Raw genomic sequence first — 57,671 nt, forward strand, 5'->3', positions numbered from 1 at the left:
TCTGCGCCTCGGTGAAACGGCTCTTCCTCATGCGTCTGCTCCTTCTCGTGGGCAGACTCTACATCAGAATGAGGGACCTTTCGGGGGGCAGGTCAAACCCCATGAGGCCACCGACCTTATCGCCTACTTCGCATCAGATCGTGCCGCTGCAATTCATGGCGCTGAGTTCATTATCGATGGCGGCACTGTCAGGACCGGCTGAGGGTGGCAACAGAGCGCCAATGATTGGGTTAGCGGCGACATTCGCGCCGCATGAGCGCCTCCTGTTGCCGGGAGTGCGGGCAAGCGGATCGGCAACTTCTGGGTGTGAGTATTGCAAACAGGACATGATCGACTGGATACTCTCCGCCCTTCTTACTCGACCAACAGTTCGCCATTGCTCCTTCGGCGCGGCTTGAGTTCGCTGACGATCACACCGGCAATGATGAAGGCGGCACCGAGGATCGCCAGCGGGGCGAGCCTGTCGCCCCCGATCCGGCCGATGACGCCGGCCCAGACAGGCTCGCTGGCGTAGATGATCGTGGCGCGCGTGGGCGATACGGATTTCTGTGCCCAATTCATCGTCAGCTGGATCAGAGCACTTGCGATCCCCAAGCCGATACCGGCGACCAGCCAGACCCAGGAGAACGCCGGAACGCCCTCGCCCGCAATGGGCATCGTCGCGAAGGAGAGCAGTCCGCCCACGAGCAGCTGCACGACGGTGATCCTGGAACTGACCACTTCCGACGCGAACCGCCCAATCAGGAGTATCTCAGCCGCGATCGCTGCGGCGCTGAGGAGCGTGGCGATTTCGCCGCGTCCGAGACCGAGCTGCCATGCATCCGGGCCAGCAAGGAAGACCAGACCGACGAATGCGAGTGCGATGCCGGCCCATGTCAGCGCGCGCGGCGGTCGACGCACCACCAGCCATTGGATGAGTGGCACCATCGGCACATAGAGCGCCGTCAGGAAAGCCGATGTGCTGCTGCTGATCGATTGCAAACCATATGTCTGCAATCCGTAGCCCAGGAAGATGGTCACGCCGACAGCCGATCCGGCCACCAGCTCCTTCTTCGTGATGCCGCGGAGCGCGCGGCGGAACACAACTATCGTAAGCAGGCCTGCCACGACAAAGCGGAGACCGACGAAGAACAAAGGGCCGGAGTGTCCAACAGCCAGATGCACGATGAGAAACGTCGCCCCCCACATCAGGGTGATCCCGATAAGTGCAGCCTCTTCGCGGCTGAAAAAGGGTTTGTGCGTGGTGGATTTGTGCAACATACTGCGCATCTATGAGCAATATACTGCGCAGTCAATCCGATCGTTCCGATGTACTTTCCCACGTCTCGGATAATCTCAAGCGGCTCCGCCGATTGGCAGGCCTTAGCCAGGCGGCGCTCGCGGAGGCGTCAGGCGTAAGCCGCCGGATGATCGTCAATCTGGAGGGGGGCGATACCAATGTCAGCCTGTCCAGCCTGGATCGGCTGGCCTGGGCGCTCGGCGTCGACTTCGTGGCGATGGTTGCCGATCCGCAGGTCAGTGCCGAGCGAATTGAAGCATTGACCTGGAGGGGAAGTGACGATGCCAGCAAGGCGGTGCTCCTCGGCAGCGTCCCTGCTGCAGCATCGGCTCAGCTTTGGTCCTGGTCACTCGGGATTGGCGAAAGATATGTTGCCGAACCGGATCCGGCAGGCTGGCACGAGATGATCTTCGTATCTGCAGGACGACTTCGCATCGACAAGGCTGACGGGGCAGTCACCATCGATGCGCAGGACTTCGCCATCTACAGCAGCGCGCAGCCGTTTTCCTACACGAACGCGGGCGACGAAATCGTAAGGTTCACGCGCGTCGTCGTCTGTTGAGTATGGACGAGCGGCCAACGCGAATCATTCCACTCTCATCGAGCGGTCTGGCGGCCGTGCAAGAGTTTCTGTCCGGCCAGCTTGACGAGAGCAGATTTCCTCTGCGCTTGACCTATCGTCATCGTTCCTTCTTCAGGAGCTTCGCTCGATCGCGACGATCGCGGATATCGAAAGAAGCCGAGCGATAGGACTTTCCTATGGCCGCGATACGGGAATGACGCCTTCTATGCGGAATTGACTGCATTTATCTTGCCGACGACAGATCGATGAGAGGATGCAGCCATGACTATCAGTCTCCTGCCGGACAATCCGGGAGCCTGGACTTATCGCCGTTTCGAGGATCTTTACGCGATCCCGCGCGAAGAACGCGAGACGTTGCAACTCGAAGCCGTCCGGATCAATTTCGCAAAGCTGCGCAACCGCATCCCGGCCCTCAAGAAGCTGGCTGACCGCCAGGGCGTGGAGGCCATCGATAAGCTGGAAGACGTCTTGCCGGTCTGCTTCGACCACCGCGTCCTCAAGAACTATCCGATCCAGATCATCGAGAACCGCGATTTCGCCAAGCTGACCAGTTGGCTCGACAAGCTGACCGCGCATGACCTCACTCGTGTGGACCTCACGGGTGTCACCACGATCGAGCAGTGGCTGCGGAGGCTCGAAGCTTATGGCATGCTCGTCACTTATTCCAGCGGGACCACCGGCAAGCTGTCTTTCGTGCCCCGTTCCTACGATGAACTCGGCCCATGGAAGTACCACTTCTTTAGCGTCAATCGCGCGTCGAGCGGGGTGAACCCCTGGACGACCAAGCTGCCGACGTTCTTCCCCGGCTATCGCGGCGGCTATCAGACGATGCTCAAGATGATGAGCCTGTTCAATGTCGAGATGGCAGGCGGCGAGGAGCTCTACCACACGCTCTACGACACCCATATTCCGGCCGATCTCATGGCCCTTTCCGGCCGCCTGCAAGCGGCGGAGGACAAGGGCGAGGTGATGAACCTGGGCCTCGACCCTGCCCTCCTTGAACAGCGTCAGCAGATGCTGGTCCAGGGGCGTAGCCGCGAAGGCGACATGGAGGCCTGGTTCGGCAAGCTCATTCGCGATTATCGCGGGCAGAGAGTGAAGATCGGTGGCACCTTCGCCGACCTCTACCGTGTCGCCAGAGCGGGCCTCGACAAGGGCATGACTTGTGAATTCGCGCCGGGCTCGATCCTACAGGGCGGGGGCGGCATGAAGGGCTACAAGGACGCGCCCGCCGATTGGGAGGACCAGGTGAAGACCTTCTTCGGGGTAGAGCACCTCGGCAACCAGTACGGCTTCTCCGAATGTATCGGCAATGCGCCGCTTTGCGATCACGGCTACTTCCATTTCCTGCCCTACACCATCCCCTTGCTGATGGACGCGGCCGGCAAGGCGCTGCCGCGCGAGGGGGTGCAGAAAGGCCGGCTGGTACTCGTCGATCCCATTCCCACCTCCTACTGGGGCGGGTTCACCTCGGGCGACGAAGTGACGATGCACTGGGAGGAGGATTGCCCGTGCGGTTGGGGCGGACCACGCGCTTCTAAGGCGATCCGACGCTTCGCCGAGAACGAGGGCGGGGATGACAAGATCACCTGCGCCGGATCGCAGGCGGCTTACAACGAATTCATGGAATTCGTGGCGGGAGAGGCATGATGGAGCCGATCCTCGAAATACCGATCATAGCGCGCGGCAGGGTCATAATGCCCGGAGACGATGCCGTGCAGTTCAGGGGGCGCGGTGGCGCCGACTTCCGCCAGGCGGACCCGCACAAGCACATCCACGATCTCGTGCTGGGCGACACGGCGAAACTGCGCGATCTGCACGACACGCCGATGCTCGAGATCATCGATCTCTTCGTCGAGCTGGGCAAGCGCCTGCGACTGGATGACAACGAACTGCTGCAGCAAAGCTTCGCGCTTGCGCTGAAGGCGGGCGGTCTTGCCGAACCGATCCTGCGGGGCGTTTACGACGCGCTCCCGCATATGTTCGAGCGCGGTATGATGACCGGCCTCGTCGATAAGACGATCGGCCTCGATTATATCGACGGGTGGGTTCCGGGCAGCGGCCCCTACGGTAACGTCAGCATTCGCGCGGTCGGCACCCGTCAGTTGCACATCACCGCCGGCAACGTGCCGGTGGTTGCGGCCATGACCGTCGCCCGCGCCGGCCTCACCAAGTCCGACATACTGATCAAATCGCCATCGAACGACCCACTGACGGCCAATGCCATCGCCCGCACGCTGATCGACCTGGCGCCCGATCATCCGGTGACGAAGCATATCGCGGTCGCCTATTGGAAAGGCGGAGACGAAATCATGGACTCGCAGATCGTCAGGACGAGCCGGATCGACAAGATCACTACCTGGGGCGGTATGAGTTCCGTGCGCCACATCCAGAAGTTCCTCCAGCCGGGCATCGATCTCACCGCGCTCAATCCGAAGTACTCGATGTCGATGATCGGCCGCGACACTTTCGCCAGCGAAGCGGCCATGGACGAGGCGGCGATAGGTCTCGCCACGCTGGCTGGCTTCTATAACCAGACTGCCTGTGCGAACACGCGGTTGGTCTATGTCGAAAGCGACACCGATGACGCCTCGCTGGAGCGCGTCGCCGAACTCGGGCGACGTATGGTCGCTGCCTATGAGCTGTTGCCACCGCTGCTTTCCGTGCCGTTCACCGCGCCGAACCGGGAGCTTGAAGCCGAGATGGCAGCCGTCGCACTTGAGGACGATTTCTACCATGTCGAGGGCGACACGCTGAACGGCGGCTTCGTCGTCTCCAAATTCAACGACCGGGTCGAATTCTTCGACAAGCTGAACAACCGCGTGGTCAATTTCGTGCCGGTCCAGAACCTGACGGACGTCCTGAAATGGTGCGACGACACCACTCAGACCGTTGGCATCTATCCCGAGAGCATTCGGCCCCGCATCCTCGATGCCTTCGCGCTGGCCGGCATCCAGCGGCTCGTTTCGCTTGCGGGCGGCGATCCGATGACGGTCTACGCCAATTCTCACCACATGCCGCCGGGCTCCCCGCACGACGGCATCGAACCGATGCGGCGATCTGTTCGCTGGGTCGTCGACATGCGTCCGGCCGATCAGGGCGCCGCGCTTGAAATCGCTGCCGAGTAGCCAAACCGGATGGAAACCGCCCATCTCAAGGCCTTTCTGAAGATCTCCGAATACGGCTCGATCACGCGGGCCGCGGAGTCCCTGGGCATTGCCCAGCCTTCGCTCAGCCAGCAGTTGCTGCGACTTGAGGACGAACTGGGCTTCAGTCTGTTCGATCGGTCTGCCCGGGGCGTGGTTCTTACCGAGGCCGGCCACATTTTCCGGGAACGGGCGCGCCACATTCTCCAAGCCGCTGATGAGGCTATTGCAGACGGGCGGCACTTACGCGGAGACCTTCGCGGCCAGGTTGTCCTCGCCATGCCGCCGTCCATGGGCCGGCTGACTGCCGTCCCGCTGATCGCGGCGCTGGGCGAACAATCGGCCGCTGCCAGCGTGAGGATCGTCGATGCCTATAGCGGCGCCATCCGGGGATGGCTGGAGACTGGCAAGATCGATCTCGGGATACTCTACGAAAGCCAGAGCATGCGGCATCTTTCGACCCGGCGGCTGTGCCGAGAGACGTTGTTCGCCGTGGGCAAACCGGACATCCTGGCGCGTCACGGGATCCACCATGGCGCCGCCCCCCATGAAAGTTCGATCACTTATGAGACGCTTTCCCGCTTGCCGTTGGTCCTTCCCGGCATGCAGCACGGTTTGCGGCAACTTCTCGATCGGGAAAGCAGTCACCACGGCATCGATCTGCCCGTGCGGCAGGAAGTCGATTCGCTCGAAATCACGCTGGCCCTGCTGGAAAGCGGCGCGATGTGCAGCGTACTGCCCTGGTCGGCGATTGGTGACAAGGTCGCCTCCGGGGCGCTGAGCGCGGCTCGCGTCGGCGCGCATGCACTGGCCCGCACAATGGTCATCGCCCGTAATCCATCGATCGTACTCACCCATGCTTCGGTGCGGATCGAGATGTTGTTGCGGCAACTGCTGGCATCGATGGCGAGCGATGGCTCCTGGTCGGGCCAGGCCATCGAAGAATGACGAGCGAAGTTAGAAGCTGATGACGAGCATACCTCTGTCCGGGAAGGTGGCCCTGGTTACTGGCGCAGGCCGGGGCATCGGAAAGCAGATCGCACTTCGGCTTGCCGCCGCGGGCGCGAGCATCGTCGTCCATTTCAGCGGCAGCGAAGCCGGCGCTGCTGCGACGGTGGATGAGATCGTTGCAGCCGGGGGCGAGGCAATCCGCGTGCGCGCCGACATCAGCAAGCGGAGCGAAGTCGAGCAGCTTTTCGGTGCGATAGACCAGCACTTTGACCGCCTCGACATCGTGGTGAACAGCGCGGGCGTCAGCGGTGGCGGGAGTCTTGCCGATCTCGACGAGGAGCAGCTCGAATGGATGCTCGGCGTCAACTTGCGCGGCCCGCTCTACATTGCCGCGGAAGCGGCGAGCCGGCTGCGCGACGGCGGGCGCATCATAAACCTCTCCTCCAGCCTCGGTGAATTTCCGATGGCGGGCGCAGGCATCTATTCGGCGACGAAAGTGGCTATCAAGAGCTTCACTGAAAGTTGGGCCAAGGAGCTTGGCCGGCGAGGTGTGACGGTCAACACGGTCATTCCCGGCGCCACGGCTCCGGGCATGATGGACCGAGCACCGCAGGAAACCCGTGCCTTTTTTGAGCAAGCCTCCCCATTCGGACGTATCGGCACAGCGAGCGAAGTCGCAGCGGTGGTGGCGTTTCTCGCCTCACCGGAGGCAAGCTGGGTATCAGGCGCACATATCCTCGCGAATGGCGCAGCCAGCACATGACGACCTTCGTCCTCGTGCACGGCGGCGGCCACGGCGGATGGTGCTGGGCTCTGGTGAGGCGCGCGCTACAGAACGCCGGCCACGAGGTTTTTGCGCCGACACTCACCGGATTGGCGGACCGGAGCCATCTGCTGTCCCCGGAGCTGGGTCTCGGGACTCATATCACTGACATTGCCGCTTTGCTCAAGTTCGAAGACCTGCATGACGTTGTTCTGGTCGGCCACAGCTACGGCGGCATGGTCGTCACCGGCGCCGCAGATCGCGAAGCGCATCGGATAGAGCGGCTCGTCTACCTCGACGCAGCGATCCCTCAAGATGGTGAAGCGCTGATCGATGTATCGCCCGGCCTGTTGCTATTGGCCGGGACCACACGCATGGTCGATGGCGTTGAACTGGGACTTTGGCCCGACGCGGCAGCGGGGGAGATATACGGGCTCGGCACTTGTCCGCTCAAGGATTGGGCCTTGGAACGCCTTACGCCGCATCCTTGGAAAACCGTTACCGACAAGCTGATCCTGAACGATCCGGCCCGCCTCGCTCAAATTCCCCGGACGATCGTAAACTGCCCAACGTCATTGGCTAATCGGCCCGAAGCGCTACGCCACCGCTGGCTGCAAGCGGAAACGGTATTGTCGCTCGACACGGGTCATGATCTCATGCTGACGGCGCCGCAGAGCGTGATAGATATCCTGCTTAAAGCCGCATAACGCGCCCAATACTTCGTTCTATTTCCCTGGATCACCAGGTTTCTGATCCCAGTACGAGTGAAAATCGAGCCTTGGGATGGGCGGTTTGGGTGTTTGTCTTAGAATGGCTTTGCTCAAAGCCTGGTCGCTCATGCGGGAAGGCTTCAGGTGGTAAGCGCCCTTTTCAGAAAGCTGACGTGACGCCGAACTCGGCGACGACGCGGCGATAGTCGTAGATTTCGATGGTGGAGCGATTGCGCTCCCACTTGAGACGGACCAGCGGCGCGAAACTGCCCAGGTGAAGCGCGCGCAAGGTCGCGGCAATGCTCGCGCTGTATCGATGCTCGATGCGCCGTTCAGGATAGAGAAACAGGCGCTCGTCCGCTTCGAGATGACTATAGCCAAGCGTACCGACCAGCGTGGTGCGCCCCAGTTCCAAAAGATAAGCCGAGCTTCCACCCATCGCCACGGTGATCACGCAGTGGAAGGGCGAACCGGCCTCCCCGGCCCCTGCCCTGCCGGAAGACATCCGCATTGCGCGGCCTTCGATGGGGCGTGCTTAAATCGCAATTGATGCGGGTGACCGAAGTGGGCAGGCTGGGCGGAGCGTGATGACCGACAAGCCTGATCCTCGCCGGCCTCGGCCCCATACCAGGACGATCGTCCGAAGAGCCGCGCGACGTCTCGAGCTGCGCTCCTTCGGCCTGCTCCCAGAGCTCTTCAACCATGTCGAGGGCCTGCGTGCTGCCGTCGCCGTCGCGCTCCCCCTCGTTCTTGCCGTGACGACCGGGCGCGCCGGGTTGGGGTGGGCCGTCTTCGCGGCGTTCTGGACGTGCCTTTGCGACAGTCCCGGACCGGACACCCAGCGCCGCCGCCTGCTGGCTATCTTCGTGGGCTGCGGCACCGTCATTTCCTTCGCCGGTTCATGGATCGCCTCGTTCGCGCCCATGGCAGGCATGATCGCGGGGCCGACCATCGTTTTCTGTGCGGTCCTGTGGTCGGCACGTATCCGGTTCGGTGGACTGCTCGGTACGCTGCTCGCGGTCGTCGGCGTGGTGGCCGTCGGTTTCCCGCATCCACCGGCGCAGGCCGCGGTACAAGCCGCCGCCTTCCTCGGTGGCGCGGTCTGGGCCTATCTGCTGATCAATGCGATATGGCGGATCGACGCCGCCCTGCCGCTTTCCCGCGCATCGGACGCCGTCGTCGTGCGCCTGCTCGATATGGCCGAAAGCCTTGTGCAGCTCGGAGACGCGCAGCACCGCGACGATCGCTGGCACCGCGAACATGCGGAACACCGACGCGCAGTAAGGCTGGCCATCGAGCGTTTCCGCAGCATGCTGGAACGCTATGGCGAAGACCCTTCCGCCACCGCCCCGTTCGAGCAGGACTGCGAAGCCTGCGAGACGCTGTTCGGCGCCTTGATCGCGCTGGACCAGGCCTGCATCATCAGGGCCGGACGGATCGAGGAGCGCGCCGCCGTCGCCCATGCCTGCAAGACGACCCTGCTGGCCTGGACCCTCTCTTCCCGCTCCCGCGGACGTCGGCACGACCCGCTCGATTGGGCCGCAGGCCGGCTGCGGCGCCTTCAGGGCCAACTCACCGATGACCTGTTCATCGGCTGCCTGCGAGCATTCGAGAGCGCGCTGGAAGGATTGGCCTGTCGCCAATCCGGAACCCATCTACAGGGCAAGGCTGGGCAGGCACGTCCCCTCCACGGAACGTCCCCGGTCGCCCTGCGCCAGGCCGTGCGGCAATCGGTAGGATTGGTCGTCGTCTATCTGTCGGCCATCGTCTTCCAGCTGGGCTATCCCTATTGGGCGGCCATGGCGCTTGTCGTGGTATTGCAGGGCGGCGCCCGGGTGACATGGGCGCGCTGCCTTGAGCGCATCCTGGGCAGCGTGCTGGGCGGGATGCTCGCATGGCTGTTGGTGACGGTGAGCAGCGCTTCACCAGTCCTCGTCATGCTGGCGGTCATCCTGGCGGGCGCGGCGATCGCCGTGCGTTCGGTGAACTACACCATCTTCGTCATCTTCCTCACCATGCTTTTCGTGATCGTCGCCGAAATGCTCCAGCCCGGCGCGGGCATCGCCTCATCCCGCATGCTCGACAACGTGATCGGCAGCGTGACGGCGCTGATCGCCGTATTCACCTTGTGGCCCGATTTCGGCGCTTCTCTTAAGAACCGCATCGACGAAGGCATCGACGCCAATCGCCGCTATTTCGAGGCCGTGCGCCGGAACGAGCCGGTTGCCGAAATCGAACAGGCGCGCCGCGGCGCGGGGCTTGCCAGCGTCGAGGCCGAAATCGCCCTGCACGATGTCGGCGGCATGCTGCGCCGGCTGTTCCAGTCCGGGCATGGCGGCGAACCGTTGCAGGACCTGCGAAATACCGCGGGCGAAGCCGCGATGGCATGGCACCGGCGGCTGGGCGCTCAGGTCCAGTCAACACCGATCTTCGACGAAGGGCGCTTCAGTCAAGTTCAGGCATAGCCGAAAGAAGAACTGCTAGGCGTTCAGTTGAAGCACCTGGGCCAGTACGGCAATGGCGATGACATCCGGTTCGCTACCGGTCACACCGGGAAGCCCGATCGGTGCGGTGAGGCGTGCCAAGGCATCTTCGCTCACCCCCTCTGCCAGAAGACGCGCCCTGACGCGTGCGATCTTGGTTGACGATCCGATCAGCCCGACGAAGGCCAGGGGCGTTCGCGTCAGGGCGGCAAGGGCCAGACCGTAGTCGAGCGAGTGGTCATGCGTGAGGATGGCGACAGCCGCATCGTCCGGCGCCTCTTCGAGGCATTTTGCGATCTGCTCCTCAGAGATCACCGTGACCCCGTCAATTTCGGCCGATTCCGGTCTCGTGTCGAACCAGGCGAGTTGCAGCGGCAGGCCGATCGTGTGCCGGGCGATCGCCCTGCCGATGTGCCCCGCACCGAACAGGTAGAACGGCCTCGGCCGCCTTCCCAGCGGCTCCACCATGCGCGTCCCGGCGCCGGGCAGCTCGCCGCGCGCCGACTGCCGCGTGGCCGTTTCACGCCGGAATACCGCGCGTTCAACCCGAGTTTTCTCCAGTGTCGTCACCAGCATGTGCCAGGGCTCCGCATCATGCAGCCAGTCGAGATCGCCCGGATCCAGATGCTCGATGAGTACCCGCATCCGCCCGCCGCAGCACGCATCGAGCCGCCGACCGAGAGGATAGTCCTCCACCCGCCAGTTGCCAGGCGGCAGCGTCAGCAAGGTGCGTGCCTTTTCCAGCACCAGGCGTTCAAGCTCTCCCCCACCGATGCTGCCGAGTTGGTCGCCGGTGGTCACAAGCATGCGCGTCCCTGCCCCGCAGGGTGCTGCCCCTTCCGTCGCCAGTACCGATATGAGCGCAGAGGGCGTCCCGGGAAGGCGCCGCAGCCAGCCGATCCACTGGGTCATGCCGATACCAACCCGGAGCCGGATCGACCGTCGGACTGCCGCATTTCCCGGTGTCCCAGAGAATTGTCGTCAGGCATCACGCCGCATGTATCCTCTTGGCGAACGTTGCGTTTTTGTCACGATGTTGCGCTTTTGTTTCAAAAATGTGGCACTTTCAAGAATTCTTGTTGCAGTGCGGAGGCAGGCAAGAGAGCTTTCATTTCACCCGAGTTCAGGCGACTTACGAAAGGGTGAAATAATGAATTCCATGCGTTTTCATTTGCATTGCAGCATGGCCGTAATGGCCTTTGTACTTCCTGCCACCGCCTTCGCACAAGATGATCCCGCTTCGACTGACGCTATTATAGTGACCGGTTCGCGCATTCGACAGAACCCGCTCGACAATCCCAGTCCCGTCGTCACGGTCAGTAACGAGGACATAGCCAAGACGGGCCTTTCCTCCGTCGCAGATGTGCTGCAACGCCTGCCGAGCGCGGCGGGCGGCCTCAATACCAAGGCCAACAATTCGGGCAATATCGGCAACCCGCAGGACGGCGGCGGCGTGGGTGCCGGCACCAGCGAAATCGACTTGCGCTATCTCCTGGCCAAACGCACGCTCGTGCTGGTGGACGGCATGCGCTACGTGAACGCCACGGCGGCCAGCGGCATCCCCTCCACGGTCGACCTCAACACCATTCCCGCCAGCCAGATCGAGCGGATCGAAGTGCTGCAATCGGGGCAGTCGCCGCTCTACGGATCGGACGCGATCGCCGGTGTCGTCAACATCATCACCAAGTCCGAGCAGGAAGGGCTGCGCGCCTCGGGCCAGTTCGGCACCTATCGGCAGGGTGACGGGCATACGCAGGATTACAACGTCAGCTACGGGGTGAAGGGCCCGACCACTTCGGTCGTGTTCGGCGCCAGCTACGTGAAGCAGGACAAGGTCAGCACGGCGGACCGTTCGATCTCGCAGTTCCCCAACCCCGGCCAGACTTCGTGCCTGGATCCGCGCGGCGGCTGTTCGTCGGCAGCCGTGAACGGGCGCATCGTTTTCAACGAGGGTAATCCATCGCTACCGGCAGGGGGCAGCATCACGCCGCGCAACCCTCCGCTCACCACCCAGGGCGTCTACGATCCGACGCTTGCAGGCGGCGATTTCCGCGCCTTCACCGATGCCGACCGCTTCAACTTCTCTCCCTACAACTACTTCCTGACGCCGCAGGAGCGCTATGGCTTCTGGGTCAGCGCCAAGCAGGAACTCACCTCCAACATCACCTTCCGTGCCAAGATGGTCTACAACCATCGCAATTCGCAGAACCAGGCCGCCTTCCTGCCGCTGTTCATCGGGCCTGATGCGGGCAACGGCAACTTGCTCGACACCGTCTCGGTCGATGTGAGCAACCCTTACAACCCCTTCGGCATCACGCTGAATTCGGGCGCGAACGGGGAACCGGCAACTTACGGTTTCGTCGCCCGCCGCCTGGTCGAAGCCGGGCAGCGCACTTACACGCAGCGCGTCGACACGATGACCGCCAATGCCGGGCTGGATGGCAGCTTCCATGTGGGTTCGCGCAAGTTCTACTGGGATGTCAACGCCGCCTTCGGCTGGAACGACGCCAAGCAGATCTTCACCGGCAACGTCAACGCCGCGCGGGTGGCGCAGGCACTGGGCCCATTGGCGGACTGCACCGGAGCCTGCGTGCCGCTGAACATCTTCGGCGGCGAAGGCTCGATCACGCAGGCCATGCTCGACTACATCTCGTTCACCGAGCGAGACAGGTCCAGCCAGCGCATGCAGGACTATACCGCCAACCTCACCGGTGACCTGTTCGACTTGCCTGCGGGCCCGGTCGGCATCGCGGTCGGCTATGAGCACCGCTACCAGTTCGGCTCGTTCACGCCCGATCCGATCATCCAGGCGGGGCTCGGCGCAGACATTCCCGCGCAGGCCGCGGCAGGCAGCTACAATTCGGATGAGTTCTACGGCGAATTGCGCGTGCCGATCCTGAAGGACACCCCGTTCTTCCAGCTGCTGGAAGCCGACGGCGCGGTACGCCACGCCAATTACTCGACCAGCGGATCGAGCACGACGTTCACCGCGACCGGCCTGTGGAAGCCGGTCTCCGACCTGCTGCTGCGCGCCAGCTATGCCGAAGGGTTCCGCGCTCCGGCGATCGGCGAACTGTTCGGCGCCCAGTCCCGCGCCGACGCCCCGATCGACGACCCCTGCACCAACGTCGCCGGATCGCTGTGGCAAAGTTCCGCCACGGTGCGCACGAACTGCATCGCCAACGGCGTTCCCGCCAGCGGCAGCTATCAGGAGCCGCAGGGCGGCCAGATCGGCACGCTGACCGGCGGCAACGACCAGCTCAAGCCGGAAACCAGCAAGACCCTGCTCTTCGGCGGTGTCTATAGCCCGTCCTGGGCGCGCGGCGGCATTGCCCGCAATCTCAGCCTCGAAGTCAATTACTACGACATCAAGGTGAGCGACGCGATTTCGGCCATCAACCCGCAAGTCACCCTGTCGCGCTGCGCCGAACTGGGCGATCCCAGCGCCTGCGCCAATGTGGTGCGCACGCCCAGCGGCATCATCTCGCGCGTGGTCGGCCTGCTGCAGAACATCGGCAGCATTCGCACGCAGGGTATCGACGTCAGCCTGAACTACACCTCGCCCGATACCGGCGCGGGCACGTTCGGCCTGTCGTTCAACGCCAACCGACTGCTCAAGTATACCGAGACGTTCCCCACGGCGGACGGTTCGGCCACGATCAGCTACAAGGGCACCACGCGCGGTTTCCCGGATCAGTCCTATCCCAAGTTCAAGGGCACCGGCATCCTCTCGTGGTCCATCGCCGGCATCGATGCCTCGTTCACCGGCCGCTACATCGACAGCGTGACCGAGAGCGACGGCCACAAGATGAACAGCCGGTTCTACGGCGACGTCCAGCTTGGCTATACGCCCAGCTTCATGGACAGCGCCTTCACCTTCACGCTGGGCGTGGTCAACGTGTTCAACACCGATCCGCCGCCGTGCAACACTTGCACGGGCCCGAACTACGATCCCACCACCTATGACGTGCCCGGCCAGTTCGGCTACTTGCGCGTTTCGGTGAAGATGTAAGCACGGATCCGGGCGCCGGTGCCAGACGCACCGGCGCTTGGTGCCTATTGCCCGCGAAGCGACATTGCAGCAGCGGGACCTGACCGCCAGCCCCGATGCGCCGGCCGCAAAATGCAGGCCGCTCCCAATTCAACCCGCGGGATGCCGCCCGTGCATCTCGGCGGTCACCACTGCCGCCGCCGCGCATAACCGCTGCGCGCAGGCTTCGATTCTGCGCGGGTCAAGGTCGGTCGGCAGCCCCGTCACCACCAGCTGGAATGCCACCGTTGCCTCCGGCGAGAACACCGGGGCAGCTATGTAGCTGACGCCTGCCCCCTCCGCCCGCGCGAGGTCGACCAGCTGGATCTCGTCCGCCGAGAGCTGCCCGATCAGTTCGTGCACTCGCGTCCAATAGGCCTCGTCGCGGACCTGATCGCTGGCCGTCACCAAGACCTGGCGGCTGGCCGCGGCGCCCGGGCCATTCGCGCAGACGGCATAGCCGCGCGCACGGATCAGCGGCAACGCATCACGCAAATGATCGAGCACGGAAGCCGCCATGAAAGGCCGAGCCTTGCCAATGTAGCCGTCGATCAGCGTCTGGTCGCCCCAGGCGACGTGGCACAGCCCGACCGGAGGCATGAGCGGGCGCCGTTCTCCCACGCGCGTGAGTCCAAGGTGGGATTGAGGCCTGCCTTCCTTGACCAGCACCACGATCTCTTCATCCGCAAGGCAATTCGCGCTGCATTGCATATCCAGCTCGGCCGCGAGCCGCGCCAGCTCTCGCCGCGCGATCTCGATGCCCTGGTGGCCGGCAATGGCGGCCTGGCCGATGGCGACGAGCGATAGACCAAGCGAATAGGTCCGGTGCTTCTCATGGCGCGAGAGAAACTGCCCAGCGGCCATCGTCGTCAGCAGGCGATGCGCCGATCCATTGCTGAGCCCGACGTGCCGGGCGATCTCTGCCAGGGTGAAACGCTCGGTCGGATGGGCGCCCAGGAATTTGAGGACATCCATGACGCGCGTGGTGGGGTTCGACGGATCGGACAATGAGACGGCTCCAACCATCGCCAAGGCGGCGTTGACTTGGGTAGCACCCTGCCACATCATTCCAGCATTATCCAGTGGCATTCCATTATTGGAATAGCGGGAGATGTCCATGAGCAAGGTTTCCGAGAACGTCGCTTTCGCCCAAAGCGCCGTCGGGGCGGAATATCCGTCGATCCCGGCCGTGCGTCAGCGCGAACTCGACATCGCGGGCAAAGTGGTGGTCATAACCGGTGCCAGCCGGGGGATGGGCAAGCAGGCGGCGCTCGACTTCGCGCGGCGCGGCGCCAGGGTCGTGCTCGCCGCAAGGACCGTTGAAACGGATGCCTCGCTGCCCGGCACGATCGGCGAGACGCTCGCGGCCATCGAGGCCGCCGGCGGCGAGGCTATCGCGGTCGCGACGGACCTTGCCGAAGAGGCCGATCTGCGCGCGCTGATCGATGCGGCCATGGCGCGCTTCGACGGCGTCGACATATTGGTCAACAATGCCGCTGCCACCACCGGCGACATCTGGGGCAAGCCCTTTCTCGACCTCACGCGCGAGGAATGGCTCTACCAGTTCGCGGTCAACGTCCATGCGCCCTTCACGCTGACGCAGCTGGTGGTTCCGATCATGGAAGCCCGCGGCGGCGGACGCATCATCAACTTGTCCACGGGCAGCGGCGAAGTCTTTCGTCAGCCGGAAGAGCTGCCCAAGCTGGGCGCCGTCGGCGGCTTCAGCCTGGCCGTACCGGGATACTATTCCAGCAAGCGCGCGCTCGACCGCTTCGGCAACGCCATGGCGCCCGAGCTGCACGCCCGCAACATCGCCATTATCGGCCTTCATCCGGGCCTTGTCGCCACCGAACTGGTCGCCATCCGCGTCAAGGAGCGCGGGCTTGATGACCGTGTGGCCGTGCCCATGACGGTGCCTGCGCGCATGATGGTCTACTTCGCGGCCTGCGAAAATCCATGGGAGTATACTGGTCGCCTGTTCTGGGCGGAGCGTGAACTGGAAGGACTGGGCATCCCGCTCGCCTGAACAGCCTGAGAAGAAACGGGCCTAGGCAATATGCCCCAGAACGAACTTCACACGCTCAGCAATCGATGACAGGGGCAGCGTTACAAGAGCATAGCCCAGCGCCGAGTAGGTCTCCACCATGACATGAAAGGTCGCCTCGGCCTCGGCCAACGTCTGCTTGCGTTCCTCGTCCTGCCGGAAAATCGCGGGCCATGGCGGGGCCACGAAGACTTTGGGGGCATATCGCCGCAGTTCGGCCGCGCGCATTGCGGGCGCCGGAACGGGCAAGCCGCAAAGTCTGAGGTAGCCGATCACGTCGGGGATGCCGCGATCGAAGAGCACGGTGCCGTGACTGGCTGCAGCTTCACGGTGGGAGCGCATTTCCCAGTTGAGCATCAATGCCGCGAAAGCCGCACGATCCGCCCAGGGGAGAGCTTCGCCGCCGATATCGACCTGGTCCTGGATAATGGCTCTGCCCGCCTCCGGCATGTGTCGGAACCCTTCGGCGGCCAGGGCCTGGATCAGGCTGGTCTTGCCCGAGCCAGGACCGCCGGTGATGACATGGAGATGATCGGTCATGTGTTCGATGTTCCGTTCGAGATCGGCTAGGGGATAGCGCAAGCGAAGGTCGGCCGACACCGCCGCGGCCCTCAGAATGATCCCCTGCTTTTCGAAATCCGGCCTTGCGCCAGGCGTTGCTCCCCCGGCTGGCTCCGTCCTAGAACTCCCCCCTTCGATGTTTGCTGATGGACCGCTGCCCATGACGATCTTCACCGGCCTCTCCGCCTTTCCGCTCACCCCGGCCGACGAAAACGGTATCGTCGATACCGATGCTCTGGGCTTGCTGGTGGACCGGCTGGCGGGTGCGGGCGTCGATTCCATCGGCGTGCTGGGCAGCACAGGCACTTATGCCTATCTCGACCGCGACCAGAGAAACCGCGCCGCCGTCGCAGCGGTGGAGGCAGCCGGTGGCCGTGTGCCTGTCGTAGTCGGCGTGGGCGCCTTGCGCACCTCCTGGACCTGCGAACTGGCCGCCGCAGCCGAACGGGCCGGAGCAAGCGGGCTGCTGCTGGCGCCCATGTCTTATGCCAAGCTGACCGAACGGGAAGTGGCGGATCATTTCAAGGCCGCCGCGGGCAGCACCGCCCTGCCGCTTTGCATCTACAACAATCCGGGCACGACCAATTTCACCTTCTCCCACGGGCTGATCGCCGCGCTGTCTCACGTCGACGGGATCGCCGCCGTGAAAATGCCGCCACTGGAAAGCGGGGACTACGCAGGCGAGATCGCCGAGCTTCGCGCCTCGGCGCCGGAGGATTTTCGGATCGGTTACAGCGGAGACTGGTGCGCCGCGCCGGCTTTCCTGGCTGGTGCGGATGCCTGGCACAGCGTGATTGCCGGGATCCTCCCCGCCCCCGCGCTTCGACTGGCGCGGGCCGCCCGCAATGGCGACCAGGCCGAAACCGCCCGCCTGCAAGCGGCCTTCGCGCCGATGTGGTCCCTGTTCCAGCAGCATGGTAGCCTGAGGCTCATCTACGGGATAGCCGAAGTGCTGGGACTGCCGGCGGGCAGGCCGCCGCTCCCCTTGCAGGCCTTCACCGGCGCAAACCGCGTCGATGGGCTGGAAGAGGCCATGGAGCGCATGACTTCGATCTGAGGCCCGGCCGCGACAGCCGATACCGACGCAGGCTCCCGCTCACGTCCGAATGTGGTTCCACACGCTGGAAATGACCACGGACCCCTCCCCTACCGAGGATGCGACGCGCTTCACCGATCTCGCCCGAACGTCGCCTACCGCAAAGATGCCCGGACAGGAGGTGGCGTAAGGCGAGCTTCCGCCAACGCTCTCGCCCGTCTGCACGAAACCGCAGCTGTCGAGAGTGATGAGGTCCGCCAGCCACTCTGTGTTCGGCGCGGCGCCGACCATGATGAACAGCGCGCAAGCGGGATGCTCGCGCGTGCCCTGCGCGTCGCGGATGGTCACGGATTCCAGCTTCCCATCCCCGTGAACCGCCACGACTTCGCATTGGTAGTCGATCGAGACCGCGGGGTCGGCCTGGAGCCGACTGGACAGGTAGTTGGACATGGATGCCGCCAGCGTGCCGCCCCGCACCACCACGTTCACATGGGCCGAGGACCGGCTGAGGAACATCGCCGCCTGCCCCGCCGAGTTGCCGCCGCCGATCACCACGGTCGGTGCATTCCGGCAGAAACGCGCCTCGTTTTCGGTGGCAGCGTAGTAGACGCCCTTGCCCTCCAGTTCCGCCAGGCCATCGATGGGCAGGCGGCGGTACTGGACACCCGTGGCGACGACGACGGCTCCGGCCCGCACCCGCTGGCCGTTGTCGAACGTGGCGCAGAACTGCTTGTCCTCCAGCCGGTCCAGCTTCACCACACGCCGCGGCATGGCGAAGCGCGTCCCGAACTTCATCGCCTGAACCTCGCCGCGCCACACGAGATCGGCGCCGGAAATGCCGGTGGGAAAGCCCATGTAGTTCTCGATGCGGCTGGAGGTTCCGGCCTGACCGCCGATGGCCGTATCTTCCACCACCAGTGCCCGCAGGCCTTCGGCTCCGGCATAGACACCGGCCGCAACGCCGGCAGGCCCGCCGCCGACGATGACGACATCGAATTCCTCGTCGTCCACCAGTTCCCGGTTGAGGCCCAGCAGGCGCGCCACTTTGTCCGGCGTGGGGTCCGCCACGACATTGTTGCGCCCGAAAATGACGGCGGGGGTGTCTTCCGAAACGGAGCAGCTTGTGGCGACGAGCCGGGCATCCTCGCTGCCCAGCGCGTAGCTGGTGTAAGGAAAGCGATTGCGGCTCGCGAATTCGGCGATCCGGCGGATGGACGCGTCTTCGTCCTCCCCGATCAGCACCAGCATCCCGTCACCGGCATCGAGCTGCCGCCGCCGCCGCGCGGCGAGCACGGTGATGATGATGTCGGACATTTCCGGAATTTCCGACATGAGCCGCAACATCACCGGCCTCGGCACTTCGATGACCTTCGTGTCGCTGACCGTCCGCATCGGCAGGGACCAGCTGCCGCCGTCCAGGAAAGACATCTCCCCCATGAACTGCGTCGGCCCGAGCGTCGATGGAACGTGCCGCTCCCGGGTGAAAGGGTTCACGACCTCGATCTCCCCTTCCTCGACATAGACGAACCGGTCGACCGGATCGCCCGTATCGACGATGAGCGTGCCCGCGGCATATTCCACCTCGGATCCGGCATCGCGAAGGGCGGCGACGTGAGAGGCTGCCAGGGGCACCCGCTGCATCTCGCGAAGATCTCTGCCTATGGTTTCCAGGACGTGTCTCCAGCTTCACGGATCGGGCGTGCTCGCTAGTCCCTGACATGCGGCTTCCCGCAATCCTTGGCAACCTTCGGGCGACGATCCGATCCCTGGCCATGCCGGCCGCCGCCCACGCGGCTCTCATGACCGCCTCGGGCGACCGGATGCCTTGCACAGCAGGCGGGGCCGACTAAGTTGGCCCGGACGTGCCGCGCTGTAGAGCGCCCTGCCAGCTTCGGCCCCCTCGGCCGCCAACCGGAGAAGATCATGGACCTCACTGGACGCGAACTGAGATCGACGATCGAGGACGGCAGGCTCACCCTGTCGCTTGAGGACGTTCGCATCGACGAGCCGGCCGACGACGAGATCGTCGTGCGCGTGGAGGCCGCACCGATCAATCCGAGCGATCTCGGCCTGCTCCTCGGCCCGGCGGATGTCTCCACCATGGAAAAGCTCGAAGGCGATCGCCCGCGTCTGCGTTTCGCCATTCCGGAGAGCCGCATGTCCGCCGTATCCGGCCGGCTTGGGCAGTCGATGTCCGTTGGCAACGAAGGGGCCGGCATCGTCGTGGCAGCGGGCGGCGACGCGGCGGCGCTGAAGGGCAAGCGGGTCGGCATGATCGGCGGCGGCATGTTCGCCGACTATCGCCGCATCAAGGCCAGCGACGTGATCCCCCTGCCCGATGGCGCGACTTCGGCCCAGGGCGCCTCGATGTTCGTCAACCCGCTGACGGCCCTAGGCTTCGTCGAAACGGCCCGGCGCGAAGGGCACAAGGCCATCGTTCATACCGCAGCGGCCTCTAACCTGGGGCAGATGCTGCAGAAGATCTGCCTCGACGACGGCATCCCCCTGGTCAATATCGTCCGCTCCGAGCAGCAGGCCGACATTCTGCGCAAGATCGGCGCCGAGCACATCGTCAACAGCCAGGACGAGGATTTCGGCGCCCGGCTGGCCGAGACCGTCGAGCAGACCGGCGCCACCGTCGCTTTCGATGCCATCGGCGGCGGCACGCTTCCCGGCACGATCCTCCAGGCCATGGAACGGGCTTCGTTGAAGCGGATGACGGAATATAGCCGTTACGGCTCCATGGAGTTCAAGCAGCTCTATATCTACGGCGCCCTGGACCCCTCCCCCACGGTGCTGAACCGCCTTGCCTTCGGGTTCCAGTGGGGCGTCTCGGGCTGGCTGCTCTTCCCCTTCCTCCAGAAAGCCGGTCCCGAAGTGGCGATGAAGCTGCGCAGCCGCGTGGTGGCGGAACTCGATACGACGTTCGCCAGCCATTATTCCCGCGTCATCGGCCTGGCCCAGGCGCTCGATCCCGACGTGCTGCGCATCTACGAGCGAAAGGCGACGGGCGAGAAGTTCCTGATCGATCCGAGCCTGGGCTGAAGCCTGTCGGCATAGCGGTCAGCGGGCGCCGAACAGTGGCAAGGCCGCTTCCTCTTCCTCGGGCTTGTCGAAGTTCGACACGGTAACGCCCACGAGCCGTATGCCCTTGTCGGTGGGGAGGACGGAGCGGATCAGCGCGAGACTCGCCTCGCGCAAGTCTTCATGGCGGCGGACGACGACGGGCTGGGTGCGGCTGCGCGTGATGAGCTGGAAATCGCCGTACTTGACCTTGACCGTCACCGTGCGCCCGAAGGCCTGCGTCAGCTCGCACCAGGCCCAGACATCGTCAGCCTGAACGAGCACACCGGCCTCGATCTCGGCGTCGAGCGTGAGATCGCGGTCGAACGTGGTTTCCGAGCCGGAGGACTTGCGCTCACGATCCGGATTGACCGGCCGCTCGTCGATGCCCCGCGCGATGCGGAAGTACCATTCGGCCGAGCTTCCGAAATGCCGCTGCAGGAATTCCAGCGACTTGCCGCGCAAGTCAGCGCCCGTTTCGATGCCCAGGCGCTCCATCTTGGCCGCCGTGACCGGCCCCACGCCGTGAAAGCGCTTCACCGGCAGCGTCTCCACCCAGTCCGCCCCCATGTCGGGCGTCACGGCGAACTGCCCGTTCGGCTTGCGCTGGTCCGACGCCAGCTTGGCGAGAAACTTGTTGTAGGAAATGCCCGCCGAAGCGGTCAGCCCGGTTTCCTCCAGGATGCGCGCCCGGATCTCCTTTGCGGTCTTCCACGCGGTGGGAAGGCCGCGGCGATTGGCGGTGACGTCGAGATAAGCCTCATCGAGCGAGAGCGGCTGGACGAGATCGGTATAGTCCGAAAAGATCGCGTGGATCTGCCGCGACACGGCCTTGTAGACGTCGAAACGCGGCGGCACGAACAGCAAGCCCGGGCAGCGGCGCAGCGCCGTGACCGATGGCAGCGCAGAGCGCACGCCGAACTTGCGCGCCTCATAACTGGCCGCCGCCACCACGCCCCGCGCAGCAGCATGGCCGACCGCCACGGGCTTTCCCCGCAGTGCAGGATCGTCCCGCTGCTCGACCGACGCAAAGAATGCGTCCATGTCGACGTGAATGATCTTCCTGTCCGCAGCATCCGGCATATCGAGGGCCTAGCACTGCGCGAACAAAATGTGAACACATGACGTGCGCGGACTGTTCGATCCGTCGGATTTCCGGCACGGCTGCCTTTTCGGCGGCAAGCGAAAGGCGCAGGCAATACCTATCTCGCGGACTATCTCGGGAACATCGATGCCCCGTTGGAGCCGACCATGACGATCCTTGACGCGCGCGCCATTACACGCACGATCGATTGCCCGTTCGATGCGGCCTATGCCTTCGCATCCCTGCCTGAAAACTTTCCGGAATGGGCCTCCGGCATGTCATCCTCGCTCCACCGGGACGGCGAGCGCTGGCTGGCCGAAACGCCCGCGGGTACAGCCACCGTGCGGTTCAGCCCGCCCAATGCGTTCGGCGTGCTCGATCACTGGGTATCCTTGCCCGGCAAGCCGGAAATCTACATACCCCTGCGCCTCGTCGCCAATGGCGAGGGGACCGAAGTTGTCTTCCTTCTGTTTCGACAGCCCAGCATGTCCGACGAGGACTTCTTTGCCGACGCCGCCACGGTGACGAAGGATCTCAAGGCGCTCAAACGCCTGCTGGAGACGGAAAGCGCCGAATGACGAGATCGACCCGAACGGTGATAAGGTAACGCATCCGGCCAGGCGGGGGACGACAGGATGACATCGAAAGATCAAGCGGTGAGCGAGAACCAGGCACTGCCCGTCATCGTCACCGAGCGGCTGACCTTGCGCGGGCGGACGCCTGACGATGCCGAAGCCCTGTTCCCGGCGATGTCCGATCCGGGGATCATGACATGGTGGTCCCGAGCGCCTTTTGCCGACCCGCGCGAACTGCGCGAGGATTTCGGGTTGGAGAAAACCGGATCGTGGCGAACCTGGGCGATCCTGGAAACTAGAAGCCGCCATGCCATCGGCTTCGTCTCGGTCGGGAGCAAGCGGCAAGGTGTCAGCGAGATCGGCTATCTCCTCTCGCGCGAGGCGCAGGGCCGCGGGATCGGCCGCGAGGCCGTCGCCGCCGTGATCGGGCAGCTTTTCGCGGAGGGCCAGCGGCGCGTCTTCGCCGATACCGACCCCGACAATCGCGGTTCGATTGCCCTGCTGGAAAGCCTGGGCTTCCGGCTGGAAGGCCATCTGCGCGGCGAATGGCACACTCACATCGGCATTCGCGATTCGCTGATCTTTGGCCTGCTCGCCTCGGAATGGCACGGCTAAACGGAGCGGATAGCCCGGCCCTATCCGTTCAGCAGCTGATCGCCGATCGATGCGTCGAAATGGGCGGTCATGGCCGCAGCCGCCGCGTCCGGATCACGGTCGGCAATGGCCTGGGCGATGCGGCGGTGGAGACTGAGGATCGCCGCCTTCTCCTCCTCGGTCCGCCGGGTATCCCAGGCGCGCGGCACGGCGAACTCCATCTGCGGCTCGAAAGAGCGGACGATCTGGCTGAACAGGAAATTGCCCGAGGCGGCCGCAATCACCTGGTGGAAGGCAGTATCGAAGGCCGTGATCTGTGCCATGTTGCCATCGGCGCGGGCCATGGATTCCGAGAGAGCGAGGATCTGCTCGGCCTGAAGGTCGCTGCGCTTCTCGGCCGCCAGCGCGGCGATGCGGACTTCGACGGTGCGGCGCACGTCCCATACTTCGGCCACGCTGATCTGCGATGTGGCCACGGCATGGTCGAGCGAGGTGCCGATCACGGAGCCGTCGATCGCACCGACACGGGGACGTCGGCCATTGCCCACGTCGATCAGGCGCAGAGCGGCCAATGCGCCGAAAGCCTCGCGCATGACGGCGCGACTGACACCGAGATCGGCAGCGAACTGACCCTCTCCCGGCAGGGTATCGCCCACCTTGAGGTCGTTCGAACGGATATGACCGCGCACAGCCTGGACCGCCTGCTCCACCAGCGAGCCGCCGCCCTCCGCCATTCGCCCTTCCAGCGTCCGTGTCGTCACGCGGCCAGCCTCCCTGCCCGGTAGTAAGTGGGCGCCTGCCCGAACTTGCGGGCGAAGGCGCGGGTGAAACTGGCATTGTTGAGATAGCCGCAGCGATAGCCGATGGAAGAGACCGGCAGATCGGTGGAAAGCAGCATCTGCCCCGCCCGGCGCAGCCGTTGATCGGCAAGGGCGTCGGCCACGCTGCAATCGAACATCTCGCGGAAACCGCGGGTGAGCTTGGCGCGGTTGAGACCGGCTGCCCGGGCGATCATGTCGAGCGTCAACTTTTCCGCCCAGCGTTCCTCGATGATGCGGCGCGCGGCCAGTAGCCGGCGGGTATCGGCGCTGGAAATCACGCGGTCCTGGCTGACGGGCACGAGATCGCCCTGCCCTTGCGCGCGCAGGATATCGCAAAGCAGTTCGATGCTCTTGGCCAGACGATAAGGCGTGCGCGCCATTTCCGGCAGGTCGCAATCGCGAATGGCCAGGGCTATGGCCCGCAAGTCTGCCGGGAGGTGATGGAGCGCACCGTCGGCGGGCAGCGAGGCCGCGCCCAGGATCCGCTCGCAAGCGGCGCGTGCTACCAGCAGGATCACCCGCTCCTGCCGCTCGGCGTCCAGAGACGGGCAATCGGGGGCGGCCAGGTAGCGCAAGGTCGCTGCTATGCCCGCAGAGCCAAACGTCACCACGAAAGCGACCGGCGCGGCTGGGGGCGAAAGCGTATCGAGCGGCGGCACGGGGCCTGCTCCAACCAGACTGACCATTTCCGGCGACACTTCGATCGCAGCCATTGGGGATTCGTTTTCCATCGCCCCTCCTCTCCTCCTGGCAGAATAACCTATCTGACAGCTTCTGCAAGAGCTATCAGATAGGTTCCAAGGTCGCGGAAAGCGGCGCCCGGCGCATGGCCTGGAGGAACGCCAGGACCGAGACGGCTCCTACGACAGCGCCGACGATCGCCAGCCCCTGCCCCAGGTGCGCCTCGCCGCCGAGCAGGCCGCTGACCCAGGCCACCAGCGAAGGTGCCACACCGAAGCCGACCAGCCCGGCCAGGGCGATGAAGGCGCCGATGCACAATCCGCGCAGTTCGTTGGGGATCAGCACGGTGAGAGCCACGGAAGTTATCAGCCCGGTGACCGTACCGCAGAACATCAGCAGGCCTACCGCAGCGGCGAACAGCGGCACGCTCGGGGCAATGGGAAACAGTGCGGCCGGTACGCCTGCCGCGGCCGCCAGAACCGCGCCGATCAGCAAACCGCCGCGGCGCCCGGTCTTCTGGCCAAGATCCGCCGCAAGCCCGCCGAGGATCGATCCCACCAGCCCGGCCGAAAAGATCAGCGCGCCCATCCATCCGGCGAAGGCCTCAGGCGCCTGGCCATAGCTGCGCGACAAGACCGGCGAGGCCCAGATGCTGGCGGCCGCATCGGCCATGACCACGCTCACTTGTCCGATGAACAACGGGATCAGGAACGCCCGCCTGGCCCAGAGTTCGTGGACGACAACCGCGAACGGCGCATGGATGCTCGCCTCCACTTCGTGCCGCTCGGGTTCCCGCAAGGCGAGCAGCGGCAGGATCAGGCACACGCTGATCGCGGCCAGCAGGACATGGGTTCCGCGCCATGGGGAGAGGCCGTGCATGAAGGGAAGCGGCGCGTGGATCATGGCGCCCAGCAGCCATCCCGCCAGCGCGAAAGCGCCTGCCTGGCCCAGGCACTTGCCCAGGGTCACGACCAGCATCGCCCGCCCCCGCTGCTCGGGCGCGCAGAGGTCGGCGGTCAGTGAGAGCGCAGCCGTCAGCGCGCCAGTCGTGCCGATGCCCGCCATCATCCGCGCCAGGAACAGCACCGGCAGGTTCTGCGCGAAAGCGGTCAAGAGCGTGCCCGCGGTCCAGACCAGCCCCAGCAGAAGCAGCAGCCGAACCCGGTTGCGGCGGTCGACGAGAATGCCGATCGGGATCGAGAAGACCACCAGCGGCACCGCTGCCGAAACGCCCTGAACAAGGCCCAAGGCATAGTCGCTCAGCCCCATTTCCGCCTTGGCGCCTTCCTGCACCATGCTGAAAGAACCCATCATCGTGAAGCCGCCGGCCATGGCGAGCGCCAGGATGAGCAGCGGCATCAGCCGGTGGCGGAAGGAGGGCACCGAACGCGGCGCTTCGAGAGTGAGGCTGGTCATGTCTTGCGATCCCGAAAGGTCACCCGGCCGCCTGGGGGGTACCAAAGGCGACCGGGCGGTTCCGCCCCACCCGGCGGAACGTGGCTCAGGCGTTTTCACTCGGAAAACGCGAAAATCTTGCCCGGATTGAACAAGTCCTGCGGATCGAGTGCCCGCTTGATGAGACGCATCATCTCCACCGCCTCGCCCAGTTCGGCGACGAGCCAGTCCTGCTTGCCAAGGCCGATGCCGTGCTCCCCGGTGCAGGTGCCGTCCATGGCCAGCGCGCGCTCTACCAGGCGGGCGTTGATGGCCTCCACTTCGTCCATCTCCGCGGGAGCATCGGGGTCCATCGAGAAGACGACATGGAAATTGCCGTCGCCCACATGCCCCAGGATCGTGCCCGGAACGCTGGATCCTTCCAGGTCGCGCTTGGTCTCGGTTATGCATTCGGCAAGGCGGCTGATCGGCACGCAGACGTCGGTCGCCCAGCCCACGGCGCCGGGGCGCAAATTGACGGCCGCGTAATAGGCCTCGTGCCTTGCCTTCCAGAGCTTCGAGCGCTCTTCTGGAAGGTTGGACCAGCGGAAGGCGCTGCCACCGTTCATGTCGGCGATTTCGCGCACTGTTTCCACCTGCTCCTCGACATAGCGGCTGGAGCCGTGGAATTCGAAGAACAGCGTGGTCAGTTCCGGGTAGTCGAGCTTCGACCAGCGGTTGACCGCCTTCATCTGCAAATCGTCCAGGATCTCGACACGCGCCAGCGGCACGCCGAGCTGGATCGACTGCACCACGGTATCGACCGCGCCTTCCAGCGTCTCGAAACTGCATACGGCCGAGGAAATCGCTTCGGGAATGGCGTGAAGGCGCAAGGTCACTTCGGTGATGATGCCCAAGGTGCCTTCGCTGCCGATCATCAGGCGGGTGAGATCGTAGCCCGCCGCCGACTTGCGCGCCCGGCGTGAGGTGCGGATGTCGCGGCCATCCGGCGTGACGACCCGCAGCGACAGGATCGCCTCACGCATGGTGCCATAACGCACGGCGTTGGTGCCCGATGCCCGCGTCGCCGCCATGCCGCCGATGGTGGCATTGGCGCCCGGATCGATGGGAAAGAACAGCCCTTGATCGCGCAAGTGTTCGTTGAGTTGCTCGCGCCGCACGCCGGCCTGGACGGTGCAATCGAAGTCGTCGGCATTGACTGCCAGGATAGCATCCATCTGGCTGAGATCGACGGTGACGCCGCCCCTTACCGGCAGCGCGTTGCCCTCGATGGACGTGCCCGCGCCATAGGCCACGATAGGCACGCCCGCCGCCACGCAGAGCCTTACCAGTTCGACCACGTCCTCGGTCGAACGGGCGAAGACCACGGCATCCGGCAGCGCGGGCTCGAAATGGGCCTCGCTCTGGCCATGCTGGCTGCGGATCGCCTCGCCCGTCGCCAGACGTTCCCCGAAAGCTGAGTGCAGACTATCGAGGAAGCCCTCCGGCAGGGGCTTGCGGGGCGGTTGGGGGGGAGACGCGCCCATCGGATCAGAACCGGAAGCTCGCGCGCACGCCGTAGCGTCGCAGGTCGCCGATGATGCCCAGATCCGATGCCGGCAGGCCCGCCAGCGCCAGAGTGGTCTTTTCGATGTAGGAGTCGAAATACTTCTTGTTGAACAAGTTGTTGCCGAAAACGGAAAGCTCGATCCCGTTTTCCATCCGATAAGTGATGGAGCCGTTGAACAGGACGTAGCTTTTCAGGATCGTCGCCGTCGTCTGGTTCAGGCTGGCGGCGGAGCGGCTGCCCTTGCCGTTGACGCTGGCATTGAAAGTCAGACTGTCCGCGCCGATCGGCACGACGTAATCGCTGGAGAGGTTGAACATCCAGTCCGGCTGGAAGGTCAGCCGGTCGGTCGCCAGCGTACGGCCGGTCACCTCGGTATATTGCGAGGAGTCGGTCAGGCGCGCATGCATGTAGGTGGCGCCGCCCGAGAGCGTCCATTGCTCAACCGGCCGATAGCTGAACTCCAATTCCGCGCCGTAGCTTTCGACATCGCCCGAATTGAGATCGACGGTGACAAGGCCGCCGGTCGAGGACGGAGCGATGGAATTGAGGCCGATGTAGTCGCTGTAATCGTTGTAGAAGAGATCGCCCGAAAGGGTGAAGCTGCGGTCGGCCGAAACGTACTTGGTGCCCACTTCGTAAGTCCAGGCGGAGTCGCCCTTGTACTTGCGGACGGGCGCGGTCACCGCATTGAACCCACCGCCGCGATAACCGCGTGCGACCGAGGCGTACGTCATCAGTTCGGGCGTCCAGTGGCGCGTGACCGAAAGGCGCGGTTCGACCTGGTCTGACTTAAGGCCGACGCTACCCGCGGCGCCCGCGTTGATCGCGCCGCTCGCCGAGCGGTCCTCATGGTCATAACGCAGGCCCAGCGCCACTTCCCAATCGGGATTGGGCTTCCAGAACACCGTACCGAACGCGGCATACGTGTCGGCCTTAGTCCGGTTGCTGTTGTTGTTGGTGAGATTGAAGGGAACGATCAGCGTCGCCTGGTTGGAGCGCGTATCCTCGCGGCTGTAGAACAGCCCGAACAGGGTGGAGAGCTGGTCGCTGAGCTTGCTGTCGAAGCGCAGCTCCACCGTCTTGGTGCGCAGGCTGTCGCTGGAGGCCTGGCGCACGATGTTGAGCGGGCCGAAGTCACCGTCGGTATCGGGCGCGCTGCTGTTGCGCGCGTCGTAGGCGGCCTGAAGCGTCACGGTGGTGGCGATGGCCTCGATCGGCGTCTCGACCTTGGCATTGACGCCGCGATACTTGTAGGTCGTGGTACCCAAGGTGTTGAACTGGTTGCTGCGCGAATAGTCGGTGGGGCCGGTGACGCGGGCGTAGGGGACATTGGTGCCCTTCACCCAGTCGTAGTAGCCGTTGACCACCAGCGTCAGGTCTTCGGTGGGCGTCGCGCGGATCGTGGCGCTGACCGAGTCCGTATTGAACTTGTTCGACTTGCCGCCGATCGTGGTATTGTTGATGAACCCGTCCTGCTGGCGGTGCGAGGCACCGACGCGAACCGCCAGCTTGTCCGTGACGATCGGCGCCGAGACCGAGCCTGAAACCAGCCAGGAATCGTCCGGCCCGGCGTAGCTGGCCTGTCCGCGCGCCTCGAACTCGTTGCCGGGCTGGCGGGTGATGACATTGATCGCGCCGCCCAGCGTGTTCTTGCCGTAAAGCGTGCCTTGCGGGCCGCGCAGCACTTCGATCCGCTCGACGTCGAGCAGCGGATTGTTCAGGTAAGCGGTATTGGGGCGGTAGATGCCGTCCACGAAAAGCCCGACACCAGGCTGGACCGACTGGACCAGCGTTACGCCGACGCCGCGGATCGAAACGAAGGCGCGGCCGGCGCCGTCGCTGCTGATATTGAGGCCGGGCGTCAGCACCGCTGCCTCGCGCACGGAATTGATGTTGCGCTTGGCCAGCGTGTCTCCCGAGACGGCCGTGACCGCGACGGGTACGTCGAGCAGGGTCTCGGTGCGCTTGCGGGCGGTGACGACGATTTCGGGAGCGGCGCTATCGGCCGAAGCGGCCGGTGCGCGCTCCTGCTGCGCGATAGCCGGCGATGCGGCCAGAGCCAGACACGATGCGCCGACAGACAGGCAAACCCTGAGATTCATAGATCCTCCCTCGCTACCGCCTGCCGAGGTCCATGCCTGGCAAGTCGGTCAATTCAACCTATAAGACAGGTCTAACCTATCTGAAAGGTCCTTGGGGAGTCATTTCGAGTTTGCCGATCGGCGCAATGTGTTGACCGATCGGCATCGGCAGGGAGACGGTGGGCGCCTGCGGGCCTGTTTTCCCGCATGAAAAACGCCGACAAAACAACGTCATCCTGAAACGGATCCAGGATGACGTCGTGAGCGGAAGATGGCTGGGTTCGTGCGGTTACCAGCAGGTGTAGCCCCCGTCGGCCAGCACGATGCTGCCGGTCATCAGGCTGGCCGCATCGGAAGCGAGGAAAGCGACGACAGAGGCCACTTCCTCCACTTCACCGAGACGGGCCATCGGCGTGGAGTCGATCCAGCGGCGATACATCTCGCCCTGCTTGTCAGCGAACTCGTTGAGCGGCGTGCGGATGTATGTGGGAGCCACGGCATTCACCCTGACGCCGCGGTCCGCCCACTCGGCGGCAAGGCTGCGCGTGAGCTGATGGACGGCCGCCTTCGAGGCGTTGTAATAGCTCTGACCCTGTGGCCGGTTGACGATGAAGCCGCTCATCGACCCGACATTGACCACGCTGCCACGCCCGGCCGCGAGCATGTGCCGCCCGAAAGCCCGGGCGCACCAGAAGGTGCCGTTGAGATTGACATCGATGACGTTGAGCCAGTGCTCATCCTCGACCGTTTCGGCCGCCGTCTCGCTGCGCGCAATGCCGGCATTGTTCACCAGGATATCGATCGTACCCAGTTCATCGGCGACCTGGGTCACCCGGGCGGAGTGAGTCACGTCCATGACACGGCCCTCGCAGGCATAGCCCTTTTCCCGCATGGTCCCGCGGGCGCTCTCGATGGCGGCCTCGGACAAGTCGGCGATCACCACCTTGGCGCCCATCTCGGCCAGCGCCTCGACACAGGCGAGCCCGATGCCGCTGGCGCCCCCGGTGACGAGCGCGCGGCGCCCGTCCAGTTTCAAGCGTTCAAGATACATGGAAGGTCCTCAGCGAAGGAAGGGGGCGATCGGGAACGGCGGTTCCTCGACAGCTTCGCCGCGTTCCAGCTGGAACACCGCGCGATGCTCACGGGTGAATTCGCGCCAGGGCAGGCTGCCGTCGCGGGCGAAATCCACCCAGATGCGGTGGACGCGGTCTGCCAGTGCCTGCGGAGGATTTTCCCCGCAAAGACCGTCGGGACCGGTCGTCGTGGCCAGGGAGTCGAACACGAAGGGCAGTTCCATGGCGTGGGCGGCGCCCAGCCCGCCGAACAGCGGGGAGCGCCATTCGAACTCGTACATATGCGTTCGGCCCTGGTGTTCCTCGGCAAATCGGCGGGCCGGCCAGCGGAAGACCAGATCGTTCGCCGCATCTGTGAAGGCATGGCCCGGCTTCATCCCGCGGCGGCCCATGCCGTAAGCCTTGAGCAGCTTGCGCGCCCGCGGATGCACGCGGTGGAACACGTACGTTGCCAGGAGCCTGCCGATCTTCTCGCGCAGGCCGCTCGGCACGAAGTAGAGGTTCATCTCCTCGGCATTGGTACCGATCAGCAGGTCTATTTCCGCGCCCGTGCCGGCCTTCAGCGCATCGAGCGGTTTCAACGGCAGGACATCGTCGCCATGGACCGGAACGAAGCGGCTGATGCCGAACACCGGTTCATGTCCTTCGGCATCGCGCAAGTCGAGCCGGGTGGTGGGCAGGCTGACTTTCTCCACCGCGTCCAGCAACGTCTCGCCGGGCTCGACGCTGCGATAGCCTTCCGCATCCGGGGAAATGCGCAGGAGTTTGGCCAGCTTGCGGACGAGCCGCTGCGCCACCGCAATGTCGCGGGTCATGCGGCCGTGCCCGCTCTGGACGATGGCGCGGCGGAAAAGGCCTTTGGCGAGCGGCGAGGCCACAAGATCGGCGATCGCCATGGCGCCCGCGGATTCCCCGAAGACCGTGACATTGCCCGGATCGCCGCCGAACGAGACGGCATTGCACCGCACCCATTCGAGCGCGAAAAGCATGTCGCGCAGACCGAGATTGGTGGGCACGCCCGGAATGGGCAGGAAACCATCGACACCCAGGCGGTAGTTTATCGAAATGAAGACGATACCGTCCCGCGCGAAGTTGCTGCCGTCCTGGACCGGCGCGTCCTTGCTGCCGATCACGAAGCCGCCGCCATGGATGAACACCATGACCGGTCTTCTCCGGCCGTCCTCGGCCTGGCCATCGCAGGGCGCGAATACGTCCAGCGTCAGGTATTCATCGCCGTGCCGCCAGCCCTCGCCGACAAGCGCCGCCGCGTCGAGGCCGGGCACCCCCTTGACCCGCTGCGGGGCGTTCGGTCCGGGTTCGAGAGCGTCACGCACACCGTCCCAGGGCGCCGGATCGCGCGGGATTGCAAACCGGGCCGCGCCGACCGGTGCCGCCGCATAAGGCACGCCCCTGAACCGCGCGACGCCTCCGTCCACGATGCCGCGTATCGCTCCCGCTGTCGTCCGGACGATCACCCTTGCCTTCTCCCTGCCATTTCTCGGCTTTTCAACGCGAGAATAGCGGCTTGGGGTCCTCCTCCCACCTGCTTTTACTATGCAGATCGGCGCAATTCGATTGCCTTCCGGCCGAGGAACGCCGCCGGGCGGTCAGAAATAGATGTCGATGTAGTCGGTCAACGCGTCGCACCATTCGAATTCCCGCAGCCGGTAAAAGCTGCGGTTCTGAGTGATGGCGAAGTGCCAGGACTTGTCCTGCGAGCATGAGCGGCCGGGATCCGGCGTGTTCGTAATGCTGATGCGGCCCTGGAAGGTGAAGTAATCGGCGCCGATCTCGGTTATCGTGCCGTCCAGCACCAGCCTGCCCGGCCCGCCCGCTTCCGCCTGGGTGCCATGCAGCTTCCACACATCGCCCTCGCGCCGGACATCGGCGCTGCCGCGTCGATCCCAGTCGATCCATTGCAGGGTCAAACCCTTGTTCGCCAGAAGCCGTTCCGCCCCTCGCTGGTCGAGGATGCGGGTCGCCTCGCCCTGGCTGACGGCGCGCGGCGGCGCCTCGTCCGCCTGCGCTGCGGGACCGCTGGCCGCCAGCAGGATGAGCGGCATGAGAATGTGCAGTGCAGTGGCTTTCATCGCCTTGGTTGCCTTCTTCGCTGCCGGAGGTGGTCGATCGCCGGGCAGGATAGGCGGGGTTCGCCGCTCTTTCCAGTGGCTTGCGGGAAATGCCGGGTCGAGGCCGGCTCCTCCCGGCGGCAATGCGGGAACCTGTTCAATCTGACAGTCACGCTCAGAAAATCAGCCATTAGTCTCGTGCGCAAAGCAGCGCCCGCATCGAACGAGTCTCGGCAGGACCGGGTTGAGGCAGGGCCGCTCGCCCGAATAAAATCGACACGGGAAAATCGAAGCAAAAGGGAGACAAAGGATGGGCGAAGTCCCCGAATGGGACCTGGAAGCTGACGTCGTGGTGCTCGGATCCGGCGGCGCCGCCATGACGGCGGCGATCTCCGCACACGATTTTGGCGCGAAGGATGTCGTCATCCTGGAAAAGACCGGAATGGTCGGTGGCACCACGGCCATGTCCGGAGGCATGCTCTGGATCCCGGGCAACCATCACCAGGTCGAGGCCGGTATCGCGGAATCCGACGAAGACGTGGTGGCCTACCTCGATGCCCTGGCTCCGGGCGCGCTCGATCCCGATACGCTGGGCGCCTTCATGGAATGCGGGCCGGAAATGATCCGCTATCTGGCCGACAGGACGCCGGTGCGCTTCCATGCCTACGCCGATTTTCCCGACTATCAGCCCTATATGCCGGGCGCGAAACCCGATGGCGGGCGCTCGCTGGACAACGATGCCTTTTCCTTCGAAAGACTTGGCAAATGGGCAACGCGGGTCAATCCCACGAAAATGGCCTATCCCGTCCGCGGCAGCCTCATGGAGGCGATCAACGGAACGCTGGATGAAGCCACACTCGCGGAGCGCGAGGCCGGCGACTACCGGGGGCTGGGCCAGGCGCTGGCCGGATCGCTGTTCCGGGCCGTGCTGGACCGCGACATTCCCGTCCAGTTCGAAAAGCGCGCGCGCAAACTGGTGAAGGACGGCGACCGCGTGGTCGGCGTCGTGGCGGAAGACGCCAATGGCCGCGATTTTCGCGTGCGCGCGCGCCGCGGGGTGGTGATCGCCACCGGCGGTTTCGAATGGAACGAAACACTGGTGAAGACCTTCCTGCGCGGTCCGCTGACCGGCCCGGTCAGCGTCCCGGAAAACGAGGGTGACGGCCTGCTCATGGCGATCGAGGCCGGCGCGCAGCTTGGCAACATGCAGCATGCCTTCTGGCAGCAGAGCGTGCTCGAATTCGAGCCGCAGCACCGCGCGGCCAAGCCCAACTACCTGCTTGGCTCCGACGAACGCGCCCGCCCCGGCGCCATCCTCGTCAACCGCGCCGGCAAGCGCTTTGTCAACGAGGCGGCCAATTACAACGCCATGGGCAAGGCACTGCACGCCTTCGACGCAGGCACTCACGCCTATGCCAACCTGCCTTACTGGCTGATCGTCGACCAGCGCTACCGCGAAAAGTACCAGACCTTCAACACGCCGCCGGGCGGCCCTACCCCGTCGTTCATGATGAAGGCTGACACGCTGGAGGAACTGGCGGAAAAGGCAGGCATCGACGCCAAGGGGCTGACTGCCACCGTCGCCCGCTTCAACGACATGGTGCGCAAGGGGCACGACGACGACTTCAACCGCGGCGACAACACTTACGACAATTTCTATATGTGGGGCGATGCCGAATTCGACCCGCCTTACCGGACGCTGGGCGTGATCGATCGGGGGCCCTATTATGCCGTCAAGATGGAGTCCGGTGCGCTCGGGACTGCCGGCGGCCCCAAGACCAATGCCGATGCCCAGGTGCTGGACTGGAGCGGCCATCCGATCCCCGGCCTCTACGCTGCAGGCAATGCCATGGCGGCCGTGCTGGGCGAGGCCTATGGCGGCGCGGGCGGGACTTTGGGACCGGGGATGACTTTCGGCTATATCGCCGGGCGCCATCTCGGCACGTATATTCCCAATCACTGACGCGGGATGGACGGACCGGCGCAACCTTGTCCAGCGCCGGTTCCCTCAGCGAAAGCGCTGGAACAGGCGCTCGCTGCCTAGTGCCGCCCGGGCATGTTCGGCCATGCCGCGCTCCGCGGCCGGCGCATCCCCCAGTCTGATCGCGGCAATTACCGCCAGGTGATCGCGATGCGCCGAATGGAGGTGAGCGAATTCGTCGGCCGGCTCGTTTTCCAGCGCGAGCGCAACAGCCGAAGCGAACGGCAAGTGGTCGTTCCGCTCCAGCGCCTGGCCGATGGAAGGGTTGCCGCTGGCCTCCACCAGCAGGTTGTGGAATGCCAGATTGTAGTCGTGGAAACGATCGACATCGCCCTGGGCCAGAGTGCCTTTCGCGAAGATCGCCTCGCCCTCGGCAAGGCAGGCCGCAAAGCGTGCGTCTTCGGCCGGGGTCAGTCCCCGTACCGCGAGCCGCCGCGCCGCCAGGCCCTCCAGCACGCCGCGAACCTCGATCGCGCCGTGAATGTCGGCCGCGGAAATGGAGCGCGCCGCATAGCCGCGCGCCCCGAGTTTCTCGACCAGCCCCTCGGCCTCCAGCGCGCGCAGCGCCGTGCGCACCGGCATGCGCGAGACGCCGAGGGCCTCTGCGGTGGCGATCTCGGCGATCCGCTCGCCGGGACGAAAACTGCCTTCCGCGATCATCCGCCGCAACGAGATGATGACGTGCTGGCCGGGCTTCAACCGGCGACCGCCTTGCGCTTGGGCATTCCGTTCATCGTCCATGGCCTGCTTTCGTCGGCACGAGGCGAACTGTCAAACCCCGCCGGCTTCCTCCCGCACCGGCTCGGCGGGCAGATCGCCCGCGTTCGCCGCCCCGTTCGGCTCCGCGTTCTCGGCGGCGATGGCCCGGTCGATCATCATGCGCGATCGCACGCCGCCGGCATCGATGTTGAGCTTCAGCAAGCGCCGTTCCGGCCAGCGCAGCAGGTTCGCCTGCTGTTGCTCCAGCATGTCGAGGTCTTCCGAGAAGATCTTGCCCTGGCCTTCGCGAATGGTGTCCGTAAGCGCCGCATCTTCGACGGCGAAGCGGCGCGCCATGCCCCAGAAGTAGTGATGGCTGGTCTCGGTTTCGGGCGTGATGAAATCCACGACGATGCTGGAGGCCTTGGCCGCTTCCGGCGCGTCGTAACCGCCCTGGCCCTCAAGCGCCACACCCACTTCGATCATGACATGGCTGGGCAGCGAGAAGCGGCAGACCTGCCAGCGGTCGACCGTGGCATCCTCGCTGAGCCCGGCGCCGCGCAGCGCCATGCGCCAGAACGGCGGGGCCTTGATCCCCTCCATGAACCGGCTGGTGACCACTTCGTTCTCGTCGGCCCGCGTGCGGACCGGCGCCTCGTCGATTTCCTTCTGGCCGATGCTGGCGGCATGGACATACGTCTCGTGCGTCAGGTCCATCAGATTGTCGATCATCAGGCGATAGTCGCAGGCGATGTGGTAATAGCCGCCACCATAGGCCCAATCGTCGCTTTCCGCCCATTCCAGATGGTGCAGCCGCGCAGGATCGGCCGCCTCGGGATCGCCCGGCCACACCCAGATGAAGCCGAAACGCTCTATCACGGCGAAACGGCGGCCGGCCGGGAAACCGCCGACCTTCTGGCCGGGCATTTCCGCAGCCTTGCCAAGGCAGTCCATCACCAGCCCGTGATAGCCGCAGACCAGCCGCCCCTCGCGCATGAAACCGAGCGAAAGCGGTGCACCGCGGTGAGGGCAGAAATCTTCCAGCGCCGTGGGGGCGCCATCCGGGCCGCGAAAGAACACCATGCGCTCTCCGCAGATCGTTCGGCCAAGCGGACGGTCTTCGATCTCATCGGGAGTGCAGGCGACGTACCACGCGTCTTTCGGCCAAATCCGGCCCTGCCCTGCTTGCATTGCGCTGCCCATACATCCGCTCCTGTGAATCGTTATTGGATCCAATAATGAATTTATTGGATCCAATGTCAAGGAGCCGATCGCGGCAGGCGCGGGAAGATTTTCAGAACTTCATGGAAAAGGGATCGCGCCGGTCGCCCGAAAAATCGATGAACACGTTCCTGGTCTGCTGGAATTCCTGGATCCCCGCCTCGCCTCTCACCCGGCCAAAGCCGGAGTCCTTCATTCCGCCGAAGGGCGCCTGCGGCGCGGCCACGCGGTAGGTATTCACCCATAGCACGCCAGACTGCACGGCACGCATCATGCGCAGGCAGCGACTGATATCCTGCGACCAGACCCCGCTCGCCAGCCCATAGGGCGTATCATTGGCGATGGAGACGGCTTCCTCCTCCTCGTCGAAGGGGATGATCGACAGCACGGGGCCGAAGATTTCCTCGGCGGCCACCTTCATATCGTTGCGCACGTCGGCAAAGATGGTGGGCTCGATGAAGAAGCCCTTCTCCAGCCCCGCCCCCTCGGCCCGGCCGCCGCCGGCGACAAGGCGGGCGCCGTCGCCCCTGGCCGCTGCGATGAAGGAGAGGATCTTGTCGAACTGCGGCTCGTTGGCCGCCGTGCCCATTTCCGTTTCGGGCAGGCGCGGGTCGCCCATGCGGATCTGCGCCGCCCGCGCGGCAAGACCTTCGACCATGCGCTCGTAAATGCCGCGCTGCACCAGGAGACGCGATCCGGCGATGCAGGTCTGCCCGGTCGCGCCGAAAATGCCCGCGAGCGCGCCGATCAGGGCAAGGTCGAAATCGGCATCGTCGAACACGATGTTGGGGCTTTTGCCGCCCAGTTCCATCGTCACCGGCTTGAGGTTCCCGCCCGCCACCGCCGCGATCTTGCGGCCGACGCCCGGACTGCCGGTGAAGCTCACCTTGTCGACCAGCCTGCTGCCCGTCAGCGCCGCGCCCACGTCGCCCGCGCCGGTAACGACCTGCACCACGCCTGCCGGAAAGCCTGCCTTCTCGCACAGCTTCATCATTTCCAGCGTGGTGGTGGAGGCATGTTCGCTGGGCTTGAGGATCACGCAGTTACCCGCGGCCAGGGCGGCCGGCAGCGTGTTCGTCAGGATCGCCACGGGAGAGTTCCACGCCGTCACGCAGGCCACGACGCCGTAAGGCACGCGTATGGCGAAATCGAGCGTGTCCTTCTGGTCCAGCGGAACGACATCGCCGTGCATCTTGTCGGCCCAGCCCGCATAGTACCGGAAGATCCGCGCGGCATAGCCCATCTGGTTGTGGGTCTCGCGAATGACTTTGCCGTTGTCGGTGGTTTCTAGCAACGCCATCCGGTCGGCATCGGCGTCGAGCAGGTCCGCAACGCGGTTGAGCAGCTTCGCCCGTTCGCCCGGAGTGGTCTTGCTCCAGACGCTATCGAAAGCCCGCCGCGCCGCGGCAATGGCGGCCTCGACGTCCTCGCCCGTGGCGACGGCGATATGGGCGTGGATCGACTGGTCGTAGGGATTGATGGCGGGTAGCGTGCCTCCATCGGCAGCCGCGCGCCACTGGCCGTCGATATGGAGCTGGTACGTCTCGGTCATCGTCTTCTCCCGGTCAGGCGGTGCGCACGGTGGCGATCATGTTCTTCGCCTCGCCCTGCTGGGTCCAGAATTCGCCGCCCTGGTCCGTCACGTTGCCGCAGATGTGCAGGGGAATGCCGTCGAAGGCGGGTTGCTGCCCGCGGAAATCGAAGCCGGTGACAGGCCGGCCAAGTCCCTTGCCCGCCAGTCGGATCAGGAGCGCCGCCTGTAGCGGACCGTGGACGACCAGCGCGGGATAGCTCTCCTCGCCCATTGCATAGGGCCGGTCGTAGTGGATGCGGTGGCCGTTCATGGTGAGCGCGGAATAACGGAACAACAGCACCGGATCGGGCGCGACAGTTTCCGCCCAGGCCGCATCCGGCACGGGTACCGCGACCGGCAGCGGCAGGACGCCGGGCGCGGGATCGCGGTAGACCAGATCCTGCTCCTCGCTGACGGCGATGCCGCCTCCGGCATCCAGTTCGTGGCGGACGGTGACGAAGACGAGCGTGCCGCTTTTCCCGACCTTTTCAGTGACGGCCATGATCGTCGAAGTACGCGTGACGGTTTCGCCCAGGTGAAGCGGCTGGAGGAACGTCAGGCGTCCCCCCGCCCACATCCGGCGCGGCAGCGGCACGGGCGGCAGGAAGCCCCCCTTGGCCGGATGGCCGTCCGTGCCCAGTGCGGCCGGCGGCTTCACGTCCCAGAAGTGCAGCCAGTGGTCGAGCAAGGGCAGCGCATCGCCCGCCGTCAGTGCGCCCGCGCCGCCCAGCGCCACGTCGAGCGCATTGCTGCGGGCGGGATCGAGCACGTCGGTCGCGGTCTGGCTGCGGCCGACCCAGTCTTCGTAGACGCTCAAGCGGTAACTCCCATGCGTTGGTGCAGCAGCGGCAGGCCAGGGCGCGGCCAATCGACCGCGATCAGCAGGCCGCGGCCGGAAACGGTGATCCAGGCGGTCTTCATGTCGGGGCCGCCAAAGCAGATATTGGTGCAGTAGGGCTCCGGCCCCTGCCAATATTCCAGCTTCTCCCCCTCGGGTGAAAATACGCTGATGCCGCCGGTCACCAGGGTCGCGACGCAGATGTTGCCATTGGCCTCCAGGGCCATGGAATCGAAGCGCTGATAGCCGGTCGCCTGGCCGTGCAGGATCCCGCCGTTGGGGGAGGGCCATGCCTGTTTCGACACTTCGCCGCGCCCGGAGATCGGCCAGCGCCAGAGGCGGCCGGTCTCGGTCTCCGAAACATAGAGCGTGCGCTCGTCGGGCGAGAGCCCGGCGCCGTTGGGCGTCACCATCGGGAATATCGCCTGCCGGATCCACGAGCCGTCCGCCGCCGCGTGATAGACGGCGCCGCTATCCATGACGCGGCCGTAAGTCTTGCCGTGGTCGGTGAACCACATGTCGCCATTCGCGTCGAAGACGATGTCGTTGGGGCCGTTGATCGGCACGCCGTCGCAATGGGTGTAGAGCGTCGTGACCTCGCCCGTCTCCAGATCGACCCGCTGGATCGATCCCCCCGCATAATCGTGCGCGCGGCCGTGGGGCCGCATATAGCCACGGGTGTCGAAGATGTCCTCGGTCAGCCAGTGAAAGCCGCCGTTGTTGGCGACGTAGCAGGCGCCGTCCGGGCCGATCGCCGCGCCGTTGGGACCGCCGCCCAGCTCGGCCACGACCTGCTTGCGCGCATCCGGCCAGACCCGGATCAACCGCCCGCCCTTGATCTCGACGACCAGCACCGAGCCGTCGTCCATTGCGATGGGGCCTTCGGGGAACAACAGTCCCTCCGTGACCACCCGGTAGTCCAGCTTGCGTTCCTGCATCGGGCTCTCTCCCATCCGGCCGCCGCTATCTGCGGTCGACCACCTCGATCACGCCGGGGAAGTAACTCTCCCCAAGGCCCTGGTCGATTGCCGCCTGGTAGTATTCGGCGGCCAGGCGCGGCAGCCGGGGCTCGACGCCCATCTCCTCGGCCAGTTCGATCGTGTAGCCCAGGTCCTTGAGCGTATAGGCCATCGGAAAGGCCTTTGCCGGAAAGGCCCGCGGGACCATCGCCTTGAGCCCGTGGTTCCGCAGCGCGAAGCTGTCTCCCGAACCGAGCGAGACCGCCTCCACCAGTTTGGCGGGCGCTACCCCTGCCCGCTCTGCCACTACGAACATTTCCGCCAGTGCGGCCACTTGCTCGAACAACAGGGTATTGTTGATGAGCTTGACCACCTGCCCGCAGCCCACCGCGCCGCAATGCGTGACGTCGGAGCCCATGTAGCGCAGCAGCGGCTCGATCCGCGCGAAGAGTTCCGGATCGGCGCCGACCATGATGGAGAGCGTACCGTCGATGGCCGCCTGCCGCGTGCGCGCCACCGGCGCGTCCGCGAAAGCGATGCCCTTTGCAGCCAGCAAGTCCGCAACGTCGCGCGCTTCGGCCACGGCGGTGGTGGACAGGTCTATCACCACCGCCCCGGGCGCGGCATGGGCCGCGATTTCCGCGCAGACCGCCCGCACCTGCTTGCCGCCGGGGAGCGAGAGGAACACGACCGAAGCCACGCGCGCCACTTCCGCCACCGAAGCGGCGCCCCGCGCGCCGCCATCGACTTGCGCCCGCAGCGCCTCGGCATTCATGTCGAAGGCATGGAGCGGCGCGCCGTGCTTCTTCACGGCATTCGCGCACATACCGCTGCCCATGACGCCAAGGCCGATGAAGCCCAGGCTTGCTGTCTCGCTCATGTCCATCCTCATCCCGCGATCAGTGGATCACTTCGGCCGCCTCGAGCGCGAGACGCTCGGCGCGCCCCATGCCCAGGATCTCGCCGTAAACGTAGTCTTCGTGCTCTCCCAGCCGAGGGGTTCCGCGCAGGATACCGATGTCCTCCCCCTTGGAAAGGCGCAAGGGCACGCCGACTGCCGCGCGCTGCGTACCGTCCGGCTCCGCCACCGAAACGATCGCTCCGCGCTGCCGCAAGTGTGCGTCCGCGGCGATTTCGGGCGTGGTCCAGGAGGCATGGGCGGCGACGCCGGCTTGCTGAAGCTGTTCGGCCGCCGCGTTCGCCTCGACACCGGCGCTCCAGTGCGAGACCATCAAGTCCAGCGTTTCGCGGTGCCGAATGCGCGAGGCGCCGTCCGCAAAGCGCGGGTCCGCAGCAAGGTCCGGTCGTTTCATCACCCCGCAAAGCGCAGTCCAGGCCGCATCGTCCTCCACGGCAAGCGCCAGCCAGCGGTCCTCCCCGGCAGCGGGATAGACGCCGTGCGGCGCCATGCGGGGATGGGCATTGCCGATCCGCGCCGTTGCGCCGCCTGCCGCCGCCAGCAGGAGCAGATCGCCTACCAGCGAAGCGGCGACTTCGCGTGCGGCAACGTCGACGTGACCGCCCTGCCCGCTCGCGCGGCGGCGATGCAGCGCTGCCATCAGCGCAACTGCCGCATTCATGCCGACCGTATGGTCCATGACGTGGCGGATCTCCACCGGCGGCCCGTCGGCGTAACCCGTCAGTTCGCCAAGGCCGCCCCAGGCGCCGAACAGCGGCGCATAACCCGCAAAGTGCGAATCCGGACCGCTTTGCCCCGAGGACGAGACCGACAGCATCACGATATCCTCGCGCACCGCGCAAAGGTCGGCATAGCCAAGCCCGAGCCGGTCCATCACGCCGGGGCGAAAGCTCTCGGCGGCGACATCACTGGCCGCGACGATGCGCTTGGCCAGGGCGACGCCCTCGGCCTTCTTGAGGTTGATGCGGACGGACAGCTTGTTCGAAGCCACCTGGTCGAACGTCGCCGGCCCTTCGCGGCCGTAGACCGGGTGCGGCTTGCGAAAAGCGTCGAGGCGCATGGCGCTCTCGATCTTGATGACTTCGGCGCCAAGCTGCGAAAGCAGGTGCGTGCAGAAGGGACCGGCATTGTGCACGGTGAAGTCGGCGATGCGGATGCCCTGCAGCGGCCTCATGGCGTCACTTCCAGCATTCCGGCCAATGCAGGCGGCCCGTTTCGCAGCGAAAGCGCCGCGCCGCCAAAATGGAACGGTGAAACAAGGACATCGAGCAGGCCCGCGCCTCCCATGTCAATCGACTGGAACAGGCCGCGATGCGCTTCCTGTTCGCCCGAGAGGATTTCCGCGGGCGACTTGTAGCGCGCCAGGGGCACGCCGAGCTTCTGTCCCTCGGCGACGATGTCGTCCACGCGCCGCACGCTGGCCCATTCGCGGATATGCCGGTTGATCTCCGGCCCGCGGCGCCCGCGCTCGATACTGCTCGCCAGGGCAGGGTCCGTCGCCCAATCGGGGCTGCCGAGCAGCCGCACCAGGCCATCCCACTGCCGTTGCTCAAGGGTCAACAGTTCGAGGTGACCATCGGCGCAGGGGATCACCCCGCCGTAGCGGAAGCTGCGCTCCACTCGGTGCTCCACCGAACCGTCGCCAAGGCGTTGGATGGCGAAAGCGCCCACCGCCAGCATCGCGTCCTGGCTGGATATATCGACGGCCTGCCCGCCCGCCTCCGGCCGCGCCCAAAGCGCCGAAAGCGCGCCGAGAGCCGCGGCGATGCCGCCCTGCATCTCCCCGAAGTGACCGCCGATCTTGAGCGGCGCACGGCCGGGAAACATTTCGACCGCAAGCCCGTTCGGCAGCAGGTTGCCCTCGCCGCCCGCGTGCTGGACGATCAGGTCGGCGCCCTTCCAGCCAGCCTTGTCGCCTTGCGCGCCGAAGGGCAGCACCGAGACATGCAGCAGGCGGGGAAACCGCGCAGCAATGCCCGCCTCGTCGAGAGCCACCGCCGCGCGCTCGCCCGGCGGCGTATCGTCGAAGAAGATGTCCGCTTCGGCCAGGTGCCGGTCCAGAGCCTCGCGTCCCGATGAAGACGCAAGATCGATCACCGCGCTGTCCATGCCCGCCGCCAGATAGGCGAAGAGCGCGCTCACCTCGGTCTCTTCGCCGGATGGTCCGGGGAGGAAGGGCGGCTCCCGGCGCAGCGGCGATCCGCCGGCCGGTTCCACCAGCAGGACGCGCGCGCCCATGGTTGCCAGCAGCCGTGCGGCATAGGCCGCCGCCACGCCCTGGGCGATGGCGACGATCCTTATGCCTGCCAGCGGTGCCTGATCTTCCTGCCCCGCCATTGCCCCTGCCTCAGCGCACGACCGGCAGTTCGAGATCGAGACCCGAACCGTCTACGAAGACCTTGGTGTTGGGATCGAGCGACGGCAGCACCACCGTCGCCAGGCCAGGCGTGGTCAGTTCGCCGCGCTGGTTCTCGCCCTTGATCTCGATATCGACCAGGGCATAGCCGTCCTTGATATATTTGCGCGTCACGGTGCCGCGCGCCCAGGTGCAGTCGCCCATGGTGTTGAAGCGGCTCATGCGCGTCTTGATGCGCTTGAGGAAACCGGCGTCGCCCATCCAGTTGGTGACCATCGACGCCATCCAGGATGAACGCTGCGGGCCGTAATCGTAGACGCCGGGGACGCCCACTTCCTTGGCGGTGGACTCGCGGTGGTGGCCGATGCCGGTATATTCGATGCCGCCGCCCGCCTCGGGATTGCGGAAGAAGTGGCCGGGATGCTTCACCGCGTTCTTGAAGATCACGCCGTGGGTGTGGCCGCGACCGCAGCCGACCAGGAAGCCCATCGTGTCCATCAGGCTGAGCGGGCCGCGCACGATCTCGGGAAGCTGCTCGCCTTCCTGCACTTCCTCCCAGTAGCGCACATTGCCGCCGCGGATGTTCTTTTCCTCGTCGAGGATCGCGTTGTCGATCCGGTCGAACTCTTCCGGCGTATACTCGTGAGTCTTGATGTCCGCATATTTGCCCGCATCGCGCGCCGCCTTGCGTTCATGCCGGGTGCAAGTGCCCAGCGCCTTGGCGACGAGTTCGCCGCGCTGGTTGAAATAGGTCGCCTCGACATATTGCAGCACGAGCGTCCCGGAGAACTGGCTCTCCTTCACTTCGACGCCGACCACGCGCTCGATCGCGCTGATACGGTCGCCGGGGCGAATGTGGCGGAACAGTTCCCAGTCGTTGCCGGCATAGAAGCCATGGACGCCGGGCAGACCCCAGCGGGTGCGGCCGACCCAGCCGAAGGCCATCGGGAAGTTCGGGTGCGCCAGCATCGAACCGTGGCGCGTCAGGCGGCCATTCTCCAGATCGCGGTAAAGCGGGTTGAGGTCACCGATGCCGTTGCCGAAGTTGCGGATCGTGTCTTCCGTGGCGTCCTGCAGATAAGGTCCCTCCGGGCGCAACTGCATGCCGATCATGTTTTCGGCCGCCTTGATCGCCTCGGGGGTGATTTTGCCTTCCGCCGGCGCGCCGCCGACTTCCTTTTCCTTCAACTCCACCGTCATCGCTGGGCTCCCTATCGCGGCAAGCGCATTCGCTGCCGGCTGCATTTGATGGATAATGCATTATCCAGGAGCGCATCATGAGTCCACGTCAGCCAAGGCGGCCACAAGCATGATCGCTGGAGCGTTAGAGGCCTATTTACGCAATTCTATGGATATTCGGCCGATCCGGCGGCCGTCATTCCGCCCAGTTGAAGGCGGTGCTGGGCACGATGCGGGCGTAACGGCCAAGGCAAGCCAGGGCGTGAGCGTGTTCTTCCATTGTCGCGCCGGCGCAGCAGTCTTCCAGGATCACCACCTCGTAATCCCGATCATGAGCCTCGCGCGCGCCCGAATGCACCACGCCGTTGGTGGAGACGCCGCAGAGCACCAATCGTTCGATCCGATGCGCTCGCAATATCGCCTCGAGCGAGGTCGCGTAGAAGGGGCTGACACGGTGCTTCACGATATCGAAGTCGCCCTCGCGCGGCGCCAAAGCCTCGTGGACTTCGGTGCCCCAGGTGCCAAGCTTGAAGATGCCGTTCTGACGGGCACCGGAAAAGATCGGGGAGTTTTCAGGCGCTTCCCGGTAGTCTGCCGAGAACCCGATCCGGACGTAACCCACCCGCGCCCCTGCGCTTCGCGCCGCCGCCAGAGCAGCTGCGGTATTGGGCAGAACCTTGCGCTCCGCCACCTGAACGCCGTAGCTCCCGGCGCTGAAACCGTCTTCGGCGACGAGATCGTTCAACATGTCCATGATGAGGAAAAGCGTTTTCATGGGACGTGGAACTCCTGCCTGAGGATGATGGAATAGACCGGGCGGACCTCAGCCCGCCACCGAACGGCGCAATTCGTTGAAGCCGGCCTCGATGTGCTGGCGGGTAGCCAGCATGGCCGTGGCGGTGTCCCCGGCAATAAGCGCAGCCAGCAATTCGTCATGCTCCTCGGCCGCGCGGCTGACGCGGCCCTTGAGGCGATTGATCAGATCGAAGGGATAGCGTGCCCAGAGGATCTGCACGAAATGCAAGGTCTGCGGCATTCGGGCGATTTCGAACATACGATGATGAAAACGATAGTTAGCCGCCCGCACCGCCTCGTTCTCGCCCGCTTCGAACGCCGCGGCGAACTTGTCCGCCAGCACCTTCAACTCGGCGATATCCTCGCTCGTCACGCATGCCACCGCGCCGCGAACCAGTTGCGTTTCCAGAAGAATGCGCAGCGCCAGCACTTCACTGGAAGCCTCGATATCGAATGGGGCCACGGTCGCGCCGCGGTAATTGTCGCCCAGGACGTACCCCTCGGCCGCGAGCAGTTTGAGCGCTTCGCGGACCGGCGTGATGCTGGTGTTCAGCATCGTGGCGATTTCCTGCTGCTTGAGCCTGGCCCCGCGCGGAAAGCGGCCGGAGATGATGCCTTCACGCAAGAAATCGGCGACTTGCTCCTCCTTCGTGCGATAATGCATCATCTTGTCCGTCATCTCTTGTCCCGTACCGGCGCCCAGGCGAAATCGCCGGTCTGATAGGCCTTGGCAGCGCCCGATGACAATAGGTTCTCCACCTCCGCCGCCCCGTACCCGAGTTCCTCCAGAAGCGTGGTGGTATGTTCGCCGATCTCGGGCGGCGGGAGATTGGACGCAACTTGCGGCTGACCCGGAAATTCGGGGACCTCGAAATCCAACCCGCGGAAATCCAGCGATCGAAGCTTGCCCGGCTGCCGCGCCTGCGGCGCATCCAGGACGCGCTCCAGCGGCATGACTTCGTTGAAACCGATGCCCGCATTGCGCAGCCGAGCGGATATGTCCTCGAAATCGAAACCAGCCACTGCCGCCTGTACGGCTGCCTCCACCACATCCCGCGCCTTCTTGCGATCACGCAGCCTGGCATAGTCGGGATTGCCGTCTTCCGGCATGTCCAATGCGCGGGTCAGCTTCGCCCAATGCGCATCCGTCAGGATCAACAGATAGACCCAGCGCGCGTCCGCCGTGAGATAGGCGCCATAACCCGGCATCGAGAACTCGCCGCCGCCCTCCTTTTCAAGGCGGCCCAGAAGCTGCGTTTTCAATTGCATTCCGGCCAGGTCGCGAGCCGCCAGATGAAGTCCGGTCTCGTAGAGGCCGATCTCGATCCGGCGCGCGGCTTCAGGCGCTTCGGGATCGAGCAGCGCGCCCAAGACGCGAATGACGGCGTAAGTTCCCGCGAACTGGTCGTGGTAGGACGGCCCGAAACGCGTGGGCCGCTGGTCCACCCGGTGATCGTCCATCGCCCCCGTCGCCGCTTCGGCGATCGGGTTCGTCATGAGGTCGTCCGCCTGCGGGCCATGGGCATAGCCCTTGATGTGGACGTGGATCCCCTTGGGATTCTCCGCGAGGAAATCGTCCGCGGTGACACCCAGCTTGCGGGCCGCCGAAGGCGCCAGATTGTGGATCACGACATCGGCGCTCGCGGCCAGCCTGCGGAAGACATCCCTGCCTTCCTCCGTGGTCAGGTCGAGACAGATCGCCCGCTTGGAATGGCTGTAGGCGATGATCGTGCCCGACGGTCCGCCGCGAACCAGCGACCGCGTGGTATCGCCTGCGGGCGGCTCGATCTTGATGACTTCGGCGCCCATCTGCGACAGGATATGCGTGGCAAAAGGGGCCGCGATCATGGTCCCAAGCTCCAGGACGCGCTTGCCGGCAAGAGGCATGAAAGATGTGTTCATGGGTAATCGTCTATAGATAATGCATTTTACATCAAGGTGAGGCAGGCCCGTTCGTTGCGTTTGAAATCTCGGCACTGCCGATATCGCCACAGCGGACCGCGTGGACGGCTATGGCGCCGTTTTGCGCGAGGATTTTCGGCAATCGCGTCTCGGTCCATCGTCGATAGCTTGATGGCAAATGCTGCGCCAATACGATCGAACCTGCACTCTCGCGCTGGTTTGGCATCAATTTCAGATGTTCGTTCCTCATATCGCCGGGCTGATACGCGGTCACTTGATGCATCCTGCACGATGAGCGAAACCCTTGCCGATATGCCGGTGGTCTGAGCCGTGTGCACAGTCGTCCGGGCGAACTGATACGGGTTTCGGAGAGGGAAGATGCCGGCATACCTTCAGGAACTCCGCGCCCAGTGGCGCCCCTTGCTGGCTGCCGTCATCGGCCTCAGCTCGGGCTATTCGATCACCAGCTATATCACCAGCATCATGGCCCCGCACCTGCTGCGCGAGTTCGGCTGGTCCAAGGCCGAGTTCGCTGCGGTCGGCAGTCTCACGCTCGTCTGCGTGCTGGTGTTCCCGTTCATCGGACGCCTTACCGACGTTGTGGGCGTGAGGCGCACGGCCTTCGTCGGCGTGATCGCCTGTCCGATCGGCTACGGACTGCTGAGCCGCATGAACGGCGACATCCGCGTCTATATCGCCCTGTTCGTGGCGATGGGCCTCATCTGCATCACGACCACGGCCACCGTCTATAGCCGGGTGGTGGTGCAACATGTCGTCCATGCCCGGGGCGTGGCGCTGGCGATTGTGGCGTCGGGACCGGCCGCGATGGGCGTGCTGGCCGCGCCGCTGCTCAACCAGTATGTGGAAGCGCAGGGCTGGCGGGCCGGCTATGTCCTGGTCGCCGTGGTCTCCGCGCTGCTTGGCGGACTGGCGCTGGTGCTGATGCCATCGGAAAAGCGGGGCGGCGGGGCCGGGGTCACGCGCCGCGCCGCGCGTGAGGACTATCCGGCCATATTCCGCAACCGGGCGTTCTGGGTGCTGGCAGGTGCCATGCTGCTCTGCAATCTCCCGCAGATCATCGCGCTCACGCAGTTGAACCTCATGCTGCTAGACAAGGGTGTCGGCGCGGGCGGCATTGCCGTCATGATCTCCGCCTTTGCGAGCGGCACGCTTGCCGGGCGCTTCGCCTGCGGCCTGGCGCTGGACCGGCTCCCCGCACACCTCGTGGCCTTCGCGGCCATGGCGCTTTCGTCCGTGGGCCTGTTCGTGATGGCATCCCCGCTTTCATCGCCGGCCATCGTGGCTCTTGGCGTCGTGCTGATCGGCCTGACCATCGGGGCCGAAGGCGACCTCATCAGCTACCTGGTCGCGCGCGCCTTCGGGGTGCAGGTCTACAGCACGGTCATGGGCATGATGACGGCCATCATCGCCGGCGCCGCTTCCACGGGTGCGATCATACTCAGCCTGACCTTGCGCGGCGGGGGCAGTTTCGGGCCCTTCCTGACGTTCTGCGGCGTGGCGGTCCTGGCGGGCGCGATCCTTCTGCTGTTCATGCCGAACAGGCCGCCGGGCGAGCCGGTTCCGGCCTGACGAACGCGGCAGTTCGCTCCCGCGGCGCGACGCGCATGGCTTTCCCGCGCTGCCCCAACCTCGCGCGGAAATACCAGGCGGAGGCTGCCATCATCGCCAGGCAAGCAGCGGACGAGGCATAGGCGAGCCAGATGAAGAAGTGCAGCCAGTCCAGCGACACGCCCGGGACGTTGCGCAGCAGCGTGAGCGCGACGCTGCCCCCATAGCCCGAGGCATCGGCCACGTAGATCAGAAACCCCGCTGTCCCCGCCCTTCGACTGGCCGCGACCAGCCGGTCGAACAGCATGGCGTTGAAAGGCGCGTAACCCAGGTAGAGCCCCAGACCGGAAAGGATCATCCACGGCAGGGGCGCGATCCACGAGAGCTGGAACGCCAGGGTGGAAAGTCCGATCAGCAGCGCGCCGGCCATGACGATGACATGCACCGCCATCAGAGCCCGGCGGTTGTCCCGCACCATCACGAGGCTGCCGAGGATCGTCAGCGTCACCACCGCGATCGGCAGCTCGCTGGCGGTGAAGACCTCGGAAACGCCCGCATAGCCCAGTTCGCTCCAGATCTCGGCAGCGAAGTTGTCGCGCAAGTCTCGCAGTGCGGTGAAAAGGACGTAGGCCAGCACCAGAAAGGCCACGCCGGGGCCGTAATCGCGCAGGAATTCGCGGCGCGCAGCGGCGGCCATCGGGGGGCGGGCCATGCGTTCGGCCTGTTCTTGCGGACTGGGCGGCGGCATTTGGGACAGGCCGACGACCGCGACGAGCAGCACCGGAAAGAACACCAGGCCCGTCGCCGCGGGCATCCAGAACTCGCTGATGTCCATGGCCGTCATCAGCCAGAGGCCGACCGACTTGACCACGCCGGAAGAGACGATGAAGCTGGCGCAAAGGATGGATGCCAGCACTTCGCTGGTGCGCCGTCCTTCGACATAGCCGAAGACCAGGCCCCAGATCATGCCCAGCGGCAAGCCGTTGAGGAACAGCGCCAGCACTTTCCACGAGAGCGGCAACACCGCGAACAGTACCAGCGCTACCCACGAAAACGCCACGAGGCCGACGATGGCACCGGCGCGGCGGGTCGCCGCCATCTCGGACACGACCTTCACCCCGATGAACTTGGAAAGCGCGTATCCGGCCACTTGCGCGATCACGAGCGCGACCTTGAAATCCACCACGCCCTCCCAGCCCGGCACGTCTGCATAGGTCGCGGCGGTAAAGGGCCTGCGGAAGGCATACATGGAGAAATAGGCCGCGAAACTGGCCAGTCCCCCGTAGAGCGCCAGCATCCAAGAAGGCCCCCGGGCCAGTGCCTGGCCCAGCGAGGGCCGCGTCTTCATGGCTGCGTCCGGCCCACTCCAGGCCGGCATTCGCTCCACCGCCAGCGTGTTCATGCGGCGTGCCCGATCAAGCCCGATATTGCGCCGAAGTGTTCCGGGATGCCGCAGCATGGGCGCGCCGAAGGTGCCCGAAGCTTCGCCCTTTTCCGACATTCGGCAACAATTCCGGGCATCCTGCGACCTCCTAGCGAGAAAGCACCGGTTGCGGCACCTGCGACTCGCTCGCCAATGGCGACGGCTGCCCCCATGCCTGTGCCGCACGTCACCACGGTGACATGCCGCAAGGTCTCTGCAGCCAAGAGGTGATGGACGCCGCGGCGGACGCGCTGTTCGAACGGCTTATCCTAGGGGCGTGAAGGGATCGCTGGTCGTAGGCTGGCCAACCTCATCGAGCCGTCCGGCAAGGCGGCGCTGCCAGAGGCTGCCCTGCGCGGCCGTGACGGTGACATCGTACCAGCCGCGCGTTTCGCGCAAGGACAGGCGGGCATGGCCGCGCTGCAGCGCCGCTTCCTTGCGCTCTCCCTTCAGGCCGAGTGACAGGACCTGCAGACCGGCCGCGTTCCGCGCAGCGGACTGCAATGACAGGCTCGCCCCGCCAAGCCGCCACGTCAGGTCCGGCGATGGATCGTCGCGGTGACCCACGAAGTGGCGGTGGAAGCCGTTCGGCCCCAGCACCCAGAGATCGTAGCCCCCCGATGCGCTCCAGCCCCAGCGACCGTCCAGTGCCTGGCCAGCGCTCACGGTGTAGCGGCGAGGTGGAGCCGAAAGCGCGTGCCGATCGTAAACGTGGAAAACGGCGCCCGCACCTTCGGCCGAGAAGTGCAGGAGGATGCCGCTTTCGTCCAGCCGGTCGGACACTTCCAGCCGGTAAGGCAAAGCGCGCGAGGGCCTGAGGCCCGGCTCCTGCCAGAGCATCTCGTTTGTGGGCGGCGCGGCCGGATTGGGCTGGCGTCCCACGGCCGCGGCGCGCAGGGCGTCCGCACCGGGGTTCGGCAGGGGGCCGAACGGATCCCGATCTGCCGCCGTAAAGTCGAAAGCGGAAGTCAGATCACCGCACACGGCACGGCGCCAGGGCGAAATGTTCGCCTCGTGAATGCCGAAGCGCGTCTCCAGGAAACGGATCACCGAAGTATGGTCGAACACTTGCGAGTTGACCCAGCCGCCACGGCTCCACGGCGAAACGACGTACATCGGCACGCGCGGGCCGAGGCCATAAGGACGCCCCCGGAGTTCCGGCAGGTCGATCTTCGCCTCGCCGGGGGCGGAGCGCTCATGATATTCACCGGCGAGGTCCACGCTTGAGGCGCCCAGCACTGTCCCGTCGGACAGACGCGAAGGCGGCGCGGGAGGAGGCGCATGGTCGAAGAACCCGTCGTTCTCGTCAAACATCACGAGCAGGACCGTGCGCGCCCAGACGCGTGGATTGGCGGTCAGGGCATCGAGCACACGGGAAGTATAGACCGCGCCCTGTGCCGGGCTGGAGGGACCGGGATGCTCGCTGCTGCGCGCATCTGCGACGATCCAGCTCACTTGCGGCAATTGGCCTGCCATCACGTCGGACCGCAGCCGGTCGAGCGCCTGGGTGGTGAGGGCTCGTTCTTTCAGGGCCGGATCGCCCTTGCCCCGGTGCGCCTCGCGATAGGCGCGGAAGCCGACCAGAGGATTGTCAGTGAAGTTGTCCGCCATGTCCTGGTAGATGCGCCAGTCGATCCCCGCCGCCTGGAGGCGCTCCGGCACGGTGGTCCAGAGATAGTCGTCGGCCGCACCGCCCTTTTCCGGCAATTCGTCATGCGAATTGCCGATGGCAGGGCCGCCCGCCCGCCCCTGCGGATCGTTGGTGCCGCTCCAGAGGAACAGGCGGTTGGTATTGGTGCCGGTCTGGATCGCGCAGTGATAGGCGTCACAGATGGTGAAGGTTTCCGCCAGCGCGAACTGGAAGGGAATGTCGGCGCGGCGATAGTGGCCCATGGCGCGCTGGTGCTTCGCCTCCGGCCAGTTGCCCATGCGGCCCTCGTTCCAGGCGGCTTGAGCATCCGGCCAGGTGTGCGGCGTGCTCTCCACCCGCATGAGATCGAATTCGCGCCGGGTGTCGAGATGGAAAGGCGCAACCATCCTTGCGCCGCCGGCGGCATGACGGTCCTGCTGCTGCCAGACCTTGCGTTCGCCGCCCATGCCGCTCGCAGCGCCCGTCGCCGTGCCCGTTCCTGCACCGGAATCCGGCGCGGCCAGCGGGATCGGCAGGCGGTCGGCAAAGCCGCGCACGCCGCGCAAGGTGCCGAAATAATGATCGAAGCTGCGGTTCTCCTGCATCAGGATCACCACATGCTCCACATCCGCGATCGTTCCGCTGCGCACGTCGGGCGCGATGGCCGCCGCGCGGGCGATGGACGCCGGAAGACCTGCCAGCATGGCAGTTCCGGCAAGAAGCGATCGGCGGGAGAGATCGGCCATCGAGTATCCTCAGGGAGAACCGGGAGCATGGGGCTTTGCAGCCGCCACACTCCCGGTCTGCAATTTCAGTTCAGAAGTCGAACGTCAGCGATGCGGTTACCGTGCGCGGTGCGCCGAGGAAAGCCGCGCCGCCGCCGCCGCCGCCCAGATAGCGCTTGTCGGTGATGTTGGTCGCCTGGAGCGTCACCGCCATGCCGCGCAGCTTGTCCGAGAAGTCGGCAAGGTCCACCCCGATATAGCCGCCCAGCAGCGTGTAGGACTGCGCCACTTCGCCGCCCACGGTATCGATGAACCGATCGCCGACGAACTTGGTCGAGAGGCCGGCCTTGAAGAAGTCTCGCTTGTAGTCGGCCGAGAGCACCCACATGTTGCGCGGCGAGCTTTCGACCTGAACGCCCGGCGTGATGCCAACGTCCGCATCCTGCTCGGCATTGCCGGTGCCGATGTAGACGGCGTGGTTGTAGCTGTAGCTGCCCGAAAGCATCAGGCCCATCGGCAGGCGATAGGCCAGCGCCGCCTCCACGCCGCGGCTGCGCACGCCGCCGACGTTGAGATAGACGCTTTCCTGCTGCTCCAGATAGTCGATGCCGGTGACCAGGTTGGAGGAGATCGAGACGATGTGGTTGTCGAACTTGATGTCGTAAGCGGTGATCGAGGCCTGGACGCGCGGCGTGCTGTAGCGGGCGCCCACTTCGATGCTGTCGGCCGTTTCCGGCTTGATGCGATCGATCACTTCCTGCGATTCGCCCAGAACGCCGTTGCTGATGGCCGAGAAGTTCTGCGCATAACCCGCGAAGAATTCCAACCCGTCGATCGGTGCCTTCCAGGTCAGGCCCGCCGAGATCAGCGGATCGGAATGCGAGGTGATGCCGGTGCTGACCTGATCATCGAACAACTCGGCCCGCGTCTGCTTCAGGAAGTATTGCTTGATGCCGAAAGCCGCCGTGAGGTTGCCGTAAGTCACGGCGTCCTGCGCGTAATAGACGAATTCGTTAGTGTCGTAGTCGGTGCTGAACTGGACCCAGTAGGGCGTCGTGTCATAGGCCAGGCCGAGCAGCGGGTTCTTTACACGGTGCCAGTCGCGAACCTGGTTGGCATTGACGTTCTCGTACCAGGCGCCCGCGCGCAGGGTGTTGGTGATCGCGCCGAAATCATGAGTCCAATCGGCGTCAGCGGTGAAGCCGACGCGGTCGTTTTCGTAATGGGTGTGGCGGTAGGACATCGCGCCGGTGGCATCGGCGGCATAGCAGCTCGGCGAATACTGGGCCGGGATGCCGGCCGTGCCGGTGCAACCTGCGATCATGGCCGCCGCAGCGCCGGTGGGCGTAAGGAAATAGACCTGGCCCAGCGCGCTGCCGCCGATCACGGTGGAGCCGCCCGCATATTCGCTCTCGGTCGCCCCGGCGCCATCTGCGGTCACATCCACGAGATAGGGCGGAAGCCAGTCACCCCGGCCGCGCATCCGGTGGTAGTAACCGGTCAGCGAGAGCTTCACTTCGCCCAGGTCGACCTTTCCGCGCAGATAGCCGAACAGGTTCTTGCGCAGTGCACGCGAACCGGCGCGGTAGTTCTGGTCGATATAGGGAATGCCGGTCCAGTTGTCGGTATAGACGTCGTGGTCGGGATCGGCCTCGAACTGCGCCAGCGAGACGGAGCCGAATTCGGATTCGTCGGCATCGTCGTAGGACAGGAAGCCGGTCAGATTGACGTTGGAGAGCGTGCTGGTGATCTTGGCGCTCAGGTGATCGCGGCTGGTCTTGCCGGCGCCGCCGATCCAGTCGTGCGCCTTGGAATGCGAGGCGCTGATATAGGCGCGGGTATCGGGTGCGAATTCACCGGTGTCGACGCGGGCATAGAACTTCTGCGCGCCATAATCGCCCGCTGCGCCCGAAAGGCGAACGCGGAAGTCGTTCTCGGGATCGGAGGTCACGTAGTTGAGCGTACCGCCGAGCGCTTCGTTGGAGCGCGAAGAAATGTCGGCGGTGCCCTGCGACACTTCTACCGTCCGCAAGTCCAGAACGTCGATGTAGCGGTTCGCCTTGGAGCCGCCGCCATAGCCCGAGCCGCCGTTGGGCAGACCGTCGATGGTGGTGCCGATCTGCGTGAAGCCGCGGATGGAGATGGAAGTCGCCCAGTCCGACGAACCGAAAGCATCGCCTTCCGAAACGAAGACGCCCGGAAGCTCGTTGATGACATCGTTCACGCTGGTCAATGCCGACTGGCGCTCGATCATCTCGGGAGTGACGCGGGTATTGGCGAAGTGCACGGCCTCGCCGGTGACGACGATGTCCTCGTTCGACGCCGTGTCACTGCTGTCGGGCGCTTCCGCGGTCGGCGCTGCCGCCGCATCCTCGGCGTGCGCCTGCGTCGTTGCCGCAGCGATCGCGAGGATCGCCGTTCCGATCATCCATGTCTTCATTTCTGCTTCCCCTGAAGATGCGGCACCCTGGCCTCGGCCATTCAGCCGTTGACGGCGAGCTAGGCGCCTCCGATTACAGGTCTGTGACATTTTGTGGCTTTGCTGAATTAAATCCACATCTACCGACATGATACGGGCAAGAACCCACTTGCCCTCACAAGCACAAACAAGCATGGTCGGCAGGCACGTTCGTCAGGGGGAAACTGCATGATACAGGCCGACCGCATTTCCGCGATCCTGGCCGCGCTGGACGAGCGAGGGTCCTGTTCGATCTCCGAGCTGGCCCTGCGCTTCGACGTCTCGGAGGAGACGATCCGCCGCGACGTGCGGCAGCTTGAGGCGAACGGTTCGGTGATCAAGGTGCATGGCGGCGTCACCCTGCCCGCGCCGCGACTGGAAGCGCCCTATCGCAAACGCCTTCGCGAGCAGCTCGAAGCCAAGCGCTCGATCGCCCGCCACGCCGCGGGCCTGGTGCAGGACGGGATGACGGTGTTCATCGATTCCGGCACCACTTCCTTCTGGGTGGCGCAGGAACTGGGGCATCGGAAAGGGCTCACCCTGGTGACCAACAGCGTCGAAGTGGCGGCGGACGTGCTGGGCCGTTCCGACCACCGCGTCTTCCTGGCGGGTGGCATGCTCAATGCCGACTACCGCGCGGCTTTCGATGCCGACGCGGTCCGCATGGTCCGCGGTTTCCTGCCGGACATCGCCATCTTCTCCATGGGCGCCATCGACGCGCACCATGGCTTTCTCGATTTCGATCCGGACGAAGCCGCGTTCAAGCGGGCCCTTCTGGACCGCGCGCGGCGCATCGTCGTCGTGGCTGACCACGCCAAGTTCTCACGGGTGGGCACCGTCCATGTCGCGGACTTCGGCCAGATCCATGACCTCGTGACGGATCTTCCGCCCCCGCCGCCGCTCATCGACGCTGCAAGAGAAGGCGGGACCGCGATCCACCTCAGCGAACCGGCCCATCAGGGAGACTGACGGCGCGGCGCTCAGGAACTGCGCAGCGGAATCACGGCCAGGCTGTCGGAAGAGGTAAGGAACAGGACCTTGCCGCCCTTCCCTATCGCGCAATTGGCGATCGCCTTGCCCGTCTCGATCACGCCGAGCAGCCGCGCATCGGCCGTGCAGACGTGGACGCCGCCCGGCCCTGTCGCGAAGACGTGCCCGGAGGCGCCGACCTTGATCCCGTCGGGCAGGCCCGGCCGGCCGGCATCATGCTGCACGCGCATGTCGAGGAACTGACGGCTTTCACCGGTCATTCCGTCCGCGCCGAGTGGATAGGCCAGCACTTCGGGACGGGTCTCGTCCGACAGCGACAGATAGAGTGTGCGCTCGTCCGGCGAGAGCGCGACGCCGTTGGGGCGGCGATGGCTGCGGTCCAGCAGGTCCACCCGGCCGTCCGGCGACAGACGATATAACCCGCACCACGCCACTTCGCGCAGCGGCGATTCGTCGCCTTCCGCCAGGCCATACGTCGGGTCGGTGAAATAGATCGCGCCGGACCTGGCGACGCAGAGATCGTTGGGGCTGTTGAAACGCTTGCCGTCAAAACGGTCGGCCAGCGTTTCCCGCTGGCGCGTGGCGAGGTCGATCCGCACGATCGCCCGCGAGCCGCTGTCCGCCGCAATCAACCGCCCTCGCGCGTCCAGCGCCAACCCGTTGAGCCCCGGCTCCCGGATCGCGGCAGGCACCGGCGTCTGCAGTCCCGAGGGACGCAGGAATATCTCTACGCCCTTTGCCGCCGTCCAGCGGTGGACGGTATTGCTTGGCGGATCGCCGAAGAGCAGGCAGTTGCTGCCGGGAACCCAGACCGGGCCTTCCGCCCAGCGAAATCCTTCGGCAAGGCGCGTCACCGAAGCGCCGGGCGCGACGATCCTGTCGAGCGCCGGATCGAGGCGGCGCACAGTGCCGATCGCCGGCGCCTTGGCCTCGGCGCCCACCGCGTCGAGCAGCGGCACGGCGGCGAGGCCGGCCATCATCATGCGGCGATCGATCATGCCTTCAGCTCGACGATGCGGCGCTCCGCCGCCGATCGATAGATCGCCTCTATTATACGCATGTCCGCAAGTCCTTCTTCGCCCGCGACGATGGGGGCGCCGCCGGTCAGCACGCATTCGGCGAGGTGATCGAGCTGCCCGGCGAACTGGTTGCGCGCGGGCGGCGGCAGCGTCCTCGGCGCAGTGACACCGTCCTTGCGGATCGTCATCGCCTGTCCGGTGTAGGGCGTGGCCGGCTCCATCGCGATCCACCCCTGGGTGCCATGCACGCGGTAGGCATTGTGCGAAGAACTGTAGCTGGAGATGCAGTTCGCCTGCACGCCCGAGGGGAAGCGGAGCACGAAGCTGACGCGGTCCTCCACGGTGCGGAAACGCGGATCGGCGCGGTCGGTCGATTCCACCGCGCTCACTTCCACCGGCTCCTCGCCGGTGAGGTAGCGGGCGGCGTTGAGGCTGTAGATGCCGATGTCCATCATCGACCCGCCACCGGAAAGCGCCTTGTCCAGCCGCCATTGATCGGGCTGAATGGGAAAGCCGTGCTCCGCCGTGACGAGCCGCGTCGGACCGACATGACCGCCCCGTGCCAATTCGATCGCCAGGCGGTTGTAGGGCTCGAACCGGGAGCGATAGCCGATCATCAGCTTCTTCCCGGCCTTGCGACAGGCCGCGATCATCGCCTGGCATTCCGCCACCGAGGTGGCCATGGGCTTTTCGCAAAGGACATGCTTGCCCGCCTGAGCGGCGCGGATGGTGTATTCGGCATGGAGACTATTGGGCAGGACCACATAGACCGCGTCGATATCCGGGTTGTCGCGGATGCGGTCGAACTCGGCATAGTTGTAGCGATGCGTCCTGGGGATGCCGTATTGCGCGCCGTACTGCTCC

At 65.2% G+C, this 57,671-nt stretch carries 49 protein-coding genes and 1 pseudogene (1 of these 50 running past the window's edge); 17 read left to right on the plus strand and 33 right to left on the minus strand.

The window, feature by feature from the left end:
• A pseudogene (locus EDF57_RS26100) lies at window positions 1–202 on the plus strand (SDR family oxidoreductase); the annotation flags it as partial.
• Window positions 203–354: 152 nt separating this feature from the next.
• On the opposite strand, the gene EDF57_RS22845 reads toward EDF57_RS26100, so the two are convergent.
• Window positions 355–1,260: a DMT family transporter gene (locus EDF57_RS22845; protein WP_134095996.1), complete on the minus strand. Its 906-nt coding sequence runs from the start codon at window positions 1,258–1,260 to the stop codon at window positions 355–357.
• 11 nt (window positions 1,261–1,271) lie between these two features.
• On the opposite strand from EDF57_RS22845, the gene EDF57_RS22850 reads away from it, so the two are divergent.
• From EDF57_RS22850 to EDF57_RS22875, 6 genes are all read left to right on the plus strand, one after another.
• On the plus strand, window positions 1,272–1,841 hold the full coding sequence (locus tag EDF57_RS22850; protein ID WP_134095997.1) for an XRE family transcriptional regulator: 570 nt from the start codon (window positions 1,272–1,274) through the stop codon (window positions 1,839–1,841).
• Window positions 1,842–2,123: 282 nt separating this feature from the next.
• Window positions 2,124–3,512: a hypothetical protein gene (locus EDF57_RS22855; RefSeq protein WP_134095998.1), complete on the plus strand. Its 1,389-nt coding sequence runs from the start codon at window positions 2,124–2,126 to the stop codon at window positions 3,510–3,512.
• Window positions 3,512–4,990: an acyl-CoA reductase gene (locus tag EDF57_RS22860; RefSeq protein WP_166675366.1), complete on the plus strand. Its 1,479-nt coding sequence runs from the start codon at window positions 3,512–3,514 to the stop codon at window positions 4,988–4,990. Before EDF57_RS22855 ends, EDF57_RS22860 begins: the two co-directional genes overlap by 1 nt.
• 9 nt (window positions 4,991–4,999) lie before the next feature.
• The gene (locus EDF57_RS22865; RefSeq protein WP_134096000.1) at window positions 5,000–5,956 is read left to right on the plus strand and encodes a LysR family transcriptional regulator; all 957 of its coding nucleotides are present in this window, start codon (window positions 5,000–5,002) and stop codon (window positions 5,954–5,956) included.
• A 19-nt stretch (window positions 5,957–5,975) separates the two neighbouring features.
• On the plus strand, window positions 5,976–6,722 hold the full coding sequence (locus EDF57_RS22870; protein WP_134096001.1) for an SDR family oxidoreductase: 747 nt from the start codon (window positions 5,976–5,978) through the stop codon (window positions 6,720–6,722).
• The gene (locus EDF57_RS22875) at window positions 6,719–7,429 is read left to right on the plus strand and encodes an alpha/beta fold hydrolase (protein WP_134096002.1); all 711 of its coding nucleotides are present in this window, start codon (window positions 6,719–6,721) and stop codon (window positions 7,427–7,429) included. Before EDF57_RS22870 ends, EDF57_RS22875 begins: the two co-directional genes overlap by 4 nt.
• 163 nt (window positions 7,430–7,592) lie before the next feature.
• On the opposite strand, the gene EDF57_RS22880 is transcribed toward EDF57_RS22875, so the two are convergent.
• Window positions 7,593–7,943: a hypothetical protein gene (locus EDF57_RS22880; protein ID WP_243841244.1), complete on the minus strand. Its 351-nt coding sequence runs from the start codon at window positions 7,941–7,943 to the stop codon at window positions 7,593–7,595.
• 76 nt (window positions 7,944–8,019) lie between these two features.
• Between EDF57_RS22880 and EDF57_RS22885 the strand changes: the two genes are divergently transcribed.
• On the plus strand, window positions 8,020–9,897 hold the full coding sequence (locus tag EDF57_RS22885; protein WP_134096003.1) for an FUSC family protein: 1,878 nt from the start codon (window positions 8,020–8,022) through the stop codon (window positions 9,895–9,897).
• 15 nt (window positions 9,898–9,912) lie between these two features.
• Here the strand turns inward: EDF57_RS22885 and xdhC are convergent, their stop codons facing one another.
• Window positions 9,913–10,827: a xanthine dehydrogenase accessory protein XdhC gene (gene xdhC / locus EDF57_RS22890; protein WP_134096004.1), complete on the minus strand. Its 915-nt coding sequence runs from the start codon at window positions 10,825–10,827 to the stop codon at window positions 9,913–9,915.
• A 346-nt stretch (window positions 10,828–11,173) separates the two neighbouring features.
• On the opposite strand from xdhC, the gene EDF57_RS22895 reads away from it, so the two are divergent.
• Complete coding sequence (locus EDF57_RS22895; RefSeq protein WP_347876966.1) at window positions 11,174–13,927, plus strand: TonB-dependent receptor; 2,754 nt, start codon at window positions 11,174–11,176, stop codon at window positions 13,925–13,927.
• A 129-nt stretch (window positions 13,928–14,056) separates the two neighbouring features.
• On the opposite strand, the gene EDF57_RS22900 is transcribed toward EDF57_RS22895, so the two are convergent.
• Complete coding sequence (locus tag EDF57_RS22900) at window positions 14,057–15,064, minus strand: helix-turn-helix domain-containing protein (RefSeq protein ID WP_134096006.1); 1,008 nt, start codon at window positions 15,062–15,064, stop codon at window positions 14,057–14,059.
• Here EDF57_RS22900 and EDF57_RS22905 point away from each other — a divergent pair.
• Window positions 15,063–15,971: an SDR family NAD(P)-dependent oxidoreductase gene (locus tag EDF57_RS22905; protein ID WP_134096007.1), complete on the plus strand. Its 909-nt coding sequence runs from the start codon at window positions 15,063–15,065 to the stop codon at window positions 15,969–15,971. The genes EDF57_RS22900 and EDF57_RS22905 overlap by 2 nt on opposite strands.
• Before the next feature lie 21 nt (window positions 15,972–15,992).
• Here the strand turns inward: EDF57_RS22905 and EDF57_RS22910 are convergent, their stop codons facing one another.
• A complete protein-coding gene (locus tag EDF57_RS22910; RefSeq protein WP_134096099.1) occupies window positions 15,993–16,529 on the minus strand; it encodes an AAA family ATPase in 537 nt (178 codons plus the stop codon).
• A 181-nt stretch (window positions 16,530–16,710) separates the two neighbouring features.
• On the opposite strand from EDF57_RS22910, the gene EDF57_RS22915 reads away from it, so the two are divergent.
• Window positions 16,711–17,607 (plus strand): dihydrodipicolinate synthase family protein, encoded by an 897-nt coding sequence (locus EDF57_RS22915; protein WP_134096008.1) that lies wholly within the window; start codon window positions 16,711–16,713, stop codon window positions 17,605–17,607.
• Window positions 17,608–17,646: 39 nt separating this feature from the next.
• Here the strand turns inward: EDF57_RS22915 and EDF57_RS22920 are convergent, their stop codons facing one another.
• Window positions 17,647–19,257, minus strand: a complete 1,611-nt coding sequence (locus tag EDF57_RS22920) for a cyclic nucleotide-binding domain-containing thioredoxin-disulfide reductase (RefSeq protein WP_134096009.1) — start codon at window positions 19,255–19,257, stop codon at window positions 17,647–17,649.
• A 252-nt stretch (window positions 19,258–19,509) separates the two neighbouring features.
• Here EDF57_RS22920 and EDF57_RS22925 point away from each other — a divergent pair, with 252 nt between their 5' ends.
• Window positions 19,510–20,631 carry a zinc-binding dehydrogenase gene (locus tag EDF57_RS22925; RefSeq protein WP_134096010.1) on the plus strand — a complete coding sequence of 374 codons (1,122 nt, stop codon included), beginning with the start codon at window positions 19,510–19,512 and terminating at the stop codon, window positions 20,629–20,631.
• A gap of 18 nt (window positions 20,632–20,649) precedes the next feature.
• Here the strand turns inward: EDF57_RS22925 and dinB are convergent, their stop codons facing one another.
• The gene (gene dinB / locus EDF57_RS22930) at window positions 20,650–21,732 is read right to left on the minus strand and encodes a DNA polymerase IV (protein ID WP_134096011.1); all 1,083 of its coding nucleotides are present in this window, start codon (window positions 21,730–21,732) and stop codon (window positions 20,650–20,652) included.
• Between the two features lie 168 nt (window positions 21,733–21,900).
• On the opposite strand from dinB, the gene EDF57_RS22935 reads away from it, so the two are divergent.
• Window positions 21,901–22,311 (plus strand): SRPBCC family protein, encoded by a 411-nt coding sequence (locus EDF57_RS22935; RefSeq protein WP_134096012.1) that lies wholly within the window; start codon window positions 21,901–21,903, stop codon window positions 22,309–22,311.
• Between the two features lie 57 nt (window positions 22,312–22,368).
• The gene (locus EDF57_RS22940) at window positions 22,369–22,923 is read left to right on the plus strand and encodes a GNAT family protein (protein ID WP_134096013.1); all 555 of its coding nucleotides are present in this window, start codon (window positions 22,369–22,371) and stop codon (window positions 22,921–22,923) included.
• Between the two features lie 20 nt (window positions 22,924–22,943).
• Here the strand turns inward: EDF57_RS22940 and EDF57_RS22945 are convergent, their stop codons facing one another.
• The 8 genes from EDF57_RS22945 to EDF57_RS22980 form a co-directional block, all read right to left on the minus strand.
• A complete protein-coding gene (locus EDF57_RS22945; protein WP_243654196.1) occupies window positions 22,944–23,663 on the minus strand; it encodes an FCD domain-containing protein in 720 nt (239 codons plus the stop codon).
• The gene (locus EDF57_RS22950) at window positions 23,660–24,454 is read right to left on the minus strand and encodes an AraC family transcriptional regulator (RefSeq protein WP_243841247.1); all 795 of its coding nucleotides are present in this window, start codon (window positions 24,452–24,454) and stop codon (window positions 23,660–23,662) included. The genes EDF57_RS22945 and EDF57_RS22950 overlap by 4 nt, the downstream gene beginning before the upstream one ends.
• Before the next feature lie 55 nt (window positions 24,455–24,509).
• A complete protein-coding gene (locus tag EDF57_RS22955; RefSeq protein WP_134096014.1) occupies window positions 24,510–25,820 on the minus strand; it encodes an MFS transporter in 1,311 nt (436 codons plus the stop codon).
• Between the two features lie 95 nt (window positions 25,821–25,915).
• Window positions 25,916–27,325 (minus strand): FAD-linked oxidase C-terminal domain-containing protein, encoded by a 1,410-nt coding sequence (locus EDF57_RS22960; RefSeq protein WP_134096015.1) that lies wholly within the window; start codon window positions 27,323–27,325, stop codon window positions 25,916–25,918.
• A 4-nt stretch (window positions 27,326–27,329) separates the two neighbouring features.
• Window positions 27,330–29,450, minus strand: coding sequence for a TonB-dependent receptor (locus EDF57_RS22965; RefSeq protein ID WP_134096016.1), 2,121 nt, complete (start codon window positions 29,448–29,450; stop codon window positions 27,330–27,332).
• Between the two features lie 268 nt (window positions 29,451–29,718).
• Complete coding sequence (locus EDF57_RS22970; RefSeq protein ID WP_134096017.1) at window positions 29,719–30,480, minus strand: glucose 1-dehydrogenase; 762 nt, start codon at window positions 30,478–30,480, stop codon at window positions 29,719–29,721.
• Between the two features lie 9 nt (window positions 30,481–30,489).
• Window positions 30,490–31,977: a carboxylesterase family protein gene (locus tag EDF57_RS22975; protein WP_134096018.1), complete on the minus strand. Its 1,488-nt coding sequence runs from the start codon at window positions 31,975–31,977 to the stop codon at window positions 30,490–30,492.
• Window positions 31,978–32,109: 132 nt separating this feature from the next.
• Entirely contained in the window at window positions 32,110–32,592 is a 483-nt protein-coding gene (locus EDF57_RS22980) for a hypothetical protein (protein WP_243841248.1), read from the minus strand.
• A gap of 289 nt (window positions 32,593–32,881) precedes the next feature.
• Between EDF57_RS22980 and EDF57_RS22985 the strand changes: the two genes are divergently transcribed.
• Entirely contained in the window at window positions 32,882–34,534 is a 1,653-nt protein-coding gene (locus EDF57_RS22985; protein ID WP_132265530.1) for an FAD-binding protein, read from the plus strand.
• 45 nt (window positions 34,535–34,579) lie between these two features.
• Here the strand turns inward: EDF57_RS22985 and EDF57_RS22990 are convergent, their stop codons facing one another.
• From EDF57_RS22990 to EDF57_RS23050, 13 genes are all read right to left on the minus strand, one after another.
• Window positions 34,580–35,293: a GntR family transcriptional regulator gene (locus EDF57_RS22990; protein ID WP_134096019.1), complete on the minus strand. Its 714-nt coding sequence runs from the start codon at window positions 35,291–35,293 to the stop codon at window positions 34,580–34,582.
• 30 nt (window positions 35,294–35,323) lie between these two features.
• On the minus strand, window positions 35,324–36,454 hold the full coding sequence (locus EDF57_RS22995) for an aromatic ring-hydroxylating dioxygenase subunit alpha (RefSeq protein WP_208324941.1): 1,131 nt from the start codon (window positions 36,452–36,454) through the stop codon (window positions 35,324–35,326).
• 91 nt (window positions 36,455–36,545) lie between these two features.
• Window positions 36,546–38,024: an aldehyde dehydrogenase gene (locus tag EDF57_RS23000; RefSeq protein ID WP_134096021.1), complete on the minus strand. Its 1,479-nt coding sequence runs from the start codon at window positions 38,022–38,024 to the stop codon at window positions 36,546–36,548.
• 13 nt (window positions 38,025–38,037) lie between these two features.
• The gene (locus EDF57_RS23005; protein WP_134096022.1) at window positions 38,038–38,862 is read right to left on the minus strand and encodes a MaoC family dehydratase N-terminal domain-containing protein; all 825 of its coding nucleotides are present in this window, start codon (window positions 38,860–38,862) and stop codon (window positions 38,038–38,040) included.
• Window positions 38,859–39,821, minus strand: a complete 963-nt coding sequence (locus EDF57_RS23010) for an SMP-30/gluconolactonase/LRE family protein (protein WP_134096023.1) — start codon at window positions 39,819–39,821, stop codon at window positions 38,859–38,861. The genes EDF57_RS23005 and EDF57_RS23010 overlap by 4 nt, the downstream gene beginning before the upstream one ends.
• Before the next feature lie 25 nt (window positions 39,822–39,846).
• Window positions 39,847–40,722 carry an NAD(P)-dependent oxidoreductase gene (locus EDF57_RS23015; protein WP_134096024.1) on the minus strand — a complete coding sequence of 292 codons (876 nt, stop codon included), beginning with the start codon at window positions 40,720–40,722 and terminating at the stop codon, window positions 39,847–39,849.
• A gap of 19 nt (window positions 40,723–40,741) precedes the next feature.
• Window positions 40,742–41,935 (minus strand): CoA transferase, encoded by a 1,194-nt coding sequence (locus tag EDF57_RS23020; protein ID WP_134096025.1) that lies wholly within the window; start codon window positions 41,933–41,935, stop codon window positions 40,742–40,744.
• Window positions 41,932–43,098 (minus strand): CoA transferase, encoded by a 1,167-nt coding sequence (locus tag EDF57_RS23025; RefSeq protein ID WP_134096026.1) that lies wholly within the window; start codon window positions 43,096–43,098, stop codon window positions 41,932–41,934. The genes EDF57_RS23020 and EDF57_RS23025 overlap by 4 nt, the downstream gene beginning before the upstream one ends.
• Before the next feature lie 10 nt (window positions 43,099–43,108).
• On the minus strand, window positions 43,109–44,317 hold the full coding sequence (locus EDF57_RS23030) for a MaoC family dehydratase N-terminal domain-containing protein (protein ID WP_134096027.1): 1,209 nt from the start codon (window positions 44,315–44,317) through the stop codon (window positions 43,109–43,111).
• A gap of 175 nt (window positions 44,318–44,492) precedes the next feature.
• Window positions 44,493–45,071: a cysteine hydrolase gene (locus tag EDF57_RS23035; RefSeq protein WP_134096028.1), complete on the minus strand. Its 579-nt coding sequence runs from the start codon at window positions 45,069–45,071 to the stop codon at window positions 44,493–44,495.
• Between the two features lie 48 nt (window positions 45,072–45,119).
• Window positions 45,120–45,770: a GntR family transcriptional regulator gene (locus tag EDF57_RS23040; RefSeq protein WP_207912925.1), complete on the minus strand. Its 651-nt coding sequence runs from the start codon at window positions 45,768–45,770 to the stop codon at window positions 45,120–45,122.
• Window positions 45,767–46,993, minus strand: coding sequence for a CoA transferase (locus EDF57_RS23045; protein ID WP_208324942.1), 1,227 nt, complete (start codon window positions 46,991–46,993; stop codon window positions 45,767–45,769). The genes EDF57_RS23040 and EDF57_RS23045 overlap by 4 nt, the downstream gene beginning before the upstream one ends.
• Before the next feature lie 31 nt (window positions 46,994–47,024).
• Window positions 47,025–47,267, minus strand: a complete 243-nt coding sequence (locus EDF57_RS23050) for a hypothetical protein (protein WP_134096029.1) — start codon at window positions 47,265–47,267, stop codon at window positions 47,025–47,027.
• A 104-nt stretch (window positions 47,268–47,371) separates the two neighbouring features.
• Between EDF57_RS23050 and EDF57_RS23055 the strand changes: the two genes are divergently transcribed.
• Window positions 47,372–48,583, plus strand: a complete 1,212-nt coding sequence (locus tag EDF57_RS23055; RefSeq protein ID WP_134096030.1) for an MFS transporter — start codon at window positions 47,372–47,374, stop codon at window positions 48,581–48,583.
• Here EDF57_RS23055 and EDF57_RS23060 read toward each other — a convergent pair.
• From EDF57_RS23060 to EDF57_RS23070, 3 genes are all read right to left on the minus strand, one after another.
• On the minus strand, window positions 48,543–50,063 hold the full coding sequence (locus EDF57_RS23060; protein WP_243841249.1) for a DUF5690 family protein: 1,521 nt from the start codon (window positions 50,061–50,063) through the stop codon (window positions 48,543–48,545). The two genes, EDF57_RS23055 and EDF57_RS23060, sit on opposite strands and share 41 nt — an antisense overlap.
• A gap of 186 nt (window positions 50,064–50,249) precedes the next feature.
• The gene (locus tag EDF57_RS23065) at window positions 50,250–52,361 is read right to left on the minus strand and encodes a phospholipase C, phosphocholine-specific (protein ID WP_134096031.1); all 2,112 of its coding nucleotides are present in this window, start codon (window positions 52,359–52,361) and stop codon (window positions 50,250–50,252) included.
• Between the two features lie 70 nt (window positions 52,362–52,431).
• The gene (locus EDF57_RS23070) at window positions 52,432–54,780 is read right to left on the minus strand and encodes a TonB-dependent receptor (protein ID WP_134096032.1); all 2,349 of its coding nucleotides are present in this window, start codon (window positions 54,778–54,780) and stop codon (window positions 52,432–52,434) included.
• Window positions 54,781–54,987: 207 nt separating this feature from the next.
• Between EDF57_RS23070 and EDF57_RS23075 the strand changes: the two genes are divergently transcribed.
• On the plus strand, window positions 54,988–55,767 hold the full coding sequence (locus tag EDF57_RS23075; protein WP_134096033.1) for a DeoR/GlpR family DNA-binding transcription regulator: 780 nt from the start codon (window positions 54,988–54,990) through the stop codon (window positions 55,765–55,767).
• An 11-nt stretch (window positions 55,768–55,778) separates the two neighbouring features.
• Here EDF57_RS23075 and EDF57_RS23080 read toward each other — a convergent pair whose 3' ends face one another.
• Together EDF57_RS23080 and EDF57_RS23085 are read right to left on the minus strand one after the other, a co-directional pair.
• The gene (locus tag EDF57_RS23080; protein ID WP_134096034.1) at window positions 55,779–56,786 is read right to left on the minus strand and encodes an SMP-30/gluconolactonase/LRE family protein; all 1,008 of its coding nucleotides are present in this window, start codon (window positions 56,784–56,786) and stop codon (window positions 55,779–55,781) included.
• Window positions 56,783–57,671 carry the 3' portion of a Gfo/Idh/MocA family oxidoreductase gene (locus EDF57_RS23085; protein ID WP_134096035.1) on the minus strand. It continues 221 nt past the right edge of the window, so only the last 889 of its 1,110 coding nucleotides appear in the window; its start codon lies beyond the right edge, outside the window; its stop codon occupies window positions 56,783–56,785. Before EDF57_RS23085 ends, EDF57_RS23080 begins: the two co-directional genes overlap by 4 nt.

Origin of the sequence: Novosphingobium sp. PhB55 (assembly GCF_004368805.1) — a bacterium.
In the GTDB taxonomy this organism is placed as follows: domain Bacteria; phylum Pseudomonadota; class Alphaproteobacteria; order Sphingomonadales; family Sphingomonadaceae; genus Novosphingobium.

Coding starts and splice junctions, on each gene's coding strand:
- EDF57_RS22845 (WP_134095996.1), bottom strand. CDS start 1,260: ATGTTGCACAAATCCACCACGCACAAACCCTTTTTCAGCCGCGAAGAG.
- EDF57_RS22850 (WP_134095997.1), top strand. CDS start 1,272: ATGAGCAATATACTGCGCAGTCAATCCGATCGTTCCGATGTACTTTCC.
- EDF57_RS22855 (WP_134095998.1), top strand. CDS start 2,124: ATGACTATCAGTCTCCTGCCGGACAATCCGGGAGCCTGGACTTATCGC.
- EDF57_RS22860 (WP_166675366.1), top strand. CDS start 3,512: ATGGAGCCGATCCTCGAAATACCGATCATAGCGCGCGGCAGGGTCATA.
- EDF57_RS22865 (WP_134096000.1), top strand. CDS start 5,000: ATGGAAACCGCCCATCTCAAGGCCTTTCTGAAGATCTCCGAATACGGC.
- EDF57_RS22870 (WP_134096001.1), top strand. CDS start 5,976: ATGACGAGCATACCTCTGTCCGGGAAGGTGGCCCTGGTTACTGGCGCA.
- EDF57_RS22875 (WP_134096002.1), top strand. CDS start 6,719: ATGACGACCTTCGTCCTCGTGCACGGCGGCGGCCACGGCGGATGGTGC.
- EDF57_RS22880 (WP_243841244.1), bottom strand. CDS start 7,943: ATGCGGATGTCTTCCGGCAGGGCAGGGGCCGGGGAGGCCGGTTCGCCC.
- EDF57_RS22885 (WP_134096003.1), top strand. CDS start 8,020: ATGACCGACAAGCCTGATCCTCGCCGGCCTCGGCCCCATACCAGGACG.
- xdhC (WP_134096004.1), bottom strand. CDS start 10,827: ATGACCCAGTGGATCGGCTGGCTGCGGCGCCTTCCCGGGACGCCCTCT.
- EDF57_RS22905 (WP_134096007.1), top strand. CDS start 15,063: ATGAGCAAGGTTTCCGAGAACGTCGCTTTCGCCCAAAGCGCCGTCGGG.
- EDF57_RS22900 (WP_134096006.1), bottom strand. CDS start 15,064: ATGGACATCTCCCGCTATTCCAATAATGGAATGCCACTGGATAATGCT.
- EDF57_RS22910 (WP_134096099.1), bottom strand. CDS start 16,529: ATGACCGATCATCTCCATGTCATCACCGGCGGTCCTGGCTCGGGCAAG.
- EDF57_RS22915 (WP_134096008.1), top strand. CDS start 16,711: ATGACGATCTTCACCGGCCTCTCCGCCTTTCCGCTCACCCCGGCCGAC.
- EDF57_RS22925 (WP_134096010.1), top strand. CDS start 19,510: ATGGACCTCACTGGACGCGAACTGAGATCGACGATCGAGGACGGCAGG.
- dinB (WP_134096011.1), bottom strand. CDS start 21,732: ATGCCGGATGCTGCGGACAGGAAGATCATTCACGTCGACATGGACGCA.
- EDF57_RS22935 (WP_134096012.1), top strand. CDS start 21,901: ATGACGATCCTTGACGCGCGCGCCATTACACGCACGATCGATTGCCCG.
- EDF57_RS22940 (WP_134096013.1), top strand. CDS start 22,369: ATGACATCGAAAGATCAAGCGGTGAGCGAGAACCAGGCACTGCCCGTC.
- EDF57_RS22950 (WP_243841247.1), bottom strand. CDS start 24,454: ATGGAAAACGAATCCCCAATGGCTGCGATCGAAGTGTCGCCGGAAATG.
- EDF57_RS22955 (WP_134096014.1), bottom strand. CDS start 25,820: ATGACCAGCCTCACTCTCGAAGCGCCGCGTTCGGTGCCCTCCTTCCGC.
- EDF57_RS22960 (WP_134096015.1), bottom strand. CDS start 27,325: ATGGGCGCGTCTCCCCCCCAACCGCCCCGCAAGCCCCTGCCGGAGGGC.
- EDF57_RS22965 (WP_134096016.1), bottom strand. CDS start 29,450: ATGAATCTCAGGGTTTGCCTGTCTGTCGGCGCATCGTGTCTGGCTCTG.
- EDF57_RS22970 (WP_134096017.1), bottom strand. CDS start 30,480: ATGTATCTTGAACGCTTGAAACTGGACGGGCGCCGCGCGCTCGTCACC.
- EDF57_RS22980 (WP_243841248.1), bottom strand. CDS start 32,592: ATGAAAGCCACTGCACTGCACATTCTCATGCCGCTCATCCTGCTGGCG.
- EDF57_RS22985 (WP_132265530.1), top strand. CDS start 32,882: ATGGGCGAAGTCCCCGAATGGGACCTGGAAGCTGACGTCGTGGTGCTC.
- EDF57_RS22990 (WP_134096019.1), bottom strand. CDS start 35,293: ATGGACGATGAACGGAATGCCCAAGCGCAAGGCGGTCGCCGGTTGAAG.
- EDF57_RS22995 (WP_208324941.1), bottom strand. CDS start 36,454: ATGGGCAGCGCAATGCAAGCAGGGCAGGGCCGGATTTGGCCGAAAGAC.
- EDF57_RS23000 (WP_134096021.1), bottom strand. CDS start 38,024: ATGACCGAGACGTACCAGCTCCATATCGACGGCCAGTGGCGCGCGGCT.
- EDF57_RS23010 (WP_134096023.1), bottom strand. CDS start 39,821: ATGCAGGAACGCAAGCTGGACTACCGGGTGGTCACGGAGGGACTGTTG.
- EDF57_RS23015 (WP_134096024.1), bottom strand. CDS start 40,722: ATGAGCGAGACAGCAAGCCTGGGCTTCATCGGCCTTGGCGTCATGGGC.
- EDF57_RS23020 (WP_134096025.1), bottom strand. CDS start 41,935: ATGAGGCCGCTGCAGGGCATCCGCATCGCCGACTTCACCGTGCACAAT.
- EDF57_RS23025 (WP_134096026.1), bottom strand. CDS start 43,098: ATGGCGGGGCAGGAAGATCAGGCACCGCTGGCAGGCATAAGGATCGTC.
- EDF57_RS23030 (WP_134096027.1), bottom strand. CDS start 44,317: ATGACGGTGGAGTTGAAGGAAAAGGAAGTCGGCGGCGCGCCGGCGGAA.
- EDF57_RS23035 (WP_134096028.1), bottom strand. CDS start 45,071: ATGAAAACGCTTTTCCTCATCATGGACATGTTGAACGATCTCGTCGCC.
- EDF57_RS23040 (WP_207912925.1), bottom strand. CDS start 45,770: ATGACGGACAAGATGATGCATTATCGCACGAAGGAGGAGCAAGTCGCC.
- EDF57_RS23045 (WP_208324942.1), bottom strand. CDS start 46,993: ATGAACACATCTTTCATGCCTCTTGCCGGCAAGCGCGTCCTGGAGCTT.
- EDF57_RS23055 (WP_134096030.1), top strand. CDS start 47,372: ATGCCGGCATACCTTCAGGAACTCCGCGCCCAGTGGCGCCCCTTGCTG.
- EDF57_RS23060 (WP_243841249.1), bottom strand. CDS start 50,063: ATGTCGGAAAAGGGCGAAGCTTCGGGCACCTTCGGCGCGCCCATGCTG.
- EDF57_RS23065 (WP_134096031.1), bottom strand. CDS start 52,361: ATGGCCGATCTCTCCCGCCGATCGCTTCTTGCCGGAACTGCCATGCTG.
- EDF57_RS23070 (WP_134096032.1), bottom strand. CDS start 54,780: ATGAAGACATGGATGATCGGAACGGCGATCCTCGCGATCGCTGCGGCA.
- EDF57_RS23075 (WP_134096033.1), top strand. CDS start 54,988: ATGATACAGGCCGACCGCATTTCCGCGATCCTGGCCGCGCTGGACGAG.
- EDF57_RS23080 (WP_134096034.1), bottom strand. CDS start 56,786: ATGATCGATCGCCGCATGATGATGGCCGGCCTCGCCGCCGTGCCGCTG.